This window comes from Halomonas flagellata (genome assembly GCF_022487945.1).
Taxonomy (GTDB): domain Bacteria; phylum Pseudomonadota; class Gammaproteobacteria; order Pseudomonadales; family Halomonadaceae; genus Halomonas; species Halomonas flagellata.
Genome location: NZ_JAKVPY010000006.1, coordinates 167,072 through 217,948 on the forward strand (window position 1 = coordinate 167,072; position 50,877 = coordinate 217,948).

Annotated in this window: 52 protein-coding genes (1 of these 52 running past the window's edge); 22 read left to right on the top strand and 30 right to left on the bottom strand. The window is 68.3% G+C overall.

Annotated elements, in window-relative coordinates:
• The 3 genes from ubiG to MKP05_RS06935 all read left to right on the top strand — a co-directional run.
• Window positions 1-101, top strand: partial view of a bifunctional 2-polyprenyl-6-hydroxyphenol methylase/3-demethylubiquinol 3-O-methyltransferase UbiG gene (gene ubiG, locus MKP05_RS06925; RefSeq protein WP_110284855.1) — the 3' end only. Its footprint begins 625 nt before the window's first position; the window shows 101 of its 726 coding nt (coding positions 626-726); its start codon lies off the left edge, out of view; its stop codon occupies window positions 99-101.
• A complete protein-coding gene (locus tag MKP05_RS06930; protein ID WP_240567645.1) occupies window positions 98-766 on the top strand; it encodes an HAD-IA family hydrolase in 669 nt (222 codons plus the stop codon). Before ubiG ends, MKP05_RS06930 begins: the two co-directional genes overlap by 4 nt.
• 176 nt (window positions 767-942) lie before the next feature.
• Window positions 943-1,818 (top strand): hypothetical protein, encoded by an 876-nt coding sequence (locus MKP05_RS06935; RefSeq protein ID WP_240567646.1) that lies wholly within the window; start codon window positions 943-945, stop codon window positions 1,816-1,818.
• Between the two features lie 64 nt (window positions 1,819-1,882).
• On the opposite strand, the gene MKP05_RS06940 is transcribed toward MKP05_RS06935, so the two are convergent.
• The 14 genes from MKP05_RS06940 to MKP05_RS07005 all read right to left on the bottom strand — a co-directional run bounded on the left by MKP05_RS06940 (window position 1,883) and on the right by MKP05_RS07005 (window position 13,604).
• Window positions 1,883-2,644 (bottom strand): YciK family oxidoreductase, encoded by a 762-nt coding sequence (locus tag MKP05_RS06940; RefSeq protein ID WP_110284858.1) that lies wholly within the window; start codon window positions 2,642-2,644, stop codon window positions 1,883-1,885.
• Between the two features lie 17 nt (window positions 2,645-2,661).
• Entirely contained in the window at window positions 2,662-3,438 is a 777-nt protein-coding gene (gene ybgF / locus MKP05_RS06945) for a tol-pal system protein YbgF (protein ID WP_240567648.1), read from the bottom strand.
• Between the two features lie 16 nt (window positions 3,439-3,454).
• Window positions 3,455-3,985 (bottom strand): peptidoglycan-associated lipoprotein Pal, encoded by a 531-nt coding sequence (pal, locus tag MKP05_RS06950; RefSeq protein WP_240567649.1) that lies wholly within the window; start codon window positions 3,983-3,985, stop codon window positions 3,455-3,457.
• Between the two features lie 46 nt (window positions 3,986-4,031).
• The gene (gene tolB, locus MKP05_RS06955) at window positions 4,032-5,324 is read right to left on the bottom strand and encodes a Tol-Pal system beta propeller repeat protein TolB (protein WP_240567650.1); all 1,293 of its coding nucleotides are present in this window, start codon (window positions 5,322-5,324) and stop codon (window positions 4,032-4,034) included.
• A complete protein-coding gene (tolA, locus tag MKP05_RS06960) occupies window positions 5,324-6,511 on the bottom strand; it encodes a cell envelope integrity protein TolA (RefSeq protein ID WP_240567652.1) in 1,188 nt (395 codons plus the stop codon). The genes tolB and tolA overlap by 1 nt, the downstream gene beginning before the upstream one ends.
• A gap of 9 nt (window positions 6,512-6,520) precedes the next feature.
• Window positions 6,521-6,961 carry a protein TolR gene (gene tolR, locus MKP05_RS06965; protein ID WP_110284863.1) on the bottom strand — a complete coding sequence of 147 codons (441 nt, stop codon included), beginning with the start codon at window positions 6,959-6,961 and terminating at the stop codon, window positions 6,521-6,523.
• A gap of 12 nt (window positions 6,962-6,973) precedes the next feature.
• Entirely contained in the window at window positions 6,974-7,663 is a 690-nt protein-coding gene (gene tolQ, locus MKP05_RS06970) for a protein TolQ (RefSeq protein WP_240567654.1), read from the bottom strand.
• Window positions 7,664-7,674: 11 nt separating this feature from the next.
• Window positions 7,675-8,109 carry a tol-pal system-associated acyl-CoA thioesterase gene (ybgC, locus tag MKP05_RS06975; RefSeq protein WP_338072341.1) on the bottom strand — a complete coding sequence of 145 codons (435 nt, stop codon included), beginning with the start codon at window positions 8,107-8,109 and terminating at the stop codon, window positions 7,675-7,677.
• Window positions 8,106-9,143: a Holliday junction branch migration DNA helicase RuvB gene (gene ruvB / locus MKP05_RS06980; RefSeq protein ID WP_110284865.1), complete on the bottom strand. Its 1,038-nt coding sequence runs from the start codon at window positions 9,141-9,143 to the stop codon at window positions 8,106-8,108. Before ruvB ends, ybgC begins: the two co-directional genes overlap by 4 nt.
• A 48-nt stretch (window positions 9,144-9,191) precedes the next feature.
• On the bottom strand, window positions 9,192-9,803 hold the full coding sequence (gene ruvA / locus MKP05_RS06985) for a Holliday junction branch migration protein RuvA (RefSeq protein ID WP_110284866.1): 612 nt from the start codon (window positions 9,801-9,803) through the stop codon (window positions 9,192-9,194).
• Window positions 9,804-9,912: 109 nt separating this feature from the next.
• Entirely contained in the window at window positions 9,913-10,452 is a 540-nt protein-coding gene (gene ruvC / locus MKP05_RS06990; protein WP_110284867.1) for a crossover junction endodeoxyribonuclease RuvC, read from the bottom strand.
• 90 nt (window positions 10,453-10,542) lie between these two features.
• Window positions 10,543-11,292, bottom strand: a complete 750-nt coding sequence (locus tag MKP05_RS06995; protein WP_240567656.1) for a YebC/PmpR family DNA-binding transcriptional regulator — start codon at window positions 11,290-11,292, stop codon at window positions 10,543-10,545.
• A gap of 217 nt (window positions 11,293-11,509) precedes the next feature.
• On the bottom strand, window positions 11,510-13,291 hold the full coding sequence (aspS, locus tag MKP05_RS07000; RefSeq protein ID WP_240567658.1) for an aspartate--tRNA ligase: 1,782 nt from the start codon (window positions 13,289-13,291) through the stop codon (window positions 11,510-11,512).
• Window positions 13,292-13,340: 49 nt separating this feature from the next.
• Window positions 13,341-13,604, bottom strand: coding sequence for an FmdB family zinc ribbon protein (locus MKP05_RS07005; RefSeq protein WP_110284870.1), 264 nt, complete (start codon window positions 13,602-13,604; stop codon window positions 13,341-13,343).
• A 184-nt stretch (window positions 13,605-13,788) separates the two neighbouring features.
• Here MKP05_RS07005 and MKP05_RS07010 point away from each other — a divergent pair, with 184 nt between their 5' ends.
• Genes MKP05_RS07010 through MKP05_RS07020 form a run of 3 tightly spaced genes read left to right on the top strand, consistent with a single transcriptional unit; the run spans window position 13,789 to window position 16,638 of the window.
• Window positions 13,789-14,724: a D-2-hydroxyacid dehydrogenase gene (locus tag MKP05_RS07010; RefSeq protein ID WP_110284871.1), complete on the top strand. Its 936-nt coding sequence runs from the start codon at window positions 13,789-13,791 to the stop codon at window positions 14,722-14,724.
• Window positions 14,725-14,739: 15 nt separating this feature from the next.
• On the top strand, window positions 14,740-15,663 hold the full coding sequence (locus MKP05_RS07015; protein ID WP_110284872.1) for a ribokinase: 924 nt from the start codon (window positions 14,740-14,742) through the stop codon (window positions 15,661-15,663).
• A 33-nt stretch (window positions 15,664-15,696) separates the two neighbouring features.
• Window positions 15,697-16,638 carry a nucleoside hydrolase gene (locus MKP05_RS07020; RefSeq protein WP_110284873.1) on the top strand — a complete coding sequence of 314 codons (942 nt, stop codon included), beginning with the start codon at window positions 15,697-15,699 and terminating at the stop codon, window positions 16,636-16,638.
• An 11-nt stretch (window positions 16,639-16,649) separates the two neighbouring features.
• On the opposite strand, the gene MKP05_RS07025 is transcribed toward MKP05_RS07020, so the two are convergent.
• Entirely contained in the window at window positions 16,650-16,922 is a 273-nt protein-coding gene (locus MKP05_RS07025) for an acylphosphatase (protein ID WP_110284874.1), read from the bottom strand.
• 220 nt (window positions 16,923-17,142) lie between these two features.
• Here MKP05_RS07025 and MKP05_RS07030 point away from each other — a divergent pair, with 220 nt between their 5' ends.
• Both MKP05_RS07030 and MKP05_RS07035 read left to right on the top strand, forming a co-directional pair.
• Window positions 17,143-18,186, top strand: coding sequence for a Glu/Leu/Phe/Val family dehydrogenase (locus MKP05_RS07030; RefSeq protein ID WP_110284875.1), 1,044 nt, complete (start codon window positions 17,143-17,145; stop codon window positions 18,184-18,186).
• A gap of 199 nt (window positions 18,187-18,385) precedes the next feature.
• A complete protein-coding gene (locus tag MKP05_RS07035; protein ID WP_110284876.1) occupies window positions 18,386-19,480 on the top strand; it encodes a bifunctional nicotinamide-nucleotide adenylyltransferase/Nudix hydroxylase in 1,095 nt (364 codons plus the stop codon).
• 51 nt (window positions 19,481-19,531) lie between these two features.
• Here the strand turns inward: MKP05_RS07035 and MKP05_RS07040 are convergent, their stop codons facing one another.
• The 6 genes from MKP05_RS07040 to MKP05_RS07065 all read right to left on the bottom strand — a co-directional run bounded on the left by MKP05_RS07040 (window position 19,532) and on the right by MKP05_RS07065 (window position 26,510).
• The gene (locus tag MKP05_RS07040) at window positions 19,532-20,449 is read right to left on the bottom strand and encodes a LysR substrate-binding domain-containing protein (RefSeq protein ID WP_110284877.1); all 918 of its coding nucleotides are present in this window, start codon (window positions 20,447-20,449) and stop codon (window positions 19,532-19,534) included.
• Between the two features lie 64 nt (window positions 20,450-20,513).
• A complete protein-coding gene (gene cls, locus MKP05_RS07045; protein WP_240567659.1) occupies window positions 20,514-21,929 on the bottom strand; it encodes a cardiolipin synthase in 1,416 nt (471 codons plus the stop codon).
• Window positions 21,930-22,067: 138 nt separating this feature from the next.
• Window positions 22,068-23,573, bottom strand: a complete 1,506-nt coding sequence (locus MKP05_RS07050; protein ID WP_240567661.1) for a fumarate hydratase — start codon at window positions 23,571-23,573, stop codon at window positions 22,068-22,070.
• 197 nt (window positions 23,574-23,770) lie between these two features.
• The gene (gene uvrB, locus MKP05_RS07055) at window positions 23,771-25,798 is read right to left on the bottom strand and encodes an excinuclease ABC subunit UvrB (RefSeq protein WP_110284880.1); all 2,028 of its coding nucleotides are present in this window, start codon (window positions 25,796-25,798) and stop codon (window positions 23,771-23,773) included.
• 73 nt (window positions 25,799-25,871) lie between these two features.
• On the bottom strand, window positions 25,872-26,294 hold the full coding sequence (locus tag MKP05_RS07060; protein WP_110284881.1) for an OsmC family protein: 423 nt from the start codon (window positions 26,292-26,294) through the stop codon (window positions 25,872-25,874).
• 18 nt (window positions 26,295-26,312) lie between these two features.
• Window positions 26,313-26,510 (bottom strand): hypothetical protein, encoded by a 198-nt coding sequence (locus MKP05_RS07065; RefSeq protein WP_110284882.1) that lies wholly within the window; start codon window positions 26,508-26,510, stop codon window positions 26,313-26,315.
• A 332-nt stretch (window positions 26,511-26,842) separates the two neighbouring features.
• Between MKP05_RS07065 and ygfZ the strand changes: the two genes are divergently transcribed.
• Window positions 26,843-27,892: a CAF17-like 4Fe-4S cluster assembly/insertion protein YgfZ gene (gene ygfZ / locus MKP05_RS07070; protein ID WP_240567662.1), complete on the top strand. Its 1,050-nt coding sequence runs from the start codon at window positions 26,843-26,845 to the stop codon at window positions 27,890-27,892.
• A 166-nt stretch (window positions 27,893-28,058) separates the two neighbouring features.
• On the opposite strand, the gene MKP05_RS07075 is transcribed toward ygfZ, so the two are convergent.
• Together MKP05_RS07075 and MKP05_RS07080 are read right to left on the bottom strand one after the other, a co-directional pair.
• A complete protein-coding gene (locus tag MKP05_RS07075; RefSeq protein WP_240567663.1) occupies window positions 28,059-28,838 on the bottom strand; it encodes a TatD family hydrolase in 780 nt (259 codons plus the stop codon).
• A 218-nt stretch (window positions 28,839-29,056) separates the two neighbouring features.
• Window positions 29,057-30,646 (bottom strand): peptide chain release factor 3, encoded by a 1,590-nt coding sequence (locus MKP05_RS07080; RefSeq protein ID WP_240567664.1) that lies wholly within the window; start codon window positions 30,644-30,646, stop codon window positions 29,057-29,059.
• A gap of 469 nt (window positions 30,647-31,115) precedes the next feature.
• Here MKP05_RS07080 and MKP05_RS07085 point away from each other — a divergent pair, with 469 nt between their 5' ends.
• On the top strand, window positions 31,116-32,387 hold the full coding sequence (locus tag MKP05_RS07085; RefSeq protein ID WP_240567665.1) for an ATP-binding protein: 1,272 nt from the start codon (window positions 31,116-31,118) through the stop codon (window positions 32,385-32,387).
• A gap of 39 nt (window positions 32,388-32,426) precedes the next feature.
• Window positions 32,427-32,966 (top strand): response regulator transcription factor, encoded by a 540-nt coding sequence (locus MKP05_RS07090; RefSeq protein ID WP_240567666.1) that lies wholly within the window; start codon window positions 32,427-32,429, stop codon window positions 32,964-32,966.
• A 49-nt stretch (window positions 32,967-33,015) separates the two neighbouring features.
• On the opposite strand, the gene MKP05_RS07095 is transcribed toward MKP05_RS07090, so the two are convergent.
• Both MKP05_RS07095 and hybE read right to left on the bottom strand, forming a co-directional pair.
• Window positions 33,016-33,789: a 3-hydroxybutyrate dehydrogenase gene (locus MKP05_RS07095; protein ID WP_110284888.1), complete on the bottom strand. Its 774-nt coding sequence runs from the start codon at window positions 33,787-33,789 to the stop codon at window positions 33,016-33,018.
• Between the two features lie 82 nt (window positions 33,790-33,871).
• Complete coding sequence (gene hybE, locus MKP05_RS07100; protein ID WP_240567667.1) at window positions 33,872-34,294, bottom strand: [NiFe]-hydrogenase assembly chaperone HybE; 423 nt, start codon at window positions 34,292-34,294, stop codon at window positions 33,872-33,874.
• A 116-nt stretch (window positions 34,295-34,410) separates the two neighbouring features.
• Between hybE and MKP05_RS07105 the strand changes: the two genes are divergently transcribed.
• The 3 genes from MKP05_RS07105 to MKP05_RS07115 all read left to right on the top strand — a co-directional run bounded on the left by MKP05_RS07105 (window position 34,411) and on the right by MKP05_RS07115 (window position 36,629).
• Window positions 34,411-35,232, top strand: coding sequence for an inositol monophosphatase family protein (locus MKP05_RS07105; protein ID WP_240567668.1), 822 nt, complete (start codon window positions 34,411-34,413; stop codon window positions 35,230-35,232).
• 160 nt (window positions 35,233-35,392) lie between these two features.
• Entirely contained in the window at window positions 35,393-35,662 is a 270-nt protein-coding gene (locus tag MKP05_RS07110; protein ID WP_110284891.1) for a GrxA family glutaredoxin, read from the top strand.
• Between the two features lie 199 nt (window positions 35,663-35,861).
• Entirely contained in the window at window positions 35,862-36,629 is a 768-nt protein-coding gene (locus tag MKP05_RS07115; protein ID WP_240567669.1) for a VOC family protein, read from the top strand.
• 194 nt (window positions 36,630-36,823) lie between these two features.
• On the opposite strand, the gene MKP05_RS07120 is transcribed toward MKP05_RS07115, so the two are convergent.
• Together MKP05_RS07120 and MKP05_RS07125 are read right to left on the bottom strand one after the other, a co-directional pair.
• Window positions 36,824-37,486, bottom strand: coding sequence for a CoA transferase subunit B (locus tag MKP05_RS07120; protein WP_240567670.1), 663 nt, complete (start codon window positions 37,484-37,486; stop codon window positions 36,824-36,826).
• 69 nt (window positions 37,487-37,555) lie between these two features.
• Complete coding sequence (locus MKP05_RS07125) at window positions 37,556-38,257, bottom strand: CoA transferase subunit A (protein ID WP_240567671.1); 702 nt, start codon at window positions 38,255-38,257, stop codon at window positions 37,556-37,558.
• A gap of 150 nt (window positions 38,258-38,407) precedes the next feature.
• On the opposite strand from MKP05_RS07125, the gene MKP05_RS07130 reads away from it, so the two are divergent.
• From MKP05_RS07130 to MKP05_RS07160, 7 genes are all read left to right on the top strand, one after another.
• Entirely contained in the window at window positions 38,408-39,307 is a 900-nt protein-coding gene (locus MKP05_RS07130; protein ID WP_240567672.1) for a LysR family transcriptional regulator, read from the top strand.
• 47 nt (window positions 39,308-39,354) lie between these two features.
• Window positions 39,355-41,307, top strand: a complete 1,953-nt coding sequence (locus MKP05_RS07135) for an acetoacetate--CoA ligase (protein ID WP_240567673.1) — start codon at window positions 39,355-39,357, stop codon at window positions 41,305-41,307.
• Between the two features lie 225 nt (window positions 41,308-41,532).
• A complete protein-coding gene (gene yihG / locus MKP05_RS07140) occupies window positions 41,533-42,399 on the top strand; it encodes a 1-acylglycerol-3-phosphate O-acyltransferase, YihG family (protein ID WP_240567674.1) in 867 nt (288 codons plus the stop codon).
• Window positions 42,351-43,292, top strand: a complete 942-nt coding sequence (locus MKP05_RS07145) for a LysM peptidoglycan-binding domain-containing protein (RefSeq protein WP_240567676.1) — start codon at window positions 42,351-42,353, stop codon at window positions 43,290-43,292. The genes yihG and MKP05_RS07145 overlap by 49 nt, the downstream gene beginning before the upstream one ends.
• 112 nt (window positions 43,293-43,404) lie before the next feature.
• Window positions 43,405-44,565 carry a glycosyltransferase family 4 protein gene (locus tag MKP05_RS07150; RefSeq protein WP_240567677.1) on the top strand — a complete coding sequence of 387 codons (1,161 nt, stop codon included), beginning with the start codon at window positions 43,405-43,407 and terminating at the stop codon, window positions 44,563-44,565.
• Entirely contained in the window at window positions 44,537-45,079 is a 543-nt protein-coding gene (locus tag MKP05_RS07155; protein WP_110284900.1) for a phosphatase PAP2 family protein, read from the top strand. The genes MKP05_RS07150 and MKP05_RS07155 overlap by 29 nt, the downstream gene beginning before the upstream one ends.
• Window positions 45,080-45,117: 38 nt before the next feature.
• Window positions 45,118-45,732 carry an alpha-ketoglutarate-dependent dioxygenase AlkB family protein gene (locus tag MKP05_RS07160; RefSeq protein WP_110284901.1) on the top strand — a complete coding sequence of 205 codons (615 nt, stop codon included), beginning with the start codon at window positions 45,118-45,120 and terminating at the stop codon, window positions 45,730-45,732.
• On the opposite strand, the gene MKP05_RS07165 is transcribed toward MKP05_RS07160, so the two are convergent.
• The 3 genes from MKP05_RS07165 to MKP05_RS07175 form a co-directional block, all read right to left on the bottom strand.
• Window positions 45,694-47,034 (bottom strand): O-antigen ligase family protein, encoded by a 1,341-nt coding sequence (locus tag MKP05_RS07165; RefSeq protein WP_240567679.1) that lies wholly within the window; start codon window positions 47,032-47,034, stop codon window positions 45,694-45,696. The genes MKP05_RS07160 and MKP05_RS07165 overlap by 39 nt on opposite strands.
• Before the next feature lie 232 nt (window positions 47,035-47,266).
• Window positions 47,267-48,376, bottom strand: a complete 1,110-nt coding sequence (gene gcvT / locus MKP05_RS07170; protein ID WP_240567680.1) for a glycine cleavage system aminomethyltransferase GcvT — start codon at window positions 48,374-48,376, stop codon at window positions 47,267-47,269.
• A gap of 82 nt (window positions 48,377-48,458) precedes the next feature.
• Window positions 48,459-49,865: an alanine/glycine:cation symporter family protein gene (locus tag MKP05_RS07175; protein ID WP_240567681.1), complete on the bottom strand. Its 1,407-nt coding sequence runs from the start codon at window positions 49,863-49,865 to the stop codon at window positions 48,459-48,461.
• A 554-nt stretch (window positions 49,866-50,419) separates the two neighbouring features.
• Between MKP05_RS07175 and gcvH the strand changes: the two genes are divergently transcribed.
• A complete protein-coding gene (gene gcvH, locus MKP05_RS07180; RefSeq protein ID WP_240567682.1) occupies window positions 50,420-50,812 on the top strand; it encodes a glycine cleavage system protein GcvH in 393 nt (130 codons plus the stop codon).
• The last annotated feature ends 65 nt before the right edge of the window (window positions 50,813-50,877 follow it).

Below are 50,877 nucleotides of genomic sequence, written 5' to 3' on the forward strand. Positions count from 1 at the left end.
AGAGCGGTCTGGTCTACAACCCCCTGACCCACCGCTACCGCCTCTCCGACCGCGATGTCTCGGTCAACTACCTCATGCACTGTCGCCGGGAGCTCACGTGAAGGCTCCCGTCTCGCGGCCGGGCGCGCTGCTCTTCGACCTGGACGGTACCCTGGTGGATACCGCGCCGGACCTGGCCCGGGCCACCAATGCCCTGCGCACCCATCATGGGCTCGCGCCGCTCGACTACCCGGTGATCCGGGCCCAGGTCTCCAACGGCGGTAGCGCCCTGGTGACCCTGGCGCTGGGCCTGGCCAGGGAAGCCGAGGGACATGACGAGGCCCGCGCCTTCCTGCTGGAGGCCTATGGAAGGACCATCGCCGCGGAGAGCCGGGTATTTCCCCCGCTCGACCGGCTACTGGCCGACTGGGAAGCCCGTGCACGCCCCTGGGGCATCGTCACCAACAAGCCCCGCGCCTATGCCGAGCCGCTGATCGAGGCGCTCCGCCTGACGCCCGGCGTGCTGATCTGCGCCGATGACCTGCCGGTGAAAAAGCCGTCTCCGGAGCCGCTGTGGGAGGCCGCCCGCCGGCTCCGCACGACGGCATCCGATTGCTGGTATATCGGCGACCATCTACGCGATGTCCAGGCGGCACGGGCCGCCGGCATGGCGGCCGTGGCGGTGGGCTACGGCTATATCGAGGAGGACGACGACTACCGCGCCTGGCCCGCCGATTTCTGGTTCGAGACGGGCGTAGCGCTGGTGGAGGCACTGCTCGGGCACTGAGCCCCCGACCAGGTGCCTGGTCGGGCATGACCATTTTCAGTCTGGCAAGGAGGCGGCCCGGGGGCGACACTGTGGGAGGCGGCCCACGACTTCGTCATCCCTGCGCCGGCAACCATCGCAGTGGCGTATTGTCGCTGTCGCGGCCCTTTCGCATCTGGCGCGCCAGGGTACAGGTCATGAGGAAGTGTTGCCCGCACTGCCGCAGTTATGGCGTCGTCAAGCACCGACGGCGTCTTTGGCGGCGCCTGGCCAGGCGCCCCCACACCTACAGCTGCATCGACTGCGGGGCCACCTTCCCCCTCCAGGCCCTCGACCCGTCGCCGGACCGAGCCGTCCTGCAGCCCGACCGCGATGGCGACAGCCCCCCCTGTCCCCCGCCGGCACCTCGCGTTCGCATCGCAGCGCGGCGGGCGGGCACGGCCCTCGCCCGCCACCTGTCGCCGACTCGCATCGCGAAGAGGCTGGCATGGCTGTGGCAGTGGCTGCGAAGGCCCCCGATCGAGGTCTGGGTCGTCAAGCAGATCGATGACGACATCCTGCACCTGTGCGGCATCGGCACCCCGTGGACCGAGCAGCGGCGCGGGGTCGTGATCGAGGCATTGCGCCAGGGCAGCTATCGTGGCGGCGTGTGTATCGGACGGACGGGGGCGGTCCTCAACAGTCGGCGCTTCGAGGCCTTGATTCCACGCGATGCGCTGCAGCTCGAATCGGCGGCAGCGTGCGCGTGCTGGGAGGGGCGCAGCTGGGGGATCTCGCACGTGCCACAGCGTTGCTGGCTGCATGATGGCCGCCTGGTCGCCCACCTCGGCACGGTCAACGACCGGGCCGGCCTGGTCAGCAGCGAAGACGTCTCCACCATTCGGGACAGCGTCACTCCTGGCGTCACGCCAGGGGATCCCGTCGTCTTCCTGGCCGGCGCGGCCCGGGGAGACCCCCTGCCGCCTAGCCACGAGGTCACGGCAAGTCGTCGCCAAACACAGGACGCGGGCTGGCGGGAGGACGGCTCCTGGGGGCGGATCCCGCGCTCCCCGGGAGGGAGCGACCCGCTGTGATCCCTGGAAACTCGACCGGCAATGGCGTGCCCCCGGCGCGTGCGGCACGCCTCCCGGCGGGCGCTCAGGATCGGGGCGGCTGGGCGTCGAACTTCTCGCCGTTGTGACCGCGGCTGTCCGGCCCCATCAGCCACAGGTAGGTGGGCATGATCTCCTCGGGAGTCCGCAGGGAACTCGGATCCTCGCCGGGATAGGCGGTCTTGCGCATCTGGGTGCGGGTCGCCCCCGGGTTGAGGCTGTTGACGCGGATGTTGCCCAGGTGCTCCAGCTCGTCGGCCAGCACCTCGACGAAGCCTTCGGTGGCGAACTTGGAGACCGCATAGGCGCCCCAGTAGGCCCGGCCGCGGCGCCCGACGCTGGAGGAGGTGAAGATTACCGAGGAGTCCGCGGAATGCTTGAGTAACGGCAGCAGCGCCTGGGTCATCCAGATCGGGCCATTGAGGTTGACCTGCATCACCTGTTCCCAGAGCTCGGGGTTGTACTGCTCGAAGGGGGTGATGCGCCCGAGCAGGCCGGCGTTGTGCAGCAGGCCATCCAGGCGGCCGAACTCCTTGTCCAGGGTCTCGGCCATGTCGTGGTAGTCCTTGAGGGTGGCGCCCTCGAAGTTCAGCGGGAAGATCGCCGGCTGTGGCCCGCCGGCGGCCTCGATCTCGTCATACACCTTTTCCAGCTTGGCGATGGTGCGACCGAGCAGGATCACCGTGGCCCCGTGGCGGGCGAAGGCGAGCGCGGCCGCCCGGCCGATGCCATCACCGGCCCCGGTGACCAGGATGATGCGGTTCTCGAGCAGCCCGTCCGGCGCCTGGTAGTCGATCTTGCTGGTCATCGATGCTCCTTGGGGAATCAGTTGCCCGCCTGGCGCAGGAAGTCGTTGGCGAGACCGGCGGCGCTGCTGTCGGGGTAGGTGTCGCGAACCCGCTCGAGCAGTTCACGACTCTCGCCGGGCTGGCCCTGCCGCGCCTTGAGCAGGCCCAGCTTGTAGAGCGCATCGGGGACCTTGCCACTCTGCGGGAACCGGTCGAGCACGGTCTGGAAGGCCCCTTCGGCCTCGTCCAGGGAGCCTTCCGCGGAGTGCAGCTCGCCGAGCCAGTAGTAGGCGTTGGCCGTCAGGGTATTGTCCGGGTGCTCGGCGACGAAACGGTTGAAGGCGTTGATCGCCTCGCCGAACTCGCGTGACTGGACCCTGGCGAAGGCCGCCTGGTAGGCCGCCTGGGCATCGGCACTGGCGCCGCTCGGTGACGGCGTCCGGGCGACCTCGCGAGCGGCTTCCTCGTCCACCTGGGCGGAGGCGTCCACGCCCACGCCCGCCCCGCCGGAGGCCAGGCGCTCCTCGAGGTCCAGGTACTGTTCGCGGGTCTGGCGCCGCAACTGGTCGAGCTGGTGGCGCAACTCCTCGACCTGGCCGCGCAGCTGGCGGAGCTCCTCGTCGTGCTGCTGGACCTGGTTGAAGATCACCAGGCTGCCGCCCGCCTCCTCGCGGGTTTCCGTCTGCTCGTAGAAGGAGCGCGGCTGGCTGGTGAGGTCCTCCACCACCGGCTGCTGCGCCATCGCTGGGAGCCATACGGACAGCGGGAGCACCAGGGCTCCCGCGCCGCACAGTCCTTTCAGACCGTGTTTCATGCGTGTCTCCATCGACTCAGTAGGCGAAGACGACCCGACGGTTCTGGGCGTAGGCCTCTTCATTCGGGCCACGCGCCGCCGGACGTTCCTCGCCATAGCTCACCACCTCGACCTGGGAGGGGGACACGCCCTGCACGCTGAGGAAGCGTTCGACGGAGCGGGCTCGGCGCTCGCCCAGGGCCATGTTGTACTCGCGGGTGCCACGCTCGTCGGTATGCCCCTGCAGCACCACACGGGCATTGCCGTTGGAGCGCAGGTAGCGAGCGTGGGACGCAAGCACCGGCTCGAACTCGCTGCGAATGCGATCGCTGTCGAATTCGAAGTAGATGGTGCGCTGCTGGGGGATCCGGCCATCGGCCTGCTGGCCGGCGCCGTCACCCATGCGGCTGCCGCTGATCTGACCACTTCCGGCCGTACCGGTGCCGGCGGCGCCGTCACGCGAGCCATCCATGACCCCGTCCTGGGTGCCGCCACTGCTGGAACAACCAGCCACGAAGGCCAGGGACAGGGCGACCGCCAGGGTCCTGGCGTAGGGCTTGAGTTGCATCGTGTTACTCCTTGCTGGTTTCGAAAGACACCATCATTCGATCTGGTCAGTTCAGGAAGGGGGACCATGCGGGTTCACGCACGTCCCCCTGTGCCGAAGGCAGCCGGAACGACGCGCGCCCGTCGGCCGATACTGCCCCCAACACCCCGCTGTTTCCCTGCTGGGTGGCGAAGATTACCATGGTCCCGTTGGGGGCAACACTGGGGGATTCATCCAGGCGCGACTCGCTGATCACCACCAGGCGACCGCTGTCGAGATCCTGCCTGGCGACTTGATAGCCGTTGTTGCTGCGGTGGATCAGGAAGATCGACTCGCCGTCCGGCGCGAAGCGTCCTCGGGCATTGTAGTTGCCGGTGAAGGTCAGGCGCTCCTGCTCTCCGCTGGCCAGATCGTGGCGGTAGATCTGGGGCCCTCCACTACGATCGGAGGTGAACAGCAGGCTGCGGCCGTCCGGCGCCCAGGACGGCTCGGTGTCGATGCTGGAACTGTTGGTGATCCGCTGGAAGTCCTGCGCGCCCACGTCCATCACGTAGATCTCCGGCTGGCCGTCCTTCGACAGCGACATCGCCAGCTTGCGGCCATCCGGCGACCAGGCCGGGGCACCGTTGATCCCCTCGAAGGAGGTCGCGCGAACCCGCTGGCCCGAGGCCAGGTTCTGGATGTAGATCGCCGGGCGCTCGGTCTCGAAGGAGACATAGGCCAGCTTGCCACCGTCCGGCGACCAGGCCGGCGACAGGATCGGCTCGACCGAGGAGAGCACCTGCTGGCTGTTGCGGCCGTCGGCATCGGCCACATAGAGGCCAAACTGCATGTCGTCGCCGACTCCCTGGGCGGTGACGTAGGCGATACGCGTCGAGAAGGCCCCGCGTATGCCGGTTATCGCCTCGAAGATCTGGTCGCTGATGTGGTGGCTGGCCTTGCGCAGCTGGCCCTGGGGAGTGGTCAGCACCTCGCCGAGCATGCGGCGCTCGCCGCTGACGTCCATCAGCTCGAACTGGATGCTGTAACCACTGCCCTCCTGGCTGACGCGTCCCACCACCAGGTAGCGTACGTCCAGGGCCCGCCAGTCGCGGTAGCGCACCTCTCCGCTCTCGGAGGGCTGCTCGATCATGGCGTCGCGCGGTAGCGGGGCGAAGTAGCCGCTGCGCTCGAGGTTGTCGTGGATCACCTGGGCGACATCCTCGGGCAGGTTCTCGCCGCCGGCAAAGGGCACCACGGCCACCGGAGTGGCCCGATCGCTGCCGCGGGTGATCTCGATGGTCAGGTTGGCCTGGGCGTGGGCCAGGCTGCCGACCATCAGCAGCATGGCGGCCAGCCAGGTGGTCATCAGGGCTTTCATTAGCGTACATCCCCCGGTCTGAATCGCAGAATGAATTGACGGTAATCCCGTTGCACCGTGGCTGGCAACTGGCGCAGCTCGCTGAAGGGAGCGGCGGCCTCGACGGCCTGGATCACCGAGCGGTCGAAGGCGCTGTCACCGCTGCTTTGCGAGATCGTGGCCGTGAACAGCTCACCGGACGGCCCGAGACGCACCGACACGTCGGCGCTAGCCCCCTGGGGCACGTTGAGCGGAATCACCCAGGCCTGTTCCACCGCGCGGCGCACCAGGTTGATGAAGCTGTTGGCCGCCTCCTGGCCCTGCTGGGCATTGGCCACGGCCTCGCTTTCGCCCTCGATGGCCCGCTGCAGGGCGGCCTCGGCCTCTTCGGCGGCGCGTTGGGCGGCCTCCTCGCGGCGACGCTGCTCCTCCGCCTGGCGCTGGCGTTCGGCTTCCTCTTCGGCCTGGCGCTGGCGTTCGGCTTCCTCCTCGGCCTGGCGCTGGCGTTCGGCCTCCTCCTCGGCCTGGCGCTGGCGTTCGGCCTCCTCCTCGGCCTGGCGCTGGCGCTCGGCTTCCTCCTCGGCCTCGCGCTGGCGTTCGGCCTCCTCCTCGGCCTGGCGCTGGCGCTCGGCTTCCTCCTCGGCCTGGCGCTGGCGTTCAGCCTCCTCCTCGGCCTGGCGCTGGCGCTCGGCTTCCTCCTCGGCCTGGCGCCGGCGCTCGGCTTCCTCCTCCGCCTGGCGCTGGCGCTCGGCCTCCTCGGCTTCCCGCTGGCGGCGCGCTTCCTCCTGCTGTTCACGCAGGCGTGCCTGTTGCTCGGCTTCCTCGGCGCGCCGCGCGGCCTCCGCCTCGGCGGCCTGACGCGCCTCCTCGCGGGCCCGGACCTCGGCCTCGCGCTGCTCCTGCTGCTCGGCCTGGCGGGCGGCTTCCTCGGCGGCGGCCGCCTCTTCTGCCTGGCGTGCCGCTTCCTCGGCCTGGCGCTGCTCCTCCGCCTCTCGGGCCTGGGCGCGGGCCCGCGCCTCCTCGGCGCGCTGGGCCTGGTCGGTGGTGGTCTCGGTGCTGACGAGCGTGGCCTGGACGATGGAGGACGAGGTCGGTTCCGGGTCCCGGTCGGGCAGGCTGATCACGCTGAACACCACCACGGCGACGTGAAGGGCGACGGCGAGGATCACCGGCAGGCCATAGCCCACGCGCTGGTCGTGTCTGGCCATGTCGATTCCTCAACCCTCCCCGGGTGGCGGTTCCGAGATCAGCCCGACATTGCCGACGCCGGCGATCTGCAGGGTGCTCATCAGGTTGACCACCTGGCCATAGGAGACGTTGCGATCGCCACGTACCATCACCGGCGTGCCCGGGCGTCGCTCGAGGATGATGATCACCCGGTCGGCGATGTCATTCAGGCTGACCGGCGTCTGGTCGTCGCCCAGCGAGATGAAGTACTGCCCCTCGCGGTCCACCGAGACGATGATCGGCTCGTTGTCCTCGACGTCCTCGATGGGCTCCGAGGAGACCTGGGGCAGCTCGACCTGCACGCCCTGTGTGAGCATCGGGGCGGTGATCATGAAGATCACCAGCAGCACCAGCATGACGTCGATGAAGGGCACGACGTTGATCTCACCCATGGGCTTGCGCCCGCCGCCGCGATTGAAAGGTCCGTGCATGGTGCGACTCCCTCAGGCGGTGGCGGTTTCGGTCCGGCCCTGCAGGTTGCGATGCAGGATGGAGTGGAACTCCTCGGCGAAGTCCTCGTACTTGCCCAGCAGCCGCCCGGATTCGGCGGAGAGCCGGTTGTAGAAGATCACCGCGGGGATGGCCGCGAACAGGCCCATGGCGGTGGCGATCAGCGCCTCGGCGATCCACGGCGCCACGGTGGCGAGCGTGGCCTGCTGGGCCATGGAGAGCGACTGGAAGGAGCCCATGATGCCCCAGACGGTGCCGAACAGCCCGATGTAGGGGCTGGCCGAGGCCACCGTGGCCAGGAACACCAGGTGCAGGGTGAGACGCTCCTCCTCGCGGGACCAGGCCACGCGCATGCTGCGCTGGACGCCGTCGAGGATCGACTGGGGGCTGCGGGTCTTGGGCAGCAGGCGGTTGAACTCGCGAAAGCCGGCACGAAAGACGTGCTCGGCGCCCTGGGTCTCCTGTTCCGCGGGGGTCTCGCGGTAGAGCTCGTTGAGGTCGACGCCGGACCAGAAGCGCTCCTCGAAGATCTGGTGGGCCCGGCGGGCACGGCGCATCACGAAGGTGCGCTGGAAGATCACCACCCAGGAAAGGATCGATCCCACCGTGAGCAGCAGCATCACCAGCTGCACCACGGTGCTGGCACTCATGATCAGGTGGGGTATGGACATGGAGTCGTTCACGGGAATCCTCGTCAGACTGGCGGTTGAACGTCTTGCGATTGGGCAGAAGGTTGTCGAGTGAGTGCCGCGGCCAGGGCCGGCGGCCAGGGTGTGGGCTTGAGACGATCGGCATCGATACAGGCGATGTCGACTCTCGCCTCGCACAAGGGTTCCCCGCGACGCGTCACCACCTGGCCGAACTGCAGCCGGCAGCGACCGTGCGACAGGACGTCGGCCCCGACCTCGAGGCCGTCATCCAGACGGGCGGGCTTGGCAAAACGGCACTCCAGGCGGTGGACCACCAACTGGATGCCGGCCTCGAACAGCTCGCGCTGGGTGAACCCCTGCGCGCGGAGCCATTCGCTGCGTGCCCGCTCCATGTATTTGAGGTAGTTGACGTAATAGACGATGCCGCCGGCATCGGTATCCTCGATGTAGACCCGTACCGGCAGCCGGAAATCACTCACGGCCGCACCTCCCCCTGAGCATCCACGGCCTGTTCGGCAGGCGCCAGGTCGAAGTGCTGCCAGGCCTGGCGGGTCACGACGCGCCCGCGGGCGGTGCGCATCATCAGCCCCTGCTGGATCAGGTAGGGCTCGATGACGTCCTCGATGGTGTCGCGCTCCTCGCCGATCGCCGCGGCGAGCGAGTCCACCCCCACCGGGCCACCGTCGAACTTCTCGATCATCGCCAGCAGCAGGCGACGGTCCATGTGGTCGAGGCCATGATGGTCCACATGGAGCATGTTGAGCGCCTGGTCGGCGATGGCCGCATCGACCCGGCCGTTGCCGCGCACCTCGGCGTAGTCGCGCACCCGGCGCAGCAGGCGGTTGGCGATGCGTGGCGTGCCCCGCGAGCGACGCGCGACCTCCAGGGCCCCGCCCCGGTCGGTTTCGACCCCGAGCAGCCGCGCCGAGCGGGTGACGATCTCGGTGAGCTCGTCGATGTCGTAGAACTCGAGGCGCTGGACGATACCGAAGCGGTCACGCAGCGGCGAGGTCAGCAGGCCCGCCCGGGTGGTCGCCCCGACCAGGGTGAAGCGCGGCAGGTCGAGCTTGATCGAGCGCGCCGCCGGCCCCTCCCCGATCACGATATCGAGCTGGAAATCCTCCATGGCGGGATAGAGGATCTCCTCCACTACCGGCGAGAGTCGGTGGATCTCGTCGATGAACAGCACGTCCCCGGGCTGCAGGTTGGTGAGCATGGCGGCGAGGTCGCCCGCCCGCTCCAGCACCGGCCCGGAGGTGGACTTGAGCCCCACCTCCATCTCCGCGGCGATGATGTTGGCCAGGGTGGTCTTGCCCAGGCCGGGGGGGCCGAACACCAGGGTATGATCGAGGCTTTCGTCCCGGCCACGGGCCGCGCTGATGAAGATGTCGAGCTGCTCGCGCACCCGTGGCTGACCGATGTAGTCGGCAAGCCGCTTCGGGCGAATGGCGTGATCGATGCGCCCCTCCCCCTCGCGCGGGTCGGCGGCGATCAGGCGGTCATTCTCCAGCATGGGCGGCCCCCGGGATCGACAGGGAGGAAGGCGTCGGCAACATCAGGGTCACCCGGCCAGGCGACGGCTCAGTGCCGCCTTGATCATGGCTTCGGTGGAGGCCTCGTCCTCGAGCCCGGCGAGCATCCTCGCCGCCTCGGCGGGCTTGTAGCCCAGGCTGACCAGCGCCGCCTCGGCATCCACCAGCGGGTCCTGCCGGGTGTCCGGCGCTGCGCTGCCGCCGATCGCCACCCCGAGCCCCGCCTCGGCCGGCTCCCAGTGAGGGAAGCGGTCGCGCATCTCGATGATCAGGCGCTCGGCGGTCTTCTTGCCGACCCCGGGCAGGCGAGTCAACGCCTTGGCGTCGTCGTCCATCACGCAGCGCATGAAGGCCGCCTCGTCCATGCCGGAGAGGATCGCCAGGGCCAGCTTGGGCCCGATGCCGTTGACCTTGATCAGGGCACGAAACAGCGAGCGCTCCTGCTCCCGGACGAAACCGTAGAGCAGGTGGGCGTCGTCGCGCACGCTGAGATGGGTGTACAGGGAGACGGGCTCGCCGGGGCCGGGCAGCGCCACCAGGGTGTTCATGGAGGCTTCCAGCTCATAGCCGACGCCGGCTACGTCGACCACCAGCCAGGGCGGCTGCTTCTCCAGCAGTGTGCCACGCAGGCGTCCGATCATGGGGCTGTCATATCCGTCGGCAATGGGTCCATCGAGAGATGGCGATCACTATACTGGTCATCCTGCCAACTGGCCAGCCCGCTCTCAAACAGCGTTCGAGAATTTTCCGTCACGGCTGGAAGTCACGCCACCCGTTGCCGCGGCGGCGCACCCGATGGCCGCCGAAGCTGCCTTGGGTCAGCAGCCCCAGCCGGGCGTGGGCGTGGGTCAGGGCGATGGCCAGGGCATCGGCGGCGTCGGCCTGGGGCGTGCCGTCGAGCCCCAGAATCGCCGCCACCATGTGCTGCACCTGGGCCTTGTCGGCGCGGCCGCTGCCGGTCACCGCCTGCTTGATCTGGCGCGGGCCGTACTCGCTGACCGGCAGGCCATGGTTGGCGGCGCAGACGATGGCCGTGCCCCGCGCCTGGCCGAGCTTGAGCGCCGAATCGGCGTTCTTCGACATGAACACCTGCTCGATGGCGAACTCGCCGGGACGATGCACGGCGATCAGTTCCGCGATGCCCGCATAGACCTGGGCCAGCCGCTGGGCCAGGTCGTCGGCCCGGGTGCGGATGCAGCCGCTGGCCACATAGGCGGGCGTCGCGCTGGCGACGTCGAGCACCCCGTAGCCGGTGAGTCGCGAGCCCGGGTCGATGCCGAGGATCAGCATTCGGAAGGCTCAATCGAGCTGGTCGAGGACATCGTCAGTGCAACATCGAGAGCGCATTGGTGTAGACCTTCACGTGGATGGCTATCCGCTTCAATCGAGCTGGTCGAGGACATCGTCATCGAACTCCGCATTGGTATAGACGTTCTGGACATCGTCCAGGTCCTCCAGCATGTCGATCAGCCGGATCACCCTGCGGGCCAGCTCGACGTCGGTGATCGGCGTGGTGGTCTCGGGGAAGAGCCCCACCTCGCTGCGTTCCGGCTCGAGCCCGGCCGCTGCCAGGGCGTCCTTGACCTCGCTGTAGGCCCCCGGCGAGGTGATCACCTCCAGGGTGTCGTCGTCGAGGGCGACGACATCCTCCGGCTCGGCCTCCAGCGTGGCCTCGATCACCGCCTCCTCGGAGACTCCGGCGGGCAGGTCCAGGCGGCCCTGCTGGTGGAACATGAAGGCCACCGACCCGCTGGTGCCCAGGTTGCCGCCACACTTGTTGAAGGCGTGGCGCACGTCCGAGACGGTGCGATTGCGGTTGTCGGTCAGGCACTCGACCAGTACCGCGACGCCTTCGGGGCCATACCCCTCGTAGACGCACTCCTCCATCTCGTCGCCGTCGCTGTTGCCCGCCCCGCGGTCCACCGCCCGCTGGATGGTGTCCTTGGTCATGTTGTTGGCCAGCGCCTTGTCGATGGCGGCACGCAGGCGCGGATTGTCGGCCGGCTCACCGCCGCCCTGGCGGGCCGCCACGGTCAATTCGCGGATCAGCTTGGTGAATATCTTGCCCCGCTTGGCATCCTGGGCCGCCTTGCGGTGCTTGATGTTGGCCCATTTGCTATGGCCGGCCATGGCATCCTCCTGGTTGGGCGGACCAAGGCTAACGCAGATAGCAGTATCGCTCGAGGCTGTTCCGACGACAGGCCTACGAGGGGGCGTTGTGACCCCCTCTACGACCTGTCCTCGGCGCCTCTCGCTCTGAGTAACTGCGCTTTGCCCTGTCGAGTGGACTGGAGACGACGCCGGCGCCCTGGGGCGCCGGTGCCATGCTACCTGGGTCGGGAGCCGCCTATTCGCCGGCGACTTCCGCCTTGGCCTTCTGTCGCAGGCGGATGTTGAGCTCGCGCAGTTGCTCGCCGCTCACCTCGCCCGGGGCATCGGTCATCAGGCAGGCCGCACTCTGGGTCTTCGGGAAGGCGATCACCTCGCGGATGGTGCGGGCGCCGGACATCAGCATCACCAGGCGATCCAGGCCGAAGGCCAGCCCGCCGTGGGGCGGCGCGCCGTACTGCAGGGCGTCGAGCAGGAAGCCGAACTTCTCGCGGGCCTCGTGCTCGTCGATGCCCAGCACCTCGAGCACCGCCCGCTGCATGGCCGGATCGTGGATACGGATCGAGCCGCCGCCCAGCTCGGTGCCGTTGAGCACCATGTCGTAGGCCCGGGACAGCGCCGCGATCGGGTTGGCCTTGAGCGCCTCGACGTCACAGGAGGGGGCGGTGAAGGGATGGTGCAGGGCCTGCATCCGCGCGCTGCCATCGTCCTCGAACATCGGGAAGTCGACCACCCACAGCGGCGCCCACCGGCGGGTGTAGAGGTCGAGGTCCTCGCCCAGCCTGACCCGCAGTGCCCCGATCGCCTCGTTGACGATGCGCGCCTTGTCGGCGCCGAAGAAGATGATGTCGCCGTCCTCGGCGCCGAGGCGATCGAGCAGTTCCTCGACCACGTCCTCCATGAACTTGACGATGGGCGACTGCAGGCCTTCGAGGCCGCGGGCGCGCTCGTTGACCTTGATCCAGGCCAGTCCCTTGGCGCCATAGATGCCGACGAACTTCGTGTACTCGTCGATCTCCTTGCGCGACAGCTTCGCCCCGCCCGGCACCTTGAGGGCCGCCACGCGGCCGTCGTCGGCCTTGGCCGGGCCGGAGAAGACCTTGAAGTCGACCCGCTGCATCAGGTCGTCGACGTCGGTGAGCTCGAGCGGGATGCGCAGGTCCGGCTTGTCGGAACCGAAGCGGTTCATCGCCTCGCCGTAGGGCATGCGCGGGAATTCCGGCAATTCGACGGCCAGCACCTCACGGAACAGCTGGCGGATCATCGACTCGGTGACGGCCATGATGTCGTCCTCGTCGACGAACGAGGCCTCGATATCGATCTGGGTGAACTCCGGCTGGCGATCGGCTCGCAGGTCCTCGTCGCGGAAGCAGCGGGCGATCTGGTAGTAGCGGTCGAGGCCCGACACCATCAGCAGCTGCTTGAACAGTTGGGGTGACTGCGGCAGGGCGAAGAAGTTGCCGGCGTGGGTGCGGCTCGGCACCAGGTAGTCACGCGCGCCTTCCGGGGTGGCGCGGGTCAGGATCGGCGTCTCGATGTCGAGGAAGCCCTGCCCCTCGAGGAAGGCCCGCACGCTGTGGGTGATCCGCGAGCGCAGGCGCAGCTTCTCGATCATCTCCGGGCGGCGCAGGTCGATGTAGCGGTGCTTGAGTCGCACCTCCTCGCCCACCTTGCCGTGCTCGTCGAGCTGGAAGGGCGGCGTGGCGGCGGTATTGAGCACGTCCACGTCCCTGGCCAGCACCTCGATCATGCCGGTGGGCATGTTGGGGTTCTGGGTGCCTTCCGGGCGCAGCCGTACGCGACCCTGGATGCGCAGCACGAATTCGCTGCGGGCGCGGTCGGCGTTCGCGAAGGCCTCGGCGGTGTCGGGGTCGACCACGACCTGGGCGATGCCGTCGCGATCGCGCATGTCGAGGAAGATCACGCCCCCGTGGTCACGGCGGCGATGCACCCAGCCGCACAGGGTGACCGTCTGGTCCACCAGGGTCTCGTTCAGCTGGCCGCAATAATGGCTGCGCATGTCATATCCTGTTCTGTTGCGTTGTTGAAAACGGGGCGATGGGCGGCCCTCAGGCCGCCGCACCATCCTTCTTCGCCGGCGCCTTGCCGTCACCGCTGCCGGCCGCGTCGCCGGCCAGGTTCTTCTTGCCGCCGGACTTGAAATCGGTCTCGTACCAGCCGCCGCCGGCCAGGCGGAAGCCCGCCGCCGAGACCAGGCGGGAGAGTCCGTCGGCCTCGCAGGCGGGGCAGTCGGTCAGGGGGGGAGCGCTGATCTTCTGGAGCTTCTCCAGACGGTGGCCGCAGGCCTTGCACTCGTATTCGTAGATGGGCATGGTTTGATCACTCCGCAGACGACATTACCCGGGTCAAGACGAGGTCGGGCCCCGGGCCCGACGAGAAACGAATATGTGGCCGGCCCGCGCGATATCCAAGCCTGCCCGAAAGCCCGACATTATAGCGTGGTCACCACCCGTGCGGGCAAGGCATCCGCGCCCCGCCCATCTGGAAGGACACCCCATGAAAGCCGTGATTCTCGATGCCGCCAGCCTCGGCCCCGATATCGACCTCGCCCCGATCCGCGAGCGTGTCGAGGCGCTGGAGGTCCACCCCCAGAGCACCACCGCCCAGAGCGCCGAGCGCCTGGCCGGGGCCCGGGTGGCCATCGTCAACAAGGTGGTGCTCGATGCGCCCACCCTCGAGGCGCTGCCCGACCTGAAGCTGATCTGCGTGCTTGCCACCGGCACCAACAACATCGACATGGACGCCGCCGAGCGGCTCGGCATCGCGGTACGCAACGTCACCGCCTACGGTACCGCCAGCGTCGCCCAGCACACCCTGATGCTGATGCTCGCCCTGGCCAATCGCCTGCCGCTCTACCAGCGCGACGTGGCTACCGGCCGCTGGGGCGAGAGCGACTTCTTCTGCCTGATGGATCACGGCACCCTGCAGCTCGAGGGCAAGCACCTGGTGGTGGTCGGCCAGGGCGCACTGGGCTCGAAGGTGGGGCAGCTCGCCGAGGCCTTCGGCATGGGCGTGAGCTTCGCCGCGCGCCCCGGCAACGAGGCGAACGATAGCCGCCCCGGCCTGGCCGAGCTGGCACCCGAGGCCGACGTCGTCAGCCTGCACTGCCCGCTCACCGATGCCACCCGGCACCTGGTCGACACCGACCTGCTGACTACCCTCCGACCCGGCGCCCTGCTGGTGAACTGTGCCCGCGGCGGCATCATCGACGAGGCGGCGGCACTGGAAGCCCTCCGCGCGGGGCGCCTGGGTGGGCTCGGCGTCGACGTGCTGCCGGTGGAGCCGCCCCGCGACGGCCACCCGCTGCTCGACGCCCTCGCCGAGCCACTCAACCTGATCGTCACGCCCCACAACGCCTGGATCACCCCCGAGGCCCGCCAGCGGGTGGTGACCCTGACCGCCGAGAACCTGCGCACCTGGCAGACGAGCTGATCGAGGAAAGCGGCCATGCCCCACAGTGCTATCCACAACTTTGGATCGATCAACCTCGACCACTTCTACCGGGTGCCCCATCTGGTCAAGCCCGGCGAGACCCTGGCCAGCCACGACTACCGGGTCGGCCTCGGCGGCAAGGGGGCCAACCAGTCGCTGGCCACGGCCCGCGCCGGCGGCCGGATCAGCCACTGGGGGCGCCTGGGACGCCAGGATGCCTGGGCCTGCGACACCCTGGCCCGGGCCGGCGTCGATGTCTCCCGTGTCGCGCTGGTGGACGAACCCAGCGGCCACGCCATCATCCAGGTCGATGATCGGGGCGAAAACGCCATCATCCTGTTCCCCGGGGCCAACCGCGGCTTTCGCGCCTCGGAGGTCGCCGCCCTGATCGAGGCGGCCCGGCCCGGCGACTGGCTATTGCTCCAGAACGAGTGCAACGCCCTGGCCGAGGTCATGGCCCGTGCCGCCGACCGCGGCCTGAACGTCGCCTTCAACCCGGCGCCGATGACCGAGGAGGTCTTGTCGCTGCCACTGGCGTCGTGTCGATTGCTGTTCGTCAACCGTGTCGAGGCGGCGGGGCTGGCCGGGGTCGAAGAGGCCACTGCCGCCGCCGGGCTGCTCGATGCCCTGGCGGCGAAGCTGCCGGGTTGCGAGACGGTGCTGACCCTGGGCGGCGAAGGCGCCTGGTACCAGCGCGGCGGCGAGCGCCTGCACCAGCCGGCCCTGCCGGTCACGCCGGTGGACACCACCGCCGCCGGCGATACCTTCATCGGCTACTACCTGGCGGCCCTGCAGGAGGAGCGCCCGGTCGTCGACTGCCTGTGGCGTGCCGCCACCGCCGCGGCGCTGGGGGTACAGCGCCCGGGCGCCGCCGAGAGCATTCCCGAACGTGACGAGGTCGAGCGCGCCCTGCGCCACGGCCCCGCCACCGGCTCCTGATCCGCCCTTTCCATCGCCCGAGGAGACGCCGCCGTGCCGCATCCGATCATCTTCGACACCGACCCGGGGGTCGACGACGCCCAGGCCATCGCCATCGCCCTGCGCCATCCCGACATCGAACTGCTGGGCATGACCACCACCTATGGCAACGTGGACGTGGAGACCGCCACCCACAACGCCCTGCTGCTCGCCGAGCTGGCCGGACGCGAGATCCCCGTCGCCCAGGGCGCCGCCGCTCCGATGGTCAAGCCACGCCACCCGGCACCGGCGCATATCCACGGCGCCAATGGCCTGGGCAACATCGAACTGCCCGCGGTGCGGGGCCGACCCGATCCGCGCAGCGCCGCCCAGTTCATCGTCGACACGGTGAACGCCCGGCCCGGCGAGGTCACGCTGATGGCGGTGGGGCCGGTGGGCAACCTGGCCGCGGCGCTGCAGCTCGACCCGGCCATCATCGACAAGGTCAAGCAGGTGGTGATCATGGGCGGCTCGGTCCGCGAGGGGGGCAACGTCACCCCGGTGGCCGAGGCCAACATGTTCAACGACCCCGACGCCGCCGCCCGCGTGCTCACCGCCGGCTGGCCGCTGACCCTGGTGGGCCTCGACGTCACCCACCGCTGCGTGCTCACCCCGGCGCACATGGCGCGCATCGAGGCCGGCCAGGGGGCACTCGGTGAGGTGCTGGCGGGCAGCTACGCCTTCTATCGCGACTTCTACTATGAGTTTCTCGGCATCGACGGCTGCTGCCCCCACGACAGCTGCGCCCTGGCCTGGCTGCTGCGCCCGGAGCTGTTCATCACCTCCCGCGGCCACCTCACCGTGGCGATGTCCGGCGATGCCGAGGGCCAGACGATCTTCGCCCCCGAGGGCCGCGCCTTCATCGAAGCGCGCTGGTCACGCACGCCACTGGTGGACGTCTGCCTGGGGGTGGACGGCAAGGCCGTCAGCGACTGGATCGCCGATACCCTGGCCTGAGCGGCCCTCTTTCAGAGGGTGCTGAAGGTGTCGGGGTCATGGGCCTCGACCACCTCGAGCTCCACATGGGTGACCCGGGCATTGGGCGGTCCCTTCCACAGCCACTCGCTGAGCGCCTTGACTGCCTCGCGGTCACCGCACATCAGCACCTCCACACGCCCGTCGGGCAGGTTCCGGGCATGGCCGGTCACGCCATGCCGCAGGGCCTGCTCCTGGGTCGCCCGGCGATACCAGACCCCCTGCACCTTGCCCACCACCAGGGCCTTGACGCAGCACTTGTCCATGGCCATCCCCTCCTGTTGCGGTTCACCCTCGCCTCCCTTTCTACCAGCCCCGGCCGGGGCCGGGCCAGCGCTCGTCGCGGGCTTCCCGCCAACGCGGCGATGCATTAGTCTTGAAGACAAGACCCGGGCGGTCTGCGGCCACAAGCCGTCCGCGCCAGGTCCTTGCCCTACCCGGGCAGCCACAACCACAACGATCATCCTCACAAGGGAGTTCTTCATCATGTCGGTCTTCGAGCATCCCGACTTCGACCACCACCGGCAGGTCGTCTTCGGCAGCGACGAGGCGAGCGGCCTTCGCGCCATCATCGCCATCCACGACACCCATCGCGGCCCTGCCCTGGGCGGTCTGCGCATCTATCCCTACGCCAGCGAGGCCGAGGCCCTCACCGACGTGCTGCGCCTCTCCCGCGGCATGACCTACAAGTCGGCCCTCGCGGACCTGCCGCTGGGCGGCGGCAAGGCGGTGATCATCGCCGACCCGCGCACCGACAAGACCCCCGGCCTCCTGCGCGCCATGGGCCGTTTCGTCGACTCCCTGGGCGGCGCCTACATCACCGCCGAGGACTCCGGCTCCAGCGAGGCGGACATGCAGATCATCGCCGAGACCACCGCCCATGTCTGTGGCCTGCGGCGCGACGGCATCGAGTCCGGCGATCCCTCCCCCTTCACCGCCTGGGGCGTGTTCTGCGCCCTGCGCAGCGCCGTGCGGCACGGCCTCGGGCGGCGCGACCTCGAGGGGCTGCGCGTCGCCATCCAGGGGGTCGGGCATGTGGGCGAACACCTGGCTCGCCACCTGCATGCCGCCGGTGCCCGCCTGGTGCTCACCGACGTCAATCGCGGGGCGCTGACCCACCTCGCCGAGGAACTCGGTGCCGAGACCACGACCCCCGAGACGATCTTCGACGCCGAGGTCGACGTCTTCGCCCCCTGCGCCCTGGGCGCGGCCCTGTCGTCGGACGTCGTCGAGCGACTGCGCGCGAAGGTAGTGTGCGGCGCGGCCAACAACCAGCTGGCCAGCCCCGAGATCGCCGAACGGCTGATGGCGCGCGGCATCCTCTACACCCCGGACTATGTGGCCAATGCCGGCGGGGTGATCGAGATCGCCTGGCAGCGCCGCGACGACTACCGGCGCGAGGCGGCGATGTCCCGTATCGAGGGCATCGGCACCACCCTGGACGAGATCTTCGCCCGGGCCACCCGAGAGCGGCGCAGTCCCGCCCGGGTCGCCGACGACCTGGCCCGGGAGCGTTTCGGGCGCGGCTGATCCGGCAACTCGCCTGTCATTGCCCCCAGGGCAATCGCCGTTACCCAAAGCGAGAGGCACCGGGGACGTTACCGCCATCTGCGATAGCCCTGCCATCGTTCCCCGACGACGCAGGCCGGCGCTTGGAGAAGAGCGGCGTTGCGCCGTACGGCAGGACTGCCATAATGGGCGGCGCACTCCCAGCCTGCCAGGAACGCCCATGACCGCCCGATCGGACACCGAATTGCCCAGCTGCGACTTCGACTGTCTGGTGTTCATCGGCCGCTTCCAGCCCCCCCACCTGGGCCACCTGGCGGTGATCCACGAGGCGCTCAAGCGCGCGCGGCAGGTCATCGTGCTGGCGGGCTCCGCCTGGCAGGCCCGCTCGCTGCGCAATCCCTGGCGTTTCGATGAACGCCAGCGCATGCTGCGCAGTGCCTTCGACGAGGAGGAGAATGCCCGGCTGGAGATCGTTCCGCTGCTGGACGCGCTCTACAACAACGACGTCTGGGTGCGCGACGTGCAGCGCAAGGTGCGCGACATCGCCAGTCACGACCATGCCCGCCTGCCGCGCATCGGCTTGATCGGCGCCAGTCGCGGCCAGTCCAGCTACTATCTCTCGCTGTTCCCGCAGTGGGAGTCGGTGAGCGTGCCGCTCATCGAGGGCATCTCGGCGAGCCAGATCCGCGAGCGCCTGTTCCGCTCGGCCTCCTCCGCCGAGGACTACCTGAGCACCGGTGCCGCCCACGACCTTCCTCCGGGCGTGCTCGAGGAGGTCCGCGGCTTCTGCACGGGTGACAGCTATCGCCAACTGATCGAGGAGCAGCGGCTGCTCGATCAGTACCGGGCCGCCTGGGCCCAGGCGCCCTACCCGCCAATCTTCGTCACCGTCAACGCCGTGGTGGTACAGTCCGGCCACGTGCTGTTGGTGCGGCGTACCGCCGCCCCCGGCAAGGGGCTCTTCGCCCTGCCGGGCGGCTTCATCAACCCCCACGAGCGGCTGCTGGAGGCCTGCCTGCGCGAGCTGCGCGAGCGGGTGCGCCTGAAGGTGCCCGAGCCGGTGCTCAAGGGCTCCCTGCGCGGCCAGCGACTGTTCGACGAGCCCCACCGCAGCTGGCGCGGCCGCACCCTCGCCGAGGCCTTCTACTTCGCCCTGCGCCCCGAGCAGCAGTTGCCCCGGCTCAAGCCGGTCCAGGGTGGCGACCATGCCCGCTGGGTCGCCTTGGCCGATCTCGAGCCGGAAAGCCTGTTCGAGGACCACTTCTTCATCATCCAGGACTTTCTCGGCCTGCCGGCGGATCTGGGCGGGGTCTAGCAGCCTGTCGGATTTGACCGATCGTCGCTCCGCGTCAAATCCGACAGGTTCCTAGGCCTGCAGGAAGTCGCGGGGTAACTTCATCATCTGCCGCCACAGCTTCTCGACGCCCGGCTTGTGCACCAGCGAGCAGCGATAGAGGCGAATCTCGAGCGGTACGTCCCACTTCTCGCCGCCGGCACGCACCAGTCGGCCGCTGGTCAGCTCCTCGCGGATGCAGAAGTCGGGAATCCAGGCCAGGCCCACCCCCTGCAGCACCATGCCCTTGAGCCCCTCGGCCATGGCCGTCTCGTAGACGGTGCGCAGGCGCATGCGCAGCGGGTCGTTCTTCAGCAGCATGCGCACGCTGCGCCCGAGGAAGGCGCCCTGGGTGTAGGAGAGGTAGGGAATGGGGTCGCGGCCCTCCAGTGGCCAGCGCGGCCGCCCCAGCTCGTTGGGCAGGCACACCGGTATCATCTTGACCTGACCGATGGAGAAAGAGGGAAAGACCTCGGCGTCGAGCTGCATGCTGGCATAGGGATCGTAGTAGGCCAGCATCAGGTCGCAGTTGCCCTCGCGCAGCACGTGGATCGCCTCCCCCACGTTCATGGCCACCAGCCGGGTGGGCAGCTCCCCCAGGCCCTGCTGGAGCCGCGAGATCCACTGCGGGTAGAAGCTCAGCGCCAGGGAGTGGGCAGCGACGATGTCCAGGGCCTCGTTGGCGATGGAGAGACCGCGCAGGTGACCCAGGCTCTCGTTGAGTTGCTCGACCAGGTTGCGGGCGGTGACCAGGAACAGCTGCCCCTCGGAGGTGAGATCCACCGGCGTGGTGGAGCGGTCCACCAGGGTGACGCCCACGGCCTGCTCCAGGGCTCGGATGCGACGACTGAAAGCCGGCTGGGTGACGTGGCGCTGACGCGCCGAAGCGGAGAAACTGCGGGTGTTGGCCAGAGCGACGAAGTCTTCCAGCCACTTGGTCTCGAGGTTCACCGGGGCTCCCGATCGCGGGTGAATTGCCGGCCGCATCCTGCGGGCCTTCGAAGGCGGTAATGTATCACTGGATCGGCGACAGGAGGTAGGCGGCCCGCGAAACGATCTTGCGCCACAGCGGCCGCGCGGTCAGCTCGTCGCGGCTGACGCGCCGGCAGTTGGCGAAATCCTGCTCCAGCATCAGGCGCACCTGGGCGGCGAAGCGACGATCGGGGATGACCGCGGTGATCTCGAAATTCAGCCGAAAGGAGCGGTTGTCGAGGTTGACGGTGCCCACGCTGGCGGCAGCATCGTCGATCAGCATCACCTTCTGGTGCAGGAAGCCCGGCTGGTAGCGATAGACCTTGACCCCCGCATGCAGCATGTCGGGCAGGAAGGAGAACGCCGAGAGGAACACCAGCAGATGGTCGGGACGCTCGGGCATCATGATGCGCACGTCGACCCCGCGCATGGCGGCCAGGCGCAGGGCATCCTGGACGCCCTGGTCGGGAACGAAGTAGGGGCTGGTCACCCAGAAACGTTCGTGGGCGCTGTGGATGGCGTGCTGCACCAGCAGGCTGGCGGTCTCCTGGCGGTCCGCCGGGCCCGAGGGCACGATCACCACGTCCTGGCACTCCACGCAGGTCACCTGAGGGGTCCAGGACAGGTTGATCACCTCACCGGTGGCCCAGTGCCAGTCCTCCCAGAAGGCCTCCTGCAGCCCCAGTACGCTGGGGCCGGTCAACTTGAGGTGGGTATCGCGCCAGGGCCCGTGGCGCCCCTGGCCCAGATACTCCACGCCCACGTTGAAGCCGCCCAGCCAGCCTTCCCGGCCATCGACCACCAGCACCTTGCGATGGTTGCGGAAGTTGAGCTGGAAGCGGTGGCGGAAGCCGCGGGAGGAGCGGAAGGCGCTCACCTCGATGCCGTAGAGCGCGAGGTCGCGCAGGTACCCCTCGTTGAGCTTGTGACTACCGATCTCGTCGTAGAGGAAATAGACCCGCACCCCACGATCGGCGGCCTGCTGCAGGCGCTGCTTGAGCTCGAGGCCCAGGGCATCGTGGCGCACGATGAAGAACTGGATGAGGATGTACTCCTCGGCCCGCGCGATGCCATCGAACAGGCTATCGAACGTTGCCTCGCCATCGATCAGCAACTCCGCGCGGTTGCCGGTCGTCAGCGGCATCATGGCCAGCTGTTCCACTGCCCGGATATCGGGATCCCGTGCCTCGGCGACGAAGGGCTCGACCCGTTCGCGATAACGCGCCAGCACCCGACGCAGCACCGTATCCCGCTCGCCGCGCGCCGAGACATACCCATAGAAGCGCGGCCGGCCCAAGAGCCAGTAGGCCGGCACCGCCAGGTAGGGAAACGTGACCAGGGAGATGATCCAGGCGATGGCACCCTGGGAGGTTCGACTCGACATCAGTGCCAGCACCGCCGAGAGCACGCCCAGCAGATGCACCAGGAAGATTGCCCAGCCGATCAACCAGGAGGTCATGTGCTCTCCCTGAAAAAACAGTGTTCTACATCATAACGAAACGACAGCGGCCCCGCCAGATGGCGGGGCCGCTGTCGTTTGTGGCCGTGGGTGGTCCTGCTTGAGGCGCGACGGGCATCGGCGCATCACATGCGGTGATCAGGCGCGTTCGGCGATGATCTCCTTCCACTTGGCGGGACCGGTCTGGTGCACCGAGGTACCCTGGCTGTCCACCGCCACGGTCACCGGCATGTCCTCCACCTCGAACTCGTAGATGGCTTCCATGCCCAGGTCCTCGAAGCCCACCACACGAGCCTTCTTGATCGCCTGGGCGACCAGGTAGGCGGAGCCGCCCACGGCCATCAGGTAGACCGCCTGGTTGTCGCGGATCGCCTCGATGGCGGCCGGGCCGCGCTCGGCCTTGCCGACCATCCCCAGCAGGCCGGTCTCCTCGAGCATGGTGCGGGTGAACTTGTCCATGCGGGTGGCGGTGGTGGGGCCCGCCGGGCCGACCACCTCGTCGCGCACCGGGTCGACCGGCCCCACGTAGTAGATAAAGCGGCCCTTGAGGTCCACCGGCAACGGCTCGCCCTTGGCGATCATGTCGACCATCCGCTTGTGGGCGGCGTCACGGCCGGTGAGCAGCTTGCCGTTGAGCAGCAGGGTATCGCCGGGCTGCCAGGTCTGCACCTCTTCCGGGGTCACGCTATCGAGATCGACCCGCTTGACGTTGTCGCCCGCCTCGCGGGTGATTTCCGGCCAGTCCTCGAGCTTCGGCGCGGGCAGCGCCGTGGGACCGGACCCATCCAGGGTGAAGTGGGCGTGGCGGGTGGCGGCACAGTTGGGGATGATCGCCACCGGCTTGTTGGCGGCGTGGGTCGGATAGTCCTTGACCTTGATGTCGAGCACCGTGGTCAACCCCCCCAGGCCCTGGGCGCCGATGCCGCTCCGGTTGACCTTGTCGAAGAGCTCCAGGCGCAGTTCCTCGGCGCGATTGGCGGCACCGCGGGCCTGCAGCTCCTGGATGTCGATGGGGTCGAGCAGCGCTTCCTTGGCGATCTCCATGGCCTTCTCGGCGGTACCACCGATGCCGATGCCGAGCATGCCCGGCGGACACCAGCCGGCCCCCATCTTCGGCAGCTGCTCCATCACCCAGTCGACCACGCTGTCGGAGGGGTTGAGCATGGCGAACTTGGACTTGGCCTCGCTGCCACCGCCCTTGGCCGCCACGTGCACCTCGAGGGTGTCGCCCGGTACCAGCTTGTGGTGGATCACCGCCGGGGTGTTGTCGCCGGTGTTCTTGCGGGCGCCATCGGGGTCGGCGAGCACCGAGGCACGCAGCACGTTGTCGGGGAGCCGGTAGGCGCGACGGACCCCCTCGTTGATCATGTCGTCGAGGCTCATGTCGGCCTCGAAGCGCACGTTCATGCCCACCTGGACGAAGACGGTGACGATGCCGGTGTCCTGACAGATCGGGCGATGGCCGGTGGCACACATCCGCGAGTTGATCAGGATCTGGGCGATGGCGTCCTTGGCCGCGGGATTCTCCTCGCGCTCGTAGGCCGCCGCCATGGCGTCGATGAAATCCTTCGGGTGGTAATAGGAGATGTACTGGAGGGCATCGGCGACGCTCTGGATCAGATCGTCCTGGCGGATCACGGTCATGGGCAAGGGACTCCTTGGCGTTGTCGGCATGCCCGCTCTCTACAGCCGGTCACTGTCGCGTTGGCGGGCTCGAACGGGGGCAGATTATACCGCACCCGCCATCCTGCCGCAGTGCTCTACTTCCAAAGGAGCGATGGTCCTGGTAGTGGCGTGAATGAAGATAACGGTATAAACCCCCAACCACGGTGGCATGGTGATCAGGCCGTGCCGAGCAGCAGCTGACGCTCCTTGAGCTCGTGCAGGCGATCGCGCAAGCGCGCCGCCTCCTCGAACTCCAGGTTCTGGGCGGCTTCGAACATGGCATCCTCGACCCGGGACACTTCCCTGAGCAGCTCGCTGGGCGACAGGTCGGCGGGATCGTAGACCGCGGCCCCTTCGGCCACCTTGCGCTCGGCTTTCCGACCCTTGCCCTTCCTGCCGGGGGCCTGGGCGGCCTCGAGGATATCGGCCACCGAGCGGGTCACGGTCTGCGGCGTGATGCCATGGGCCTCGTTGTGGGCGATCTGCTTGTGGCGCCGCCGCTCGGTCTCGTCCATGGCCCGGCGCATCGAGTCGGTGGTCCGGTCACCGTAGAGGATCGCCTTGCCATGGGCGTTGCGGGCGGCCCGGCCGATGGTCTGGATCAGCGAGCGCTCGTTGCGCAGGAAGCCCTCCTTGTCGGCGTCGAGGATCGCCACCAGCGACACCTCGGGAATGTCGAGGCCCTCGCGCAGCAGGTTGATGCCCACCAGCACGTCGAACTTGCCGAGGCGCAGGTCGCGGATGATCTCCACCCGCTCCACGGTGTCGATGTCCGAGTGCAGGTAGCGCACCCGCACGTCGTGTTCGTCGAGGTACTCGGTGAGGTCCTCGGCCATGCGCTTGGTCAGGGTGGTGACCAGCACCCGCTCGCCCACACCGGCACGCAGGCGAATCTCCGAGAGCAGGTCGTCGACCTGGGTGGACGCCGGACGCACCTCGATCTCCGGGTCGACCAGGCCGGTGGGCCGCACCACCTGCTCCACCACCTGCCCGGCGTGCTCGGCCTCGTAGGGGCCGGGGGTGGCCGAGACGAAGATGGTCTGCGGGCTGATCGACTCCCACTCCTGGAAGGTCATAGGGCGGTTGTCCAGCGCCGAGGGCAGGCGAAAGCCGTACTCCACCAGGGTCTCCTTGCGCGAGCGGTCGCCCTTGTACATGCCGCCTACCTGGGGAACGCTGACATGGGACTCGTCGATGAACAGCAGCGCATCCGGCGGCAGGTAATCGAAGAAGGTGGGGGGCGGCTCGCCCGGATTGCGGCCGGAGAGATAGCGCGAGTAGTTCTCGATGCCGTTGCAGTAGCCCAGCTCGTGCATCATCTCGATGTCGTAGAGGGTGCGCTGCTCGAGGCGCTGGGCCTCCACCAGCTTGTCGTGCCGGCGCAGCCACTCCAGGCGCTCGGCCAGTTCGCCCTTGATCAGCTCCGCCGCTCCCAGGATCGTCTCCCGGGGCGTCACATAGTGGCTCTTGGGGTAGATCGTCATGCGCGGCACCTTGCCGCGCACCTCGCCGGTCAGCGGATCGAACAGGCTGATGCTATCGATCTCGTCGTCGAACAGCTCGACACGCACCGCCTCCTCGTCGGAGTCGGCGGGATAGATATCGATGACGTCGCCGCGCACCCGATAGGTACCGCGCTTGAAGTCCATGTCGTTGCGGGTGTACTGCAGCTCGGCGAGGCGGCGCAGGAAGGAGCGCTGATCGATCAGCTCGCCCCGGGTGAAGTGCAGCCGCATCTTCAGGTACTGGTCCGGGTCACCGAGGCCGTAGATCGCCGAGACCGAGACCACGATCAGCGCATCACGGCGCTCGAGCAGCGCCTTGGTCGCCGAGAGGCGCATCTGCTCGATATGGTCGTTGATCGAGGCGTCCTTCTCGATGAAGGTGTCCGACGAGGGCACGTAGGCCTCGGGCTGGTAGTAGTCGTAGTAGGAGACGAAGTACTCCACGGCGTTGTCGGGGAAGAACCCCTTGAACTCGCCGTAGAGCTGGGCGGCCAGCGTCTTGTTGGGCGCCATGACGATGGTCGGGCGCTGCAACCGTTGCACCACGTTGGCCATGGTGAAGGTCTTGCCGGAACCGGTGACGCCGAGCAGCGTCTGGTGGGCAAGTCCCGCCTCCAGCCCCTTGACCAGGTCGTCGATGGCCGTGGGCTGGTCGCCGGCGGGCTGGAACCTGGACTGCAGACGAAAGGACTTGCTCATGGTGACTCCGGGAAGGCGACGGGCGCCGCTGCGACGCCCGGGATGACACAAGGGTGAATCCCGACGGGCAGACTCAGGCCTCGGCGGTACTGGCCGTTCGGGTGGTGACTTCCACGGTGGCACTGGTCATCAGCCGATGGATCGGGCAGCGGTTGCTGATCTCCTCCAGCCGGGCCAACCGCTCAGGGGCGACGATGCCGTGGAAGCTCATCACCACTTCGAGTCGATAGGTGCCCTTGCGTTCCTCGCTGTCGTCGCGGTTGATCCTGACGCTCACCCCCTCTAGCGGCCACTGCTTGCGCCGGGCGTACATCTGGGCGGTGATCGCCTTGCAGGCGGCCAGCGACAGGTCGAAGTAGTCATGGGGATCCGGCGCGCTTCCCTCGCCGCCCAAGCCCCGGGGCACATCCACGAAGAGATCCTCGAAGCCGTCGAGCTCGACCCGCTGGCGATGGATGCTGTTGCGTTCGCTGATGACCTCGATGGTCTTCTTCATGGATCGACCTCGTATTGGTCACTTGACTTCGATGGGCAGCTTGAGGGCTTCCACTGCCTGGATCAGCGCCTCGCGCCTCACACGCCCGTCGACCTCGGCGCCGTGGCGACCGACCTCGACACTGTCGACGCCGTCGAGCATCATCAATGCCGTGGTGATGCGGTTGATCTGATCGGCGTTGTCGACGCCCTTGAAGCTCAGCGACTGGTGCGCCATGGCGGCCTCTCCACGTGGCCCGACATGCATAAGCTGTCGTGAATGCATGAGAACAGACCCCGAGTCTAGCATGGCCACGGCGTTCCGGCAGCGGTTGCAATGACGCCACAGCGCCCGCATTACACTACCGGGAGCCTGTCGGATTTGACCGATCGTCGCGAGAGACACGGATTTCGAGACAAGTTTATCGATCTGATGAAGCGAATAGCGGGCTATTTAACGAAGCAGATCGAATGAAATTGGCCGAAAGCCCGGGTGTCGCAGTAGATCAGCGTTAAGTCCGACAGGCTCTTAGACATCGACCGAGCGAGACCGACGACAGGAGCTCCGGAATGAACGAGTGGATCGCCACCCTGGGTGGCCGGCAGGAGGCCGAGGACCGGGTCGAGTTCGATCCGGCATCGCAGGAGTCGCCGGCGCCGGCTCGGCAGGCGCTGGAAGCCACGGTGATGACGCCCCTGGCCCATCTCGGCGTACTGGACGTGACGGGTCACGATGCCGAGAAATTCCTGCAGGGCCAGACCAGCGCCCAGGTGACCCTGGCCGACGGCGAGTTCGCGCCCCTCACCTGCTTCTGTACCCCCAAGGGGCGCATGCTGGCCAATGCCCAGCTGTGGCGGGTAGCGCCGGAACGCTACCGGCTGATGATGCATCGCAGCCTGGTGGGCCCGCTGACCGATCACCTGAAGAAGTTCGCCGCCTTCTACAAGGTGGAGCTCGAGGCGCGTGACGACCTGGTGCTGCTCGGGCTGATCGGCCGCGAGGCGTCGGCCCTCGCCGAGGTGCGCTTCGATGTCATCCCGCCGAAACCCTGGCACCAGGCCGGCAACGGCGAGATCCAGGTGCTGGCCCACCCAGGGCCGCGGCCCCGGTTGCTGGCCTGCCTGCCCGCCGAGAAGGCCACTGAGGCCTGGCAGCGCCTGGCCGAGCATGCCACGCCGGTGGGCAATGCGGTATGGCGGCTGCACGACATCCAGGCCGGCCTGGCCTGGCTCGACGCCAGCCAGCGCGACGCCTACCTGCCCCAGATGATCAACTGGGAGGCACTCGGCGGCATCAGCTTCAAGAAGGGCTGCTACACGGGGCAGGAGGTGGTAGCCCGGGCCCATTTCCGCGGCCAGGTGAAGAAGCGTCTGGTGCGCGCCCAGCTCGACGGTAGTTTGCTGCCCGAACTCGGCAGCACCATTCACGACGCCGAGGACAAGTCGTTCGGCGAGGTGCTGGCCGCCGAGCTGGACGCCTACGGCGAGGCCGAGGTGCTGGCGGTGATGAGCACGAAGGAGCCGACCCCGCCGCTGCGCGTCGCCGGCCAGAAGCTCAAGCTGCTGAAGCTGCCCTACCCGCTGGAGCGGCTTGACCCGGAGGCCCTGGCGGCGAAGTAAGGCACCATGGTGGACTGGGCTCTGTAGGAGCCCGGCTCTGCCGAGCGATTGGCGCCGCAGGCGCCCGGGCGGGTTTCGCTGACGGTTCGGATGACCGCCTGGCGACGCTTCGCGCCGCAATCGCCCAGCGGACCTGAGCTCCTACATGGCGGGTGCGCCCATGGTCTCAGCCGCTATCCAACCCGAACAGCGCTCTGGCCGTGGCGGTGCTGTCCGCCGCCACCCCCTCTTCGCTCTGCCCGCGCAATTCCGCCACCAGCCGGCACACCTCGGCCACCCGCGACGGCTCGTTGCGCTCGCCCCGGTGGCCGGCGAGCGGCATGTCGGGACTGTCGGTCTCCAGCACATAGCCATCATTCGGCAGCGAGGCCACGGCGCGGCGCAGCCGCTGGGCACGCTCATGAGTGACCGCGCCGCCCAGCCCCACCTTGAAGCCGAGGTCGAGGAACTTGCGCGCCTGTTCCGGTGAGCCGGCGAAGGCGTGGATCAGCCCGCCCGCGGGCAGGTCGAGCTGGCGCAGCCGCTTGGCGACCTGGTCGTTGGCCCGCACGCAGTGGACCACCACGGGCAACCGGCGCGCCTTGGCCAGGCGCAGTTGGGCATCGAAGAGCCGCCACTGGGCGTCGAGGGTCTCCACGAAGCGGGCATCGATGCCGCACTCGCCCACGGCGACCACTTCGGGATATTGGTCGAGAGCCTGCGCCAACGCCTCGATAGCCCCCTCGGCGTGCTCATTCATGAAACAGGGATGCAGCCCCAGGCAGATATCGACGTCATCGCGGCTGCCCAGCGCCAGCACGTCCGCCCAGCGGGTACGAGTGGTGGCCGGCACCACGAAACGACGCACGCCCCCCGCCCTGGCCCGCTCCAACACCGCCTCGCGGTCGGCATCGAAGTCGGGGAAGTCCAGGTGGCAGTGGGCGTCGATCAGGTCGAGATCGCTCACGGTATACCTCGGCATCAGGCCAGACAGCCTTCGAGTAAGGCCGGCTGACCTTGCCACGTGCAACGCTCACACGCTGTGAACCCCTCCCTGGGCGCTCCATTCTTCATCCCTGAAGAATGAGGTTCGCTTGTGCACGTGCCAAGCGCCGGCCAGCATATGCTGCAGTCGACCCGAAACAGGGCCAAGCACATGAATGTCACTCGGCGCTGCCGAAGGCCTTAATGCTCCCTGGTCGGCTGGAAACGGATCTCCGGCCAGCGCTCCTGGGTCATCTGCAGGTTGACCCGGGTCGGGGCGATATAGGTCAGGTAGCCACCGCCATCCATCGCCAAATGGGTACTCGCCTTGCGCTTGAACTCGTCGAGCTTCTTGGCGTCGTCGCTGTAGATCCAGCGGGCGGTATTGACGTTCACCCCCTCGTAGACACAGTCGACCTTGTATTCTTCCTTGAGGCGATGGGCCACCACGTCGAACTGCAGGGTCCCCACGGCGCCGAGGATCAGATCATTGTTGTCCAGCGGCATGAACACCTGGGTCGCCCCCTCCTCGGAGAGCTGCTGCAGGCCCTTCTGCAGCGCCTTCATCTTCAGCGGATCCTTGAGCCGCACGCGCTTGAACAGCTCCGGCGCGAAGTGCGGGATGCCGGTGAAGCGCATGTCCTCGCCCTGGGTGAAGGTGTCGCCGATCTGGATGGTGCCATGGTTGTGCAGGCCGATGATGTCGCCGGGCCAGGCCTCCTCCACCTGGGAGCGGTCCGAGGCCATGAAGGTCAACGCATCCGCAATCTTGACGTCCTTGCCGATGCGCACATGGCGCATCTTCATGTTCTTCTCGTACTTCCCCGAGCAGACGCGCAGGAAGGCGATACGGTCGCGGTGGTTCGGGTCCATGTTGGCCTGGATCTTGAACACGAAGCCGGTGAAGCGACCATCCTCGGCCTCGACGGTGCGGGTATCGGTCTCGCGGGGCTGGGGCGGCGGGGCATACTCGACGAAGCCATCGAGCATCTCGCGCACGCCGAAGTTGCCCATGGCCGTGCCGAAGTAGACCGGGGTCAGCTCGCCGCGCAGGTAGGCCGCGTGGTCGAAGGTGTGGGAGGCCCCGCGCACCAGTTCCACCTCCATGCGCAGCTCCTCGGCCAGGTCCTCGCCGAGCACCGCGTCCACCTCGGGGTTGTCGAGCCCCTCGATGCGCCTGTCCTCGGGAATGCGACTCCCCTGCCCCTGGGTGTAGAGGTGGATGACGTCGTTGTAGAGGTGGTAGACGCCCTTGAAGCCGCGCCCCATGCCGATCGGCCAGGTCATCGGCGCGCACTGGATGTCGAGCACCGTCTCGACCTCGTCCATCACCTCGATGGGGTCGCGGATGTCGCGGTCCATCTTGTTGACGAAGGTGAGGATCGGCGTGGTGCGCAGGCGACACACCTCCATCAGCTTGATGGTCCGCGCCTCGACGCCCTTGGCCCCGTCGATCACCATCAGCGCCGAGTCCACTGCGGTCAGGGTGCGGTAGGTATCCTCGGAGAAGTCCTCGTGGCCGGGGGTGTCGAGCAGGTTGACGACGCGCCCGCCATAGGGGAACTGCATCACCGAGGTGGTCACCGAGATGCCACGCTCCTGCTCCATCTTCATCCAGTCGGAGGTCGCGTGGCGCTCGGCGCGCTTGCTCTTCACCGAGCCGGCCAGCTGGATGGCGTTTCCGAACAGCAGCATCTTCTCGGTGATGGTGGTCTTGCCCGCGTCGGGGTGCGAGATGATCGCGAAGGTGCGTCGAAGCCCGACTTCACGGGCCAGGGTGGGGTTTGACATCAATGCCGCCTGATCAGAACTCGAATGTGATCTTGAGGATTCGAAGGGAAGGGCCCCAGTGTCGGGAGCCGAGATACCCATGATAACGCGTCGGGCCCGCGGCCTGCACCCTGCCGCGGTACGCGTCCAGGGCTATCGCAGTAGCAGCATTGCTCGGGGCTGATCCGCCGGCAGGCCTGCGAGGAGGCGCTGTAAACCCCTCCCTGGGCGCTACCGACGCCCTGCTTCGCTCTCGCGTCCCGCTTCGCTTGCAGGACCGGTGCTGGCCATCCATGGCCAGCCCGTTCGGAGCAGTGCTCCTCACCCCTGGCGTAGGACCTCCTCTTCGGCCTGCCCCCGGCGCCACTCGCTACATAGCCCTGTGCACGCGACCGGCCGGGCGGGCGTACTCTGGCGGCCGCGCTCGGGAGCGTGTCGGCCCCCGGGCGTGATCGGTTATCATCGTCGGGCAATGAACCGTGGAGAGACCATGCCCGCCGCCCTGCCCCTGCCGCTGTCCACCCCCAGCCGCAACCTGGTACGCCTGACCTTCGTGCGAGGGATCACCTGGACCGGCTTCCTCGCTGCCATCCTCATCGGCATCGAGCTGCTCGGCTTCCAGCTCGAGGTGCCGGCGGTGATCGCGGTGATCACCTGCATGGCGCTGATCAACGTGGCGACCTGGTGGCGCCTGGGCCGTCCCCGGGCCGTCACCCACAACGAATACCTGGTCCACCTGCTGGCCGACGTGGCCGGCCTGACCCTGCTGTTCTACTTTACCGGCGGCTCCACCAACCCCTTCATCACCTATTACCTGGTGCCGGTGACCATCGCCGCGGCCACCCTGCCCTGGCGTCATGCCTGGGCGATCGCCGGAACGGCCATGGGGGCCTATACGTTCCTGATGGCCTTCTACCAGCCGGTGCCCCAGCTCGGCCAGGGGCATGCCACCGGCCCCTTGAACCTCCACGTGCTGGGCATGTGGCTCAACTTCGGCCTCTCGGCGGGACTGGTGACCTTCTTCATCTACAAGATGGCCCATGCCCTGCGCAGCCGGGACCAGGCACTGTCGCATACCCGGGAGTCGGCGCTGCGCAACGAGCAGGTGCTGGCCGTGGCGACCCAGGCCGCGGGCACCGCCCACGAGCTCGGCACGCCGCTCTCCACCATGGCGGTACTGCTCAGCGAGATGCGTGAGGAGGCACGCGGCAACCCGCCGCTGGAGAAGGACCTGGAGCTGCTGCGCCAGCAGGTCGACATCTGCAAGTCGCGGCTGCGTCACCTGGTGGCCAGCGCCGACCGGCGGCGCCTGGCCGAACCGCAGATTCTCGACGCCGAACGGTGGCTCGCCGAGGTGATACAGCGCTGGCTGGTGCTGCGCCCCGACGTCGGCTATCGGCTCGAGGTCGCCGAGCACCGCGGCCGCCCCTGGCTTGCCGTGGACCCCACCCTGGACCAGGCGCTGACCAACCTGCTCAACAACGCCGCCGATGCCAATCCCGACGATATCGCCATCCGCCTGGACTGGAGCGCCGACGACGTGATCATCGACATCCGCGACCACGGGCCCGGGGTAGCCTTGTCGATCGCCGACCAGCTCGGCGAGACCTTCGTCTCCACCAAGAGCAAGGGCATGGGCATCGGCCTGTTCCTGACCCACGCCACCATCAACCGCTTCGGCGGCGGCGTCAGCCTGTACAATCATCCCGAAGGCGGGACCCTCACCGAGGTGACCCTGCCGCAAAGAGCACCCACGGAGTGAGCCGCCACCCGCGCTCGACGACTCCCCTGCGAGGCCCCCATGCAAGAGACCGCACAACGCCTGCTGATCATCGATGACGACGAGATGTTCTGCCATGTGCTGGACCGTGCCATGACCCGCCGCGGCTACGAGGTCGCGGTGGCCCACGACGCCGAGCAGGCCCTGTCGCTGGCTCGGCGACTCGCGCCGGAACTGGCCACCCTGGACCTGAAGCTCGAGCACGAGTCGGGGCTCAAGCTGCTGCCCGAGCTGCTCGAGGTGGTACCGGGCTGCCGCGTGGTGGTGCTGACCGGCTACTCGAGCATCGCCACCGCGGTGGAAGCGATCAAGCTCGGCGCGGTGAACTACCTGTGCAAGCCGGCCGACGCCGACGAGGTGATCGCCGCCCTGTTCAAGCAGGAGGGCGACCCGGATGCCGAGGTGGCGGAGCATCCGCCGTCGATCCACCGCATCACCTGGGAGCACATTCAGAAGGTGCTCCAGGAGCACGACGGCAACATCTCCGCCACCGCCCGCGCCCTGGGCATGCACCGCCGCACCCTGCAGCGCAAGCTGCAGAAGCGGCCGGTGCGGCGCTAACCCTTGCCCCCCGAGATCGACTGGTGGCCGAAACCGCGGCTTTTCCGGGTCATTGCGCCGTCCAGCCCAGGTCGATGTTGTAGCTTGAGCCGGTGACGGCGCCGGCGGCGTCCGAGGCGAGATAGGCCACCAGTTCGGCCACCTCGGCCGGGGCGATCAAGCGCTTCACGGCGGCGTTCTTGAGCATGACCTTCTCGATCACCTCCTGTTCGTCCATGCCGTGCAGTTTCGCCTGGTCGGCGATCTGGTTGTCCACCAGCGGGGTCTTCACGTAGGCCGGGCAGACGGCGTTGGCGGTGATGCCCTGGGAGCCCCCCTCCAGCGCCGCGGTCTTGGTCAGGCCGATCATGCCGTGCTTGGCGCTGATGTAGGCCGACTTGCCGGGCGAGGCCACCTGGGCATGCACCGAGGCGATGTTGATGATGCGCCCCCAGCCGTGCTCGCGCATGGAGGGCCATACCGCCTGGCTGAGCAGGAAGGGCGCCGTCAGCATCAGGTCGAGGATCTGGCGCCACTTCGCCTCGGGGAACTCCTCGATGGGCGACACATGCTGGATACCGGCGTTGTTGACCAGGATATCGACGCGGCCGAAGCGCTTGATCGCCTCGGCGACGGCAGCCTTGCAGGCCTCGCCGTCGGTCAGGTCGGCCTGGAAGAAGGCCGCTCCGGCCTTCTCAGCGACCTCCTTGCCGGCCGGGTTGAAGTCCACGGCCAGCACCTGGTGGCCCTGCTCGCAGAAGTGACGCACCACGGCCTCGCCGATGCCGCTGCTGGTCCCGGTGACCAGGGCGACGCGGGGAGTGAAAGTCGCAGACGATGTCATGCATGGCTCCTTGCTGTGTTCGGATCATCTCGGAGAGGGGGACCGATCATCAGCATAAGGCGCGCGCCCGCCCGGCGCCAGCTCAGCCGCCGGGCGCCGCCGGCGCCATGACCCGCTCCATCAGTTGCTGGGCCAGTCGGCTGGCCTCCTGCCTCGAGGCGACATCGGAGAGGTCGTCGAGGAGCTCACAGCGCCATAGCCAGAGGGTCTCGTCGAGACTCTCGGCGCGAAAGCCGTAGGTGCCCGAGGGCAGCGAGACGCGACGGGTGCCCTGCTCTGGCGGCGGCGGAGGCGACTCCTCGTCCGGCAACAGCACCAGCGACAGCGACAGTGGCGTGATCAGGGCCCCCAGCAAGTACTCGCCCTGGCACCGGAAGCAGAGGGCGTCGGCCGTCAGCCTGGGGTTAAAGCGAGCATCGTGCTTGGCCGCCTTGAGATGGCAGCGGGTCCAGGTGCCGGCCAGCTCACGCAGCCGGGCATACTGTTCGGGACTCAGGGCCTGCATCGTCTCCTCCTTCGCGACCTCCAGTATACCGACCGGGGCGAGGTTCGGCAGTGCCGCATCGACCTGCTAGCATGAACAGGCCCAATCACCCGCGACATCCCCATGAGGAAGTGCCCATGACGCCCGCCGAGCGCCTGAAGATCGCCGTCGACATCGCCCGGGAGGCGGGCCGATTGATCGTCGACGCCCGCAGCCGCCAGACCTTCGGCCACCGCTACAAGCAGGGCCACGAACTGGTCACCGACGTCGACGTGGCGGTCGACACCCGGATCAGCGAGCGCCTCCAGCAGCACTTCGCCGGCGAAGCGCGACTGAGCGAGGAGCTGGCCCCGGACCGCAGCAACCTGAACCGGCCCGAGCCACTCTGGGTGGTCGACCCCATCGACGGTACCGTCAATTTCGCCCACGGGCTTCGCCATGTGGCCGTCTCCATCGCCTGGGTGCACGAGGGCCGCGTCCGGGTCGGGGTGGTCCACGCCCCCTTCCTCGACGAGACCTTCACCGCCATCGCCGGCCAGGGCGCCTGGTGCAATGACGCGCCGATCCAGGCCAGCAAGACCGGCAACCTGCAACGCTGCCTGGTGGGCACCGGCTTCCCCTACCGCCGCGACAGCCGCCCGCCGCTGATGCGACGCCTCGCCGCGGTGCTCGACCACTGCCAGGACGTGCGCCGCAACGGCTCGGCAGCGCTGGACCTGTGCGACGTGGCCTGCGGCCGGCTCGATGCCTACTACGAGAGCGTCTCGCCCTGGGACTTCGCCGCCGGCTGGCTCATCGCCCGCGAGGCCGGCGCCCGCGCCGGACACCTCTACCCCTGCCCCGAGGGTATCCCCGAGGACCTCTACGGCGAGAACCTGCTGGTGACGAGCCCGGGCATCCACCGAGAGCTCGGCGAGCTGCTGCGTCGCGCCGACAGTGGCGAGCTGGACATCCCCTGACGCCAGGGGCCGCCCGCCGATAGTCCCCCGCAATCGGTGGCCTAGCCCCGCCCTATTGGCCAGGATAGCCGCCATCGGTCACAATGGCGGCCCGATTTGTCTTTCCTTCTTCCCCCTTGACCCCTAGCCCGTGCTCGTGACGAGCACCAGGAGATCGCTCATGTTCGTCGTCATCTTCGGTCGCCCCGGCTGCCCCTTTTGCGTGCGCGCCGTACAGCTCGCCGAAAGGCTCGAGGCCGCCAAGGCCATCGACGGCTTTCGTTACGTCGACATCCACCAGGAAGGCATCACCAAGGCCGACATGGAGAAGACCATCGGCAAGCCGGTCCACACCGTGCCGCAGATCTTCGTCGACCAGACCCATGTCGGCGGCTTCACCGAGTTCGACCGCTATGTGCGCGACCACAGCCTGATGCCCGTCGTCGGCTGACCCGACAGCCGGAACCCGCCTCGCGACGCCGCCACCCCGCCGGGTGGCGGCGTTCTACCTTTTTCCGCCGCGTGGTAACGCGCGCCGGGCCGGAAACGTCTTTCCCTCGTTGAATGGTCCACGCGGCCCTCTGCCTATACTTTCGCCTGACACGGCCAGTTCGGGGCCGGAGGGCATCACGGACAGAGGGACATGCAAGATGCAGCGGGAAGAATTCGTTCAGCAACTGTGGCTGGACTATGTTCATCAGCACCCGGACATCGGCGGGCTGCGACTCTGGCCGATGGAAGCGCCGGCGGAGTACCTCGCGATCCTCACCCTGAATCACGGCCCCTACGGCATCGATGCCCTGCTGCCGACCCTGGCCCACTTCGGCTACCGCCGCCAGCACCGTCATGCCATGGCCGACCGCGGCCTGCTGGTGTCGCTGCTCGCCCCGCCGGGCGACGCCGCCTGGCTGGTCCTGGCCGAGTTGCAGCTGGGCACCTTGTCACGCGGCCCTCGCCAGTGTCTCGAGGCGCTGATCGCCCAGGCACCACCGGAGGACCGCCGCGGCCAGAACCTGCTCTGTCGCGGTCGCCCCTGGCCGATGCCCGACTGGCCGACCTACCAGGCCCTGCGCCGGGCCCACCCGCTCGCCGGCTGGCTCGCGGTGATGGGGCCACGCATGCACCATGCCGGCTTCGACTGCCAGCGTCTGGGCCATGACCTCATCGACCTCGACCTGCAGATGCGCCAGGTGGGGCTGACCGGCAACCCCGATCGCCACCACGGCATCTTTCCCATCTCGCCGCTGCTCGACTATCGCTTCTATCCCACCGCGTCGCAGCGCCTGGCCTTCGCCGAGGGCGACGAACACCGCATCGAGCTGGGCGGCGTGGCGCTGGTACAGAAGCAGGTCAGCGCCAACCAGGAGCGCGCCGCCGAGCTGCTGCTACCGCACCATACCCGCTGCGAGATGTCCTGAGCCGGCCGCCACATTCATCCACAGAATCTGTGGATAACGCTGTGCAAGAGCCCGGAGAAAGCCCCGACAGGCGCCATGCCGGCCGCCTCGACCACGGAATGGTCAGTTTTTCGACAGCCGTCGACGCCGGCCCCGGAACGCCCACGGCCCGGACGTCGGGCGTCCGGGCCGTGGGGTGATGCCATGCAGGCGGATCAGGCCTCGAAGGTCATCTCCGGCACGTGATCGGGGACGATCAGCTTGCCGGCGGTCTTCTCGACGATCTCCTCGACCGAGACGCCGGGAGCGCGCTCCTTGAGGATGAAGGCGCCATCCTTGATCTCCAGGTAGGCCAGGTCGGTCAGCACCCGGTTGATGCAGCCGGCGCCGGTCAGCGGCAGGCTGCATTTCTCGAGCAGCTTGGACTCGCCATGCTTGGAAGCATGCGTCATGGTGCAGATGATGTTCTCGGCACCGGCCACCAGGTCCATGGCGCCGCCCATGCCCTTGATCAGCTTGCCGGGGATCATCCAGGAGGCGATGTTGCCGTTCTGGTCGACCTCGAAGGCGCCCAGTACGGTGAGGTCCACATGACCGCCGCGGATCATCGCGAAGGACTCGGCCGATGAGAAGATCGCCGCGCCCGGGCGGGCGGTGACGGTCTCCTTGCCGGCGTTGATCATGTCCGGGTCGACTTCGGCTTCGGTGGGATAACGCCCCATGCCGAGCAGGCCGTTCTCGGACTGCAGCATGACGTCGATCCCCTCGGGGATGTAGTTGGCCACCAGGGTCGGGATGCCGATGCCCAGGTTGACGTAGAAGCCGTCTTCGAGTTCGCGCGCCACGCGCTGTGCCATCTGTTCGCGAGTGAGTGCCATCTTGTTGCCTCTTGTGTTCGGTGGAGAAGCGCCGGCCCCGGGGCCGGCCGTCGGCGGCGCAGGCCGTGCTCAGCCTTCGCGCACGGTGCGCTTCTCGATGCGCTTCTCGAAGGTGCCCTGGATGATGCGGTCGACATAGATGCCCGGGGTGTGGATCTGGTCGGGCCTGAGTTCACCGGGCTCGACGATCTCCTCGACCTCGACCACGGTGATCTTCCCGGCGGTGGCGGCCATCGGGTTGAAGTTCTGGGCGGTGTCGCGATAGATGACGTTGCCGTAGCGATCGGCCTTCCAGCCCTTGACGATGGCAAAGTCGCCGACGACCGACTCCTCGAGGATGTAGTGGCGCCCGTCGAACTCGCGCACCTCCTTGCCCTCGCCGATCGGCGTGCCATAGCCGGTCGCGGTGTAGAAGGCGGGAATCCCGGCGCCGCCGGCACGCATCTTCTCGGCCAGGGTGCCCTGGGGGGTGAGCACCACCTCGATCTCGCCCTCCAGCATCTGGCGTTCGAACAGGGCGTTCTCGCCGACGTAGGAGGCGTAGATCCGGCTGATCTGGCGATCCTCCAGCAGCAGGCCGAGGCCGAAGCCATCCACCCCGCAGTTGTTGGAGTAGACCGTGAGGTCCTTGACGGCGCGACGCTTGATCTCGGCGATCAGGTTCTCGGGAATCCCGCAGAGCCCGAAGCCGCCGGCGATCACGGTCATGCCGCTCTCGATGCCGTCCATTGCCTCTTCATAGGAGTACACACGCTTGTCGAATCCGGCCATAGTGGCGCCTCGTGTTGTTGTGGGATGGATGAATGTCGCGGGTTGCCGTGATGTCCTGGCCCAGTGTTGTTCGCGGCGATATATTTGTTAAGTTTGTTTTTCTTATCGATTAATAAAACAATGACATAAATTGAACCTTGGTAGCTTGCCATGACCGTCAAGCAGCTTCGCGCCTTTCTCGCCGTGGCCCAGACCCTGAGCTTTACCCAGGCCTGCGAGCACCTGCACCTCTCGCAACCGGCGCTGAGCCTGGCGGTCAAGGGGCTCGAGGAGAGCCTCGGCGGCCGCCTGCTGATCCGCACCACGCGCAGCGTGCGCCTGACGCCGGAGGGCGAGTCCCTGGTGCCACTGGCCAAGCGCCTGCTGGCCGACTGGGACAACGCCGAAGAGGTGATGCGCCAGCACTTCACCCTGCAACTGGGACGGGTGGCGCTGGCTGCCATGCCCTCCTTCGCCTGCAACCAACTGCCAACGGCGCTGATGGCCTTCCGCCGCCGCCACCCGCGCATCAAGGTGACGGTGCATGACGTGATCAACGAGCAGGTGATCGACATGGTGCGCCATCAGCGCGTCGAGCTGGGTATCGCCTTCGAGCCCGACGCCAGCGACGGACTGGCGTTCACGCCGCTGTTCGAGGACCGTTTCGTGGCAGTGGTACCGGCGGATTCACCGCTGGCCGAAGCGACGACGGTGTGCTGGGCCGAGCTGTTGCGCCATGAGTTCATCACCCTGCAACGCCCCTCCATGGTGCGCCTGCTGCTCGAGCACGAACTGGCGGTCCAGGGGATCGAGCTGCCGGTCGCCTTCGAGAGCCATCAGCTGGTGACCGTAGGGCGCATGGTGGCCAGTGGCCTGGGGGTCAGTGCCGTCCCCGCACTTTGCCGCCAACAGATGCACGAACTGGGCGGGCATTGCCTGGCACTCACCGACCCGGTGATCGCCCGGCCGGTGGGCGTGCTGAGCCCCGCGGGCCGGGAACTGTCGGTGGCCGCCCAGGCACTGCAGGAGATCCTGGCGGCCACCCTGTCCTCGGCCGACACGTGCCGGTAGCTGCTACGTTTCTACTCAGGAGAGTATAGCAACACAGCGAGGCAACCATGGCCACTCCGCTCTGGCGACCGGATCCCCTGCGCCGCGAGTCCAGCCGGCTGGCCGCCCTGATGCACGAACTGGCAGCCGATACCGGCCTCCCCTTCACCGACTATGCCGACCTGCATGCCTGGAGCCTGAACCACCCGGAGACCTTCTGGTCGCGGGTCTGGACGCTGGGAGCGATCGGTGAACCGGGACAGCGGGTGCTGGAGAACCCCACGGCGATGCCCGGGGCGCGCTGGTTCCCCGAGGCGCGCCTCAACTTTGCCGCCAACCTGCTGCGCCGCCGCGACGACACCCCGGCGCTGATCGCCTGCGACGAGCGGGGACGGCGCCAGGAACTCAGCCACGCCGAGCTCCATGACCAAGTGGCCCGCCTGGCCCGGGCCCTGCGTGACAGCGGCGTGGAAGCCGGCGACCGAGTGGCGGGTCTGGTGCCCAACAGCGAGCATGCGGTGATCGCCATGCTGGCTGCCGCCAGCCTCGGCGCCGTCTGGTCCTCCTGCTCGCCGGACTTCGGTGTCCAGGGAGTGCTCGACCGCTTCGGCCAGATCGAACCCAAGGTGCTGGTCGGCTGCGACGGCTATCACTGGAACGGCAAGGCGATCGCCCTCCACGACCGCCTGAAGGCACTCGCTGCCCAACTGCCGAAACTCGAGCGGCTGGTGCTCTTCCCCTTCCTCGATCCCGAGGCCGCCCCCGAGACCCATGGCATCGACGTGGCCATGGCCTGGGACGACTACCTCGCGGCGACTGGCGAGCCGCTCGAGTTCGTCGCACTGCCTTTCGATCATCCGCTCTACATCCTCTACTCCTCCGGCACTACCGGCAGGCCCAAGTGCATCGTCCACGGCGCCGGCGGCACCCTGCTGCAACACCTCAAGGAGCACCGCCTGCATTGCGACCTGGGCGAGGGGGACGTGCTCTTCTACTACACCACCTGCGGCTGGATGATGTGGAACTGGCTGGTCTCGGGGCTCGCCTCGGGCGCCACCCTGGTGCTCTACGACGGCTCCCCCTTCGCCCCCGACCCGGCCGCACTGTGGCGACTCGCCGAACGCGAGGGCGTGACCTGCTTCGGCACCAGCGCCCGCTACCTGACCGCCTGCGCCAAGGACGGGCTGCGCCCGGGGCGCGACCACGACCTCTCGGCCCTGAGGACGCTGCTCTCCACCGGCTCGGCGCTGCCCCACGAGGCCTTCGACTACGTCTACCGGGCGATCAAGGAGGACCTGCTGCTGGCCTCCATCTCCGGAGGCACCGATATCGTCTCCTGCTTCGCCCTGGGCTGCCCGATTCGTCCCGTCTACCGCGGCCAGCTGCAGTGCCGCGGCCTGGGCATGGCGGTGGCGGTCTACGACGCGACCGGCAAGCCTTGTGCCGTGGGCGAGAAGGGCGAACTGGTCTGCACCCAACCCTTTCCCTCCATGCCACTGGGCTTCTGGAACGACCCGGACGGCAAGCGCTACCACGCCGCCTACTTCGACCGTTTCCCCGGGGTCTGGGCCCATGGCGACTATGCCGAGCTAACCGCGGAGGACGGCCTGATCATCCACGGTCGCGCCGATACCGTGCTCAACCCCGGCGGCGTGCGCATCGGCACCGCCGAGATCTACCGCCAGGTGGACAAGGTGGACGAGGTGCTGGAGTCGCTCTGCATCGGCCAGCAGTGGCAGGACGACGTGCGCGTGGTGCTCTTCGTCCGCCTGCGCGACGGCCTGACCCTGGACGATGCGTTGCGCCAGCGCATCCGCGACACCATCCGCATCCACGCCTCACCGCGCCACGTCCCGGCCAGGATCCTCCAGGTGGATGACCTGCCATGCACCCGCTCCGGCAAGCTGGTGGAGCTGGCGGTCCGAGACGTCGTCCATGGCCGGCCGGTGGCCAACCTCGAGGCGCTGGCCAATCCCGAGGCCCTGGCCCAGTTCGAGGACCTGCCGGAACTGCGCGAGTAGCTGGCCCGCCTTGCCTCCCGGTCGCCCCCGACCGCCGAACCCTGGCAGGGCAATCGCCGTTGGACATGACGGGGACAGGTCGGCACCGAGCGTCAAACTAACTGCGATGGCCCTGGCCCGACCACCAGGTGGCTGGGCAGCCCGGGCGCCATGCAGTAGGATTAGCCGGCTCGGCACCCCGGGGTGTCGGCGGATTCACCTAGCCGGTGCACTTAAGGAGAGCGCATGCCGTTCCTCAAGGGCCTCGTCAGTAGCCTGCTGCTGGTCCTCACCACCCTCTTCTGGGGTATCCCGCTCGTCGCGCTGACCCTGGTCAAGCTGGTCACTCCCGGGCGCCGCCTGCGCCGCCTGGTGCTGAAGGGCCTCAACGAGGTGGCGCTGCGCTGGGTGGGTTCCAACCTCTGGTGGATGCGCCGCTGGCTCAAGCCCACCCTCGACATCCAGCTCCCCGAGGGGCTCTCCCACGACCAGTGGTGGCTGGTGCTCTCCAACCATCGCAGCTGGACCGACATCTTCCTGCTGTTCTTCGCTCTGCATCGCCACCTCCCCATGCCCCACTTCTTCGTCAAGCGCCAGCTGATCTGGATCCCCATCGTCGGCCTGGCCTTCTGGGCCATGGAATTTCCCATGCTGCGCCGCCTGAGCCGCGAGCAGCGCGAGCGGCATCCGGATCTGGCCCGGCGCGACCGGGAAGCCACCGAACGCATGTGTCGCCATGCCCGCGAGCGCCCCATCGCCATCTACAACTTCGTCGAGGGCACCCGCTTCACCCCTGCCAAGCATGCCGCCCAGGACTCCCCCTACCGCCACCTGCTGCGGCCCCGGGCTGGCGGCATCGCCCAGGTGCTCGGCCTGCTCGGCGACCGCCTCGGTGGTATCCTCGACGTCACCCTGCACTACGCCAACCCGCGCCCCACCTTCTGGGGCTACCTCTGCGGAGAGGAGGGGCCGGTGACCCTGACCGCCCGGCGCCTGGAGGTGCCCGCCTGGATGGTGAAGGGCGACTACCACGACGACCCGAACTACAAGGAACGCTTCCACTCATGGCTGAACGCCCTGTGGCTGGACAAGGACGCCTCGCTCTCGCGCTGATCCTGATCGTGCTGTTGCTGGCCGGCTGCGCCGGTCGCGGCGGCGAGGTGCAGCGCGGCAGCGACCCCGGCACGTCCGGACACTGGATCACGGTGCAGCGCGGCGACACCCTGGGCGCTATCGCCCGGCGTGGCGGCGTGCCGCTCGAGCGGCTGCAGCGCTTCAACCCCGGGGTCGACGCCCGTCGCCTGGCCGTCGGCCAGCGGCTGCTGATGCCGACCCATCAGGAGCGTGCCCCCTCCGGCGGCCCCTATCGCTATCAGGTTCGCCCCGGCGACACCTACACCGGCATCGCCCGGCGCTTCGGTACCCGGGCCTCGCGCCTCCAGGCCGCCAACCCCGGGGTGGAACCCACCGCCCTGCGAATCGGCCAGATCATCCAGGTACCGCTCTCCGGGAATGCTCCCAGCGCCCCCGCCCCCACCGCGACCAGTGACGGCGGCGGGGGCTCGAACCGCAGCAGCGCTGGCAGCCCGCCTGCCCGGGCCAGCCTCCCGGACCCCGGCGAGCTGCCCGCCTCGGCCCGCAACTGGCCCTGGCCGCTGGACGACTACCGCGTCGTGCGCCGCTTCGGCGCCGACAGCCGCGGCACCCTGCAGCCGATGCTGCTGGCCACCGGCCGCGGCGCCAGGGCCGTGTCGGTGGCCGACGGCGAGGTGCGCTTCGCCAACAGCATGCGCCAGCTCGGCCAGGTGGTGATCGTCCATCATGCCGACAACCTGCAGAGCGTCTATGCGCTGTGCGAAAAGCCGTTGGTGGGCAACGGTGACCGTGTCAGCCGGGGCAATGAGGTGTGCGAGGTGGGCTACAGCAACGCCACCGAGCGCTTCGACCTGCTCTTCGACCTGCGTCACGGCGGCAAGCCCATCGACCCACGCCGGATACTCCGTTGAGCCGGCCGGCGTCACCGTCTCTTCACCCCGGTGTCGTCGTCCTGTCATCTCCGGCGGCCATCCTCGGTTCCTGACAGGGCCCCTTCGGGCCCGCGACAGGACGAGGAGAGTCATGCGCATCTGCCTGGTCAGCGAGACCTGGTCCCCCGACATCAACGGGGTCGCCCACACCCTGGGGCAGCTCGGTCGTGAGTTGCATCGCCACGACCACGCCCTCCAGCTGATCCGCCCCCGGCCGGTCGCCGCCGACGCCCCCCGCGCCGAGGGCATGGAAGCCGAGCTGCGGGTGCGGGCCGTCCCCCTGCCGGGCTACCGCGAGGTCCGCTTCGGCCTGCCCGCCACCCGGGCCATCGTGCGGCTGTGGCACCAGCAGCGCCCCGACGTCGTCTACCTGGCGACCCAAGGGCCGCTCGGCTGGTCGGCCCAGCGTGCGGCCCGGCTGCTGTCGATCCCGGTGGTCGGCGGCTGGCACACCAACTTCGACCACTACTGCCGCGACTATGGCCTGCCCTGGCTGGCACCGCTGGTCACCCGGCGGCTGCGCACCTTCCACAATCGCTGTGCCGCCACCCTGGTGCCGACCCGGCGGCAGGCCGGCGCGCTCGCCGCCCGGGGCTTCGAGAACCTGAGGGTGATGGGCCGGGGCATCGACGGCGAGCGCTTCTCGCCTGTCCACCGCGATCCCGGGCTGCGACGGCACTGGGGCGGCGACGAGCACCGGCCGGTGGCGCTGCATGTGGGCCGCCTGGCGCCGGAGAAGAACCTCGACCTGCTGCGCGAGACCTTCCTCGCCATGCGCGATGCGCGGCCCGACCTGACCCTGGTCGTGGTCGGCGACGGCCCCGGCCGGGCGACGCTGCAGAGGGCCTTGCCCGACGCCCACTTCACCGGCTTCATCGACCGCGACGCCCTGGTCCGCCACTACGCCAGCGCCGACCTCTTCGTCTTCCCCTCGATCTCCGAGACCTGGGGCAATGTGGTGCTGGAGGCCATGGCCAGCGGCCTGGGGGTGGTGGCCTTCCGCCACGCCGCCGGCGCCGAGCTGATCGACGACGACATCAACGGCGTGAGCCTGCCGGTGGGCGACGAAGCCGGCTTCCGCGAGGCCGCGGTCCGTCTCTGCCAGCAACCCGCCCGCTACGCCCGGCTGGGACGCGCCGCCCGCCGGAGGGCCCTGCAGTTCGGCTGGTCATCGATCGCCGATGACTTCCTCGACGCCCTGACCCATGCCCGGGAGGCGACCCATGAAACCGCGCGCCCCTGCCGTGTTTGAACGGCTCGACCTGCTCGAATGGCAGCTCTGCCAACGCCTGGCCCGCCTCAGCCTGCACCGCCCCTGGCTGGCCATCCTGCGCCTGGCCAGCCGTCTCGGTGACTGGCCGGCGTGGGTGGCGCTGATCCTGGTCCAGCCGCTGCTCCATGGCCCGCGGGGCGGCTGGCTGATGGCCCAGTACGCCGCCACCGCCCTGCTCGCCATCGTCGTCTACCGGTTGATCAAGACCCGCTTCTGCCGTGAGCGCCCCTTCATCACCTTCAAGCACGCCATCGCCTGCACCGAACCGGCCCGGGATCGCTACAGCTTTCCCAGCGGCCACACCATGCATGCGGTGATGTTCTGCACTTTCACGGCCGCCCATGCCCCCTGGCTGCTGCCCGTGATCGTGCCGCTGACGCTGCTGATCGCCCTCTCCCGTGTCGGCCTCGGCCTGCACTACCTCAGCGACGTCGCGGCCGGGGCGATGATCGGTTACGGCTTCGCCCTGGCGAGCCTGTCGCTCGCGACCTGAGGCTGGCGGCCGGCCGGGGCCCGTGGCATGCTGGTGGCATGAGCGACTGCCACCCTGTCGGCGGCGAGACGCTGCTCGATGCGCCCCTGCTCATGCGCTTCGATGCCCTGCTCGGCGAGCCCGACGCCGGCCGGGCACTGGAGCGGCTCGACCGCGAACTCGCCTGGCAACGGCCTCGGTTGCGGCTCTACGGCCGCGAGCACCCGATTCCCCGTCGCCAGGTGTGGATGGGCTCCCCGGACGCCCACTACCGCTATTCGGGGCGGGACTTCACCCCCGCCCCCTGGCACCCCGAGGTCGCCAGGATTCGCGAGGCGGTGATCGCCCGCCTGGCCCTGGCCGGCCTCGACGTCGACTTCAACAGCGTGCTGCTCAACCGCTACCAGGGCGGTGGGGAGCGCATGGGCTGGCACAGCGACGACGAGCCCGAACTGGGCCCCGAGCCGCTGATCGCCGCGGTGAGCCTGGGCGCCGCTCGCCCCCTGCGCTTTCGCTGGAAGCAACGGGAACATGAAGGGTTCAACGCCTGGCTTCCCCACGACAGTCTGCTGCTGATGGGCCCCGGCGTGCAGCGACGGCTGCAGCATGCGCTGTTGCCGCGCCGGATTCCCGGGCTACGGATCAGCCTCACCTTTCGCCGCATCGCCCCCTGAGCGTCGGCCCTGGCCCGTCACCGGCACCTGGCGGTAGAGGCCCCAGAGGATCGCCAGCAGCAGGCCGTAGACCAGCCCACCCGCCGGATAGGCCAGGAAGCTGTAGGTGAGCCCGAAGCCGAGGAAGGCCACCGGCAGCAGGATGCCCGCCATCGCCAGGGCCCGGCGCTCACGCGCAGCGCTGCGGATACCGCCGAGGAACAGCCAGAGGGGCACCAGGTAGAGGGCAAGCAGGGTGAGCAACCCCGGCAGCCCGCGCTTCGCCCAGGCGTCGAGCAGGTCGTTGTGGGCGTGCCAGAAACGCCCCAGGGCCGGATGCTGCAGCCCCGCCGCCCCGCGGTCGCGCATCGCCTGCCGATACCCGCGCGCCCCCCAGCCGACCAGCGGACGCTCGGCGATCAGCCGCATCGCCCCCTGCCACATCTCGACCCTGGCGCTCACCGAGGTCATCTCCGGGTCCCCGGCCAGGTACTCCTCCAGGCTAGCGACGGCATTATCGACGCGCCGCTCCACGCCTGTCTGCGGGGTGACATAGAGCCCTGCCACCAGCAGCACCAGCAGCCCGAACCCGGCCAGCCGCCAGCGCGGCGCCAGCCGCGGGCCATAGCCGCGATAGAGTACCCAGAGCGCCAACGGCAGCCCGACCCAACCGCCCCGGGAGCCGGACAGCGCCGAGGTCATCAGCCCGGCGAGCCCCCCCACGGCAAGCAGCAGCATCCAGCGGCGGCGCTGCTCCCGACCGAAGGCCCAGCACAACCCGGCCAGGCAGATCAGGCCGGCGAGCAGGCCCAGGTTGCCGAACAGGATGGCATGCAGCGGCTCGTGGCCATTGACTCGCGAGGCGTTCTCGACGAGCCGTTGCCACACCGCCCAGCCCCCGGTCGCCAGGCTGCCGGCAGCGACGCCGCCCCACAGCCAGGCCGAGGATACCCGGAGCCGTGACAGCGCCACCAGGGCCAACAGGGCCAGCCATACCGGCGCGGCTTCCTTCAGCCCGCGGAGTCCCTCGTCGTGCCAGGGCCCGGCGATCACCCAGCTCAGCCCGTAGCACAACAGCACCGCCATGACCCAGCGATCCTGGCGCCGGGGAAAAGGCAGCGGCGGCCGCTCACCCGAGAGCAAGGCGGCCAGCCCCAGCAGCAACGGCACGATGGCCAACGCCCACCAGGGCAGGACAAGAAACCCGAGCCCGAAAAACGCCAATGCCATGCCCGCGAGGCGGGCATGGCATTGGTCTTGTCGATCATGCGCCAACCGGGCGAGCCGTCCCGGCACCGTTCGATGCTGTCCGTCGTCGATCATGGCCTCTGTTCGTCCGCTGAATCGGTTGCCGTTCCGGGCCGCCCATGCCCGGTCGCCATCCTGGCAACCCCCCGGGTGCCCGCCGAGTCTCTTCTGACCAGCATAGACGGCCAAGGGTGCCCCGACACAGCGGAGGGGACACCCGGGAGCCCGCAAGCCTCACTCCACGGCCACCTCCGGGAGGTGGCCGTTGTCTTCAGCCTGCGCCAAGAAAGATAACGGTATAAAACCGTCAGCCCCGGTAGTATCCCGGCGCGACGAAGGGCATCTTGCTGACCGTCATCGGCAACCGCTTGCCGCGCACCTCGGCGTAGACGGTGGTCCCCGGGTCGGCGGCCTCGACGGCAACGTAGCCCATGGCCACCGGCCGGCCCACGCTGGGGCCGAAGCCGCCGGAGGTCACCACGCCGAGATGGTGGCCCTCGCCGTCATACAGCTCGGCGCCCTCGCGCACCGGCGCGCGCCCCTCGCCCAGCAGGCCCACGCGCTTGCGGCGATGGTCCTTGACCTCGACCTGGTGCAGGACCAGGTCGGCCCCGGGGAAGCCGCCGGCACGCTCGCCACCGCGACGGCGCGGCTTGCCGATGGCCCAGATCAGTCCCGCCTCCACCGGCGTGGTGGTGGTGTCGATGTCATGCCCATAGAGGCACAGGCCGGCTTCCAGGCGCAGGGAGTCGCGAGCGCCCAGGCCGATGGCCTCGACCTCCTCCTCGGCCAGCAGCCGACGGGCCAGGGCCTCGGCGCCATCACTGGCCACCGAGATCTCGAAACCGTCCTCGCCGGTATAACCGCTGCGGCTGACCCACACCGGGATGCCGTCGATCTCGAAGCGGCCATGCTGCATGAAGACCAGGTCACAGGCCTCCGGACAGAGCCGCTGCATCACCGCGGCGGCCCTGGGACCTTGCAGTGCCAGCAGCCCGCGGTCGACCGCCTCGATCCGGTGATCGGTCAGGCCACGACGCAGGTGAGCGATGTCCTGGTCCTTGCAGGCGGCATTGACCACCAGGTAGAGGTGATCGCCGGCGTTGACCACCATCAGGTCGTCGAGGATCCCGCCCTCCTCGCTGGTGAACAGCGCATAGCGCTGCATGCCCTCGGCCAGGCCGACGACATCCGCCGGTACCAGGGTCTCCAGCGCCTCGGCGGGCGACGGACCACGCAGCAGGACCTGGCCCATGTGGGAGACATCGAACAGGCCACAGGCGGCACGGGTATGCTCGTGCTCCTTCTTGACACCGAGCGGATACTGTACCGGCATCTCGAAACCGGCGAAGGGAACCAGCTTCGCGCCCAGTTCCAGGTGCAGGTCATACAGCGGCGTTCGCTTGAGTTCGCTCATGTGGTTTCCTCATGGGTCATGGAATCGTGGCTCGCAACGACGGGAGGTGCCCCGCAGGGCACCTCCCGGTCACGGGCACCGATCACGGCTTGTCGTGGTCCAGCTCCTCGCCCGGCAGGACCTCCTTGCCGTCGAAGTAGTCACGGGTGAGCTTGAACACCACCGGCGACAGCAGCGCCAGGGCGATCAGATTGGGAATCGCCATCATGGCGTTGAAGGTGTCGGCCATCAGCCAGATGAAGCCCAGCTGAGCCATGGCGCCCAGCGGAATGGCCAGTACGAACAGCACCCGGTAGAGCATGATGGAGCGGGTACCGAACAGGAACTGGAAGCACTTCTCGCCATAGAAGGACCAGCCGAGGATGGTGGTGAAGGCGAAGACCGCCAGGGCCAGCGACACGATCTGGTTGCCGTAGCCCGGCAACGCTGCATCGAAGGAGAGCGCCGTCAACGAGGCGCCCGCCTCGCCCCCGATCCACACCGTGGAGGTCAGGATGACCAGGGCGGTGATGGTGCAGACGACGATGGTATCGATGAAGGTGCCGAGCATGGCGATCAGCCCCTGGCGCACCGGGTTCTTGGTCTTGGCCGCGGCATGGGCGATGGGCGCACTGCCCAGGCCGGCCTCGTTGGAGAAGATGCCGCGCGCCACGCCGAAGCGGATCGCCGCCATCACCGCCGCCCCGGCGAAGCCACCGGCCGCCGCCATGGGGTTGAAAGCATAGAAGAAGATCAGCCGGAAGGCCTCGCCGATCTGGCCGGCATTGACGATCAGCACCAGCAGCCCGGCCAGCACGTAGAGAATGCCCATGATCGGCACCAGCTTGCCCGCCACCTTGGCGATACGCTTGATGCCACCGAGGATCACCGCACCGGCCAGCACCATGATGACGACGCCGGTCAGCCAGTGGGGGATGGCGAAGGTCGAGTCGAGGGCATCGGCCACCGAGTTGGACTGCACGGTATTGCCGATGCCGAAGGCCGCCACGGCGCCGAAGAAGGCGAAGGCACCTCCCAGCCAGAGCCATTTCCGGCCCAGGCCGTTCTTGATGTAGAACATCGGTCCGCCGACGTGGTAGCCGGTGCTGTCGGTCTCGCGGTAACGCACGGCCAGCACCGCCTCGGCGAACTTGGTGGCCATGCCCACCAGGGCGGTGACCCACATCCAGAACACCGCCCCCGGCCCCCCCAGGGCAATGGCCGTGGCCACACCGGCGATATTGCCGGTACCGATGGTGGCGGAAAGCGCCGTCATCAGGGCGTTGAAGGGCGAGATTTCCCCCTCTTCTTCCTTGGTCTTCTTTTCGCCCGGCGCCAGTTTGCGATCACGCCCCTGCCACATCAGGCGAAAGCCCATGCCGAGCTTGCGGATCGGCATGAGCTTCAGGCCGATCTGCAGGTAGAGGCCCACCCCGAGCAACAGGATGAGCATCAAGGGGCCCCAGACCACGCTATTGATGGCACCGAAGATACTGTTCAAGGTTTCCACGAGCGTCTCCCTTATCACTTGTTGTCATGGCCTGCCTTGCCGTGCTGCAGACCAACGCGAACAGTCGATCGTCATGCCATCAACGCCCCTGGGCGAATGATCGACACAACGAACCCGCGTACAATAGCGGATCACCCCATCCTGACACCAGCAATACGGAACGATAGCGCAGACACCTGCCGGCATGCCCCGATGGCGGTTCCGGCACTCGCGAAGAAACTTGTTTCCTATTGGAAATACTCACTCTACCGCGCCGCTCCCACAACCCGCCACCCTCTCATGCCCGGCGTGGTGCCGAGACCATCAGGCACCACCGTGCGGCTCCAACAAGGGTAGTGAGGTGCGCCAGCATCTGTCGACCTGGCGTGCCGCTTCCGGCCTCCGGAGCCTGGGACCGGGTGTCGCTGGACGTCGCGCGCACGGCAAGCCACCCTGAGGGACGGCATCGCCACGCGGGCGTCGTCTCTGGCAATGCCAAGGGCGGACTCGCCAAATGCCTTCGATGGCGTTAGCATTCGCGAATCCGGTAAACCTTTTTCGTATAGGAAAATGTGATGAGCTCAATTCCCGCCAACCTGCGTTACGCCGAAAGCCATGAATGGGTGCTGGACAACGGCGACGGCACCGTGACCATCGGCATCACCGACCATGCCCAGGAGGCACTGGGCGACGTGGTCTTCGTCGAGCTGCCCGAGGTGGGGCGCTCTCTCGAACACAACGAGGAGTTCGGCGTCATCGAGTCGGTCAAGGCCGCCTCCGACCTCTATGCCCCGGTGGCCGGCGAGATCGTCGAGGTCAACGAGGCGCTGGAGGACGCCCCGGAGAGCGTCAACGAGTCGCCCTATGAGGATGGCTGGATCATGAAGGTGCGCATCACCGATGCCGCCGCCCTCGATGCCCTGCTCGACGCCGACGGCTACCAGGCCGTGGCCGACGCCGACGACTGATCCCGCTATCGCCGACCTCCGCCCCCCGGCCACCCCGGCCGGGGACGCTTTTCGCCGACCGCCGC

Excerpts from the sequence above, each read along its gene's own strand:
- gcvT (WP_240567680.1), bottom strand. The coding sequence starts at position 48,376 with ATGAGCGAACTCAAGCGAACGCCGCTGTATGACCTGCACCTGGAACTG.
- MKP05_RS07065 (WP_110284882.1), bottom strand. The coding sequence starts at position 26,510 with ATGGCGCACCAGTCGCTGAGCTTCAAGGGCGTCGACAACGCCGATCAG.
- MKP05_RS07150 (WP_240567677.1), top strand. The coding sequence starts at position 43,405 with ATGCGCATCTGCCTGGTCAGCGAGACCTGGTCCCCCGACATCAACGGG.
- MKP05_RS07060 (WP_110284881.1), bottom strand. The coding sequence starts at position 26,294 with ATGAAGAAGACCATCGAGGTCATCAGCGAACGCAACAGCATCCATCGC.
- MKP05_RS07120 (WP_240567670.1), bottom strand. The coding sequence starts at position 37,486 with ATGGCACTCACTCGCGAACAGATGGCACAGCGCGTGGCGCGCGAACTC.
- tolA (WP_240567652.1), bottom strand. The coding sequence starts at position 6,511 with ATGGCCAGACACGACCAGCGCGTGGGCTATGGCCTGCCGGTGATCCTC.
- MKP05_RS07015 (WP_110284872.1), top strand. The coding sequence starts at position 14,740 with ATGCCCCACAGTGCTATCCACAACTTTGGATCGATCAACCTCGACCAC.
- MKP05_RS07095 (WP_110284888.1), bottom strand. The coding sequence starts at position 33,789 with ATGACATCGTCTGCGACTTTCACTCCCCGCGTCGCCCTGGTCACCGGG.
- MKP05_RS07105 (WP_240567668.1), top strand. The coding sequence starts at position 34,411 with ATGACGCCCGCCGAGCGCCTGAAGATCGCCGTCGACATCGCCCGGGAG.
- gcvH (WP_240567682.1), top strand. The coding sequence starts at position 50,420 with ATGAGCTCAATTCCCGCCAACCTGCGTTACGCCGAAAGCCATGAATGG.
- tolR (WP_110284863.1), bottom strand. The coding sequence starts at position 6,961 with ATGCACGGACCTTTCAATCGCGGCGGCGGGCGCAAGCCCATGGGTGAG.
- aspS (WP_240567658.1), bottom strand. The coding sequence starts at position 13,291 with ATGCGCAGCCATTATTGCGGCCAGCTGAACGAGACCCTGGTGGACCAG.
- tolB (WP_240567650.1), bottom strand. The coding sequence starts at position 5,324 with ATGAAAGCCCTGATGACCACCTGGCTGGCCGCCATGCTGCTGATGGTC.
- MKP05_RS07010 (WP_110284871.1), top strand. The coding sequence starts at position 13,789 with ATGAAAGCCGTGATTCTCGATGCCGCCAGCCTCGGCCCCGATATCGAC.
- ruvC (WP_110284867.1), bottom strand. The coding sequence starts at position 10,452 with ATGCTGATCCTCGGCATCGACCCGGGCTCGCGACTCACCGGCTACGGG.
- ygfZ (WP_240567662.1), top strand. The coding sequence starts at position 26,843 with ATGAACGAGTGGATCGCCACCCTGGGTGGCCGGCAGGAGGCCGAGGAC.
- MKP05_RS06995 (WP_240567656.1), bottom strand. The coding sequence starts at position 11,292 with ATGGCCGGCCATAGCAAATGGGCCAACATCAAGCACCGCAAGGCGGCC.
- MKP05_RS07085 (WP_240567665.1), top strand. The coding sequence starts at position 31,116 with ATGCCCGCCGCCCTGCCCCTGCCGCTGTCCACCCCCAGCCGCAACCTG.
- ybgF (WP_240567648.1), bottom strand. The coding sequence starts at position 3,438 with ATGAAACACGGTCTGAAAGGACTGTGCGGCGCGGGAGCCCTGGTGCTC.
- MKP05_RS07110 (WP_110284891.1), top strand. The coding sequence starts at position 35,393 with ATGTTCGTCGTCATCTTCGGTCGCCCCGGCTGCCCCTTTTGCGTGCGC.
- cls (WP_240567659.1), bottom strand. The coding sequence starts at position 21,929 with ATGACCTCCTGGTTGATCGGCTGGGCAATCTTCCTGGTGCATCTGCTG.
- hybE (WP_240567667.1), bottom strand. The coding sequence starts at position 34,294 with ATGCAGGCCCTGAGTCCCGAACAGTATGCCCGGCTGCGTGAGCTGGCC.
- pal (WP_240567649.1), bottom strand. The coding sequence starts at position 3,985 with ATGCAACTCAAGCCCTACGCCAGGACCCTGGCGGTCGCCCTGTCCCTG.
- MKP05_RS07025 (WP_110284874.1), bottom strand. The coding sequence starts at position 16,922 with ATGGACAAGTGCTGCGTCAAGGCCCTGGTGGTGGGCAAGGTGCAGGGG.
- MKP05_RS07130 (WP_240567672.1), top strand. The coding sequence starts at position 38,408 with ATGACCGTCAAGCAGCTTCGCGCCTTTCTCGCCGTGGCCCAGACCCTG.
- ruvB (WP_110284865.1), bottom strand. The coding sequence starts at position 9,143 with ATGCTGGAGAATGACCGCCTGATCGCCGCCGACCCGCGCGAGGGGGAG.
- MKP05_RS07030 (WP_110284875.1), top strand. The coding sequence starts at position 17,143 with ATGTCGGTCTTCGAGCATCCCGACTTCGACCACCACCGGCAGGTCGTC.
- MKP05_RS07090 (WP_240567666.1), top strand. The coding sequence starts at position 32,427 with ATGCAAGAGACCGCACAACGCCTGCTGATCATCGATGACGACGAGATG.
- MKP05_RS07080 (WP_240567664.1), bottom strand. The coding sequence starts at position 30,646 with ATGTCAAACCCCACCCTGGCCCGTGAAGTCGGGCTTCGACGCACCTTC.
- yihG (WP_240567674.1), top strand. The coding sequence starts at position 41,533 with ATGCCGTTCCTCAAGGGCCTCGTCAGTAGCCTGCTGCTGGTCCTCACC.
- uvrB (WP_110284880.1), bottom strand. The coding sequence starts at position 25,798 with ATGAGCAAGTCCTTTCGTCTGCAGTCCAGGTTCCAGCCCGCCGGCGAC.
- MKP05_RS07155 (WP_110284900.1), top strand. The coding sequence starts at position 44,537 with ATGAAACCGCGCGCCCCTGCCGTGTTTGAACGGCTCGACCTGCTCGAA.
- MKP05_RS07125 (WP_240567671.1), bottom strand. The coding sequence starts at position 38,257 with ATGGCCGGATTCGACAAGCGTGTGTACTCCTATGAAGAGGCAATGGAC.
- MKP05_RS06940 (WP_110284858.1), bottom strand. The coding sequence starts at position 2,644 with ATGACCAGCAAGATCGACTACCAGGCGCCGGACGGGCTGCTCGAGAAC.
- MKP05_RS07160 (WP_110284901.1), top strand. The coding sequence starts at position 45,118 with ATGAGCGACTGCCACCCTGTCGGCGGCGAGACGCTGCTCGATGCGCCC.
- MKP05_RS07050 (WP_240567661.1), bottom strand. The coding sequence starts at position 23,573 with ATGACCGTGATCCGCCAGGACGATCTGATCCAGAGCGTCGCCGATGCC.
- MKP05_RS07115 (WP_240567669.1), top strand. The coding sequence starts at position 35,862 with ATGCAGCGGGAAGAATTCGTTCAGCAACTGTGGCTGGACTATGTTCAT.
- MKP05_RS07135 (WP_240567673.1), top strand. The coding sequence starts at position 39,355 with ATGGCCACTCCGCTCTGGCGACCGGATCCCCTGCGCCGCGAGTCCAGC.
- MKP05_RS06935 (WP_240567646.1), top strand. The coding sequence starts at position 943 with ATGAGGAAGTGTTGCCCGCACTGCCGCAGTTATGGCGTCGTCAAGCAC.
- MKP05_RS07005 (WP_110284870.1), bottom strand. The coding sequence starts at position 13,604 with ATGCCCATCTACGAATACGAGTGCAAGGCCTGCGGCCACCGTCTGGAG.
- MKP05_RS07145 (WP_240567676.1), top strand. The coding sequence starts at position 42,351 with ATGGCTGAACGCCCTGTGGCTGGACAAGGACGCCTCGCTCTCGCGCTG.
- MKP05_RS07035 (WP_110284876.1), top strand. The coding sequence starts at position 18,386 with ATGACCGCCCGATCGGACACCGAATTGCCCAGCTGCGACTTCGACTGT.
- MKP05_RS07165 (WP_240567679.1), bottom strand. The coding sequence starts at position 47,034 with ATGATCGACGACGGACAGCATCGAACGGTGCCGGGACGGCTCGCCCGG.
- ruvA (WP_110284866.1), bottom strand. The coding sequence starts at position 9,803 with ATGATCGGACGCCTGCGTGGCACACTGCTGGAGAAGCAGCCGCCCTGG.